This window comes from Acinetobacter sp. Li1LvA2 (assembly GCF_056156705.1).
In genome coordinates this window covers 115,343-173,013 of the sequence record NZ_JBSICF010000008.1, presented here as the reverse complement: position 1 = coordinate 173,013, position 57,671 = coordinate 115,343, and the positions used below count along the sequence as shown (strand labels likewise).

The following is a 57,671-nucleotide window of genomic DNA, read 5'->3' as shown; positions in this document are numbered from 1 at the left end:
GACGAATTTCATCAGTAACTTCTTCAACAGGCTTAGCAATGGTACGAAGACGGGGATCAGGAAAACTTAAAATAGGTAATAAGGCCATACTGACGTCCTCACTTATGCCATTGATTGAAAAACCAAATGAAGGAAATACTTCATCGAAAAATTGTGTGTAAGCCGCCTATTATAACGCATCTGCACGCATAATTTTTAGGAATTATCATAATGAAAAAGGTTTTTAACGGCATGGTTGAATTTCATGCTTTGGGGATAAAAAAGCATTTACTTGCTTTCGCACTTTTTACAGGGGTTGCAATGGGTACAGTAGCAGAGGTTCATGCTGCTAGTCCGAACCATAATCCACCCTCTCTAAAAAGCAATGCACCACATGTCTACGTTGTAAAACGCGGAGATACGCTGTGGGATATTTCTGGTCATTTCCTAAGTAAACCTTGGCGCTGGCCAGAAATCTGGGCAAATAATCAACATGTCAAAAATCCACACTGGATTTATCCTGGTGACCGATTGTTGTTATGCAGTTTAGCGGGTCGACCATTAATCGGTAAAGATGAGGGAGATGGTTGCGTTGGCATTATTCGTCGCTACACAGGCCAAATGACAAACTTGCAACCTCAAGTTCGTGTGGAATCGCTTAACGATAATGTACCTGTTATTCCACTTGAACATATCAAACAGTGGTTAGAACACAGCACAATTTTGCCAACCGATGCAATTGAACATACTCCTTATGTAGTGGGAACTGCTGATCAACGCGTGCTTGCGGCAAGAGGCCAAACCATTTATGCGCGTGGACAAGGTTTAGTTAATGGCAAACGTTATGCAGTCTACCGTGAAGGTGAACCTTATTATTTCACAGACATTAAAGGTAAAAAGCATAGTCTAGGTATTGAACTGCAACAAGTTGCCTCAGGGATTGCGATCTCTTCTGAAAAAGACATAACAACGCTGGAGTTAACTGATAGCTACAATTCCGAAGTACGCCGTGGTGATCGGGTTATGCCGGAGGAAGAAGCAACATTACCTACTTTATTTTATCCGGTAGACGCCACTCAAGTTACAGATGCTGGTAAGATCATTCGTGTAATGGGTTCAATTGGCAGCGCTGCAAAAAATAGTGTGGTAACTTTGGACCGAGGTACAGCACAAGGGATTCAAGTAGGGCAAGTTTTTGATATTACTCAAAAAGGCGAGACCATTCGAGACCCTAAAACCAAAGAACCAATACAGTTGCCTGGACAACAAATTGGTAGTCTGATGGTTTTTAGAACTTTTGATCAGCTTAGCTATGCCTACGTATTAGAAAGTGACTTACCTATTAAAGTAGGTTCAAGTATTCAGCCACCTCGTTTTGATGATTAACGCTGGATATACCCTTTACAATGCTTACTCAACTTTCTTCACACCATTACCACACGCTTAAAGTGTGGTATTTGGTGCAACACTCATTAGTTAGCTTCAAAAAAATTGTCAATTATTTTGGTGGCTGTGAAAAAGCGGTCCAACCTGCTGGGTTATCTCAATGGTGCAATCTCGGGTTACATGCTAATCATTTAAAACGCGTAGATGAATTTCAAACTGCTCAGGGTCAAGCTCAGTTTGAAAAACTAATTGAGCAGATCCAGCAATATACCGACTTTATTTTAACATCAGAAGACCTTGGCTATCCTACGCAATTACTACCTTATACAGACCATCCACCCATCATATTTGGAAAAGGCCAAGCTCAAGCTTTGTTACAACCACAAATTGCGATTGTAGGCAGTCGAAAACCAAGCCCACATGGTCGTCAGGTTGCTTATGATTTTGCTTATTACTTAAGTGAAAAAGGATTTTATGTAAGTAGTGGTTTGGCATATGGGATTGACGAAGCTGCTCACCAAGGGGCTTCAGCACATCAACGTACCATTGCCGTGACAGGAACAGGTTTAGATAGTACCTACCCTGCTCAAAATAAAAAACTTGCAGAACAGATCTTGGCTCAAAACGGCGCCATCATTACTGAGTTTTTGCCCGGTACGCCACCATTACAGCAACATTTTCCTCGTAGGAACCGAATTGTCAGTGGCCTAAGTTTAGGTGTGTTAGTGGTAGAAGCTACTTTAAAAAGTGGTTCCCTCATTACTGCGAACAAAGCTGCCGAGCAAGGTAAAACCGTATTTGCCATTCCTGGTCATATTTACAGTGAGTTTCATCAGGGCTGCCATCAACTTATTCGTGAGGGAGCCATTTTAGTCGATCATCCTGAACAAATTATTGAAGATCTTGCTTTACCTACTCAATGGCAAAGTCAGCAACAGAACTCAACTGAAGAGGTCGTGGTTTCTTGTGCTCCAGAAATTCCTGAACATTTGATTAACCTTTATCAGTCTTTAGACTGGGTCGGACAAAATATTGATCAGCTTGTCATACACCACTTTCAACCTGTGGCAGAACTCACCTCTTCACTCATGGAACTAGAACTACTTGGTTTATGTATGCAACAATCAGGGCTGTATTTACGTTGTCGCTCTTAGTGCTGGAGCGCAATAGCAATTCTGTTTGATTGAAAGGAAGAGTATTACCATGATTACCACCTCAGTTACCGAAGCAGCCGAATGTTTACAACAAGGTCAAGTTTTGGCATATCCAACTGAGGCAGTGTGGGGGTTAGGTTGCGACCCTTTTAATGAACAAGCTTTTCAAAAGATTCTTGAGTTAAAGCAAAGGCCTATTGAAAAGGGAGTGATTTTATTAGCAGGTCATATTAGCCAAGTTGAGCACCTGCTCACTTCGCTACCTCAAACAACCCAACAAGAAATTATTGATTGTTGGACGAATCATCAACCTTCTGAAAGAGCTACTACTTGGCTATTACCTGCTGGCGAACATATTCCTTCTTGGATTAAAGGTGAACATCCACTTGTTGCTGTTCGAGTCACCACACATCCTTTGTGTGTGGCATTATGCAATGCTTTTCATGGTTTTATTGTCTCGACGAGTGCTAACCCAAGTGGGCAAGAGCCTGCTCATTCACTACAAGATGCCTGCCAATACTTTGGTTCACAATTAAACTATCTCAATGGTGATTTAGGCCAAAGTCAGCAACCAAGTAGAATTATTAATGCTCTCACTGGAGAGATTATTCGCGCCTAATTTCAGACAAAAAAAAGCTCAGTTATATAGGGATAACTGAGCATAAAAAAGGATGGGTATATACCGCATCCAGAGGGTTTGGATATCTCTGCAACGAAAGATAATTTGCAAAAAAGCACGTCTTTCGTAGTGGTCGCTATTATGTAGTAAGAGATCAAATGAGAGAAATATATTATTTCTCTAAAAAAAGCATGAAAAGTGTAGGGAATTTACGATTTTTCACTTATAAATTAAAATTATATTAATATTTTTACTCGGCTTTTTTAATATTTATATTTCAACCTACTTTTATAAACTATTTATAAATCATATAGAAAAACTTTAACTAAGAAAAAAATGGCATATTTTCATCAGTTTTTTTCAAAATATGCCATAGTTTTTTTAACGACTTTAGTTCTGCTCTTGCATTAAGTTGCTCTTTTTAGGACTGACTTTTTTCTGAGCCATAATGATACCAATTAAGATAACAATCCCACCTATTGTGTGATAGATGGTCCATTGCTCAGATAACCAAAGGCTTGCAATAACTGCTGTAAAAACAGGAACCAGGTTCATAAAAATACTTGTTCTATTGGGGCCAAGTTGTTGAACAGCCAACATCCAAACTAACGGTGCAATGAGTGAAGCAAATACACCTGCATAAATAGCACTTGGTGCATTTTGTGCATTTAAAGCATCTAGTCCAAACCAAAAAATTAAAGGAAGATGAAATATTACAGAAAATCCGATCTGAACATATAAGCTTGTCATGATTGGAAGTGGAAGCTGCCATTTTTTAAGGAAAACCCCATAAAATGCATAGAAGAATACGGCAATAATCATCAATGCATCACCAAGATGTCCGCCTCCACTTAATAAGTGGCTAATATTCCCTTGGGACATGACATATAGCAAACCAGCGAAAGATAAAATACTGCCAAAAACTGCAAATCGATTAGGCACATCTTTTAAAATCGCAAGCGAAACAAAGATTGTAAAGATAGGAATAAATGCATTCACAATTCCCATATTGGTTGCACTAGTATAATGGGCAGCCGTATAAGCAAGTCCTTGATAAAGCACCATTCCAAATGCACTTAACACAGCCAGCTTAGGTAAATATGGTATTAATAATCGTCTTTGTCTCCAAACAGGCAAAAACATAAATGGAGTCAAAATAATAAAAGCAATTAACCACCGATAAAAACTAATACTTACCGGAGAAATATAATCCGAGACATAGCGGGTGACTACAATATTTAAAGACCAAATCAGTACTGCCAAAATGGGAAAAATAAATGCCCATTTGTGATATTTCATGACCTGACTCATAGTAATACACCATCTACAAAAGAGATTTTATTTTGAAGAATGTCTTAATAAATTGAAATATCGTATTTCCGACATTGATATTGAACTTAGGACATCATCTTTTTCTAGAATCTAAAATAATGTCCAAGCTTTCACCGCATGGCCTACCACTTTATGTAATTGCTCGCTACTCGCACCATCTCTCGCTTGAATAGTCAGCCCTTGAACGACAGTAGTATAAAAATCAGTCATTTCCTGTAAAGGAGCATGAGAAGATAAATCCCCTTGCTCCATACCTTGCTGAAGGCGTTTTAATAATTTTTCTTTTGTCTTTATGCGCTTATCTAATAGATTTTGCTGTACATCTTGAGTTGCATCAGAGCAATTCATAGCAGCAACGACCACCATACAACCTGCTGGCTTATTCGGCTGAACCAATCTTTTAACAATGTCATAAAGATATAACTCAACAGCAATTTTTGCGGTTTTTGCTTCTACAAATATAGTGTCAATCGGACATCCTTCATGAGCTAAATAGTAATCAACACATCTGTAAAACAGCCCTTCTTTGTCGCCGAAGGCACTATATAAGCTCGGTGCTGTAATTTCCAAAGCTTGTGTTAAATCACTAATAGACGTTGCTTCATAACCATGCTCCCAAAACAGCAACATTGCTTTTTGCAAAACCTGTTGTTCATCAAAGCATTTAGGGCGTCCACGCTTTTTTTTCAGCGCGTCTTCTGTAACAGCTAAATTCGTTTCATGCCTATTTGTCATAAAGATCACATCTATTTTTATAACAATCGTTATTAAATTAATTGACGTTCGATTTTTTATCAACTATTTTATTTTCATAATGATCGTTAGTTAATTAATAAATTGCCTTTCTTCACTCTAAATTTAGCCAAGTAAGGATTTCCTATGGACCAATCTTCTATTTCTAAAGCGCGACCCATGACCTCCCCTCAAGGGAGCTGGTTTGCCATTTTGGCCGTTGCGATTGCAGCGTTTGCATTAGTAACAAGTGAATTTTTACCTGTTGGTGTTTTAAATAGTGTTGCAACAGATTTAAATATTTCTGTAGGCACAGCTGGTCTTATCATTACTGTACCCGGCATTATGGCAGCAATTGCCGCCCCTCTATTACCTGTATCCGTGAAACAACTTGATCGGCGTTATGTGCTTATCTTGCTGACAGCCATTATGGTTATTGCAAATACCATTACTGCCTTTGCAGAAAACTTTCATGTTTTATTGCTCAGTCGCTTAATTTTAGGTATTTCAATTGGTGGATTCTGGGCGACAGCAATTGCTTTAAGTGGGAAATTAGCTCCCTCACATCTTCCTATTGCTAAAGCAACAGCTGTAGTGATGGCAGGTGTAACTTTTGCGACAGTTTTAGGTGTTCCGATTGGAACATGGTTAAGTGAATTTTATGGTTGGCGCAGCGCTTTTGGAATTACCGCAGGAATTGGTTTAATTGTTTTAATCTTACAGTTAATCTTTTTACCTAAACTTGTCCCAGACTCCGCAATTCATATAAGAGACTTACCAGCATTATTACGCACCCCTAAAGCACGTAGCGGTATGTTGATTGTTTTACTAATCGGACTTGCTCATTTTTGTGCCTATAGCTATTTAGCACCTTTCTTCAAAAATATTGCAGGCTTTAACGGCACAACAATTAGTTCATTATTATTGCTCTATGGAATTGCAGGTATTTTCGGAAATGCGTTTGCTGGATATAGCGGTAATTTAAATGTCCGATATACACTTGCCTTTGTTAGCGCTTGCTTTGCAATTGTGTTTTTTGGATTCCCACTTTTTGCCATTCATGAATTTGGTGCTATTGTCTTAACAGCTTTATGGGGCTTCGCATTTGGCGCTTTCCCTACCTCAGCAAATATCTGGATGTTTGTACATGCACCAAATGCAGTTGAAAAGGGTATGCCGCTTTTTGTAGGTATGTTTCAGGTGATGATTGCGACAGGCTCATTATTAGGTGGATATGTAGTTGATCATTTCAATGAAAATACTTTAATTTATGGCGTATTAAGTTTTGTTGCTCTAGCATTACTAAGTACATTTACCTTAGCAAAAGGTTTAAACAATCCTAAAGCGACTTGTGAAAATTAAAGTATTATTCAGAGTAAATAAATGAAAAATGAGGACCAACAATTTTCTTTATTGAACAGTATAGAAGTTCATGAATTTCTATACCAAAAAGAAGATATTGTTCGTCCTCATGCTTCTCTCTGGGGGGATTTTAATTTCAGCTTAAATGGTATTTTAGAAATACAAGTCGAAGAACAACTATATCTTTCTCCCCCTAGCTATGGTCTTTGGATTCCACCTCAAACTGTTCATCAATCCACTCATATCGACCATGAAATTCACTATATCTGTATTCGCCTGCATCCACGCCTATGTTCTATCTTAGGTGACGTCTGTAAATGCTTTAGTATTCAGCCTTTCTTTCGAACCTTAGTGTTACAAATTCTCAAACAGCAAAAACAAATCGAAAAACCTGAATATTTAGAACATCTTTTACAAGTTTTATTCGATCAACTCACACAGGCTCCTGCCTATTCACATTATTTACCGCAAACGCGACATCCTGTTTTATTGCCTATACTAGAAAAACTCTCAGACCCATTACTTTTTGATCACTCTTTACAGCAGTTGCTACAAAATTTCTCAGTGAGTGATCGTCACTTATTACGTTTGAGTCAACAAGAGCTTCAGCTTTCGTTGTCGGAATGGCGTAACCGAGCCAAAATTGTTTATGCCATTCATCAGATCCGCCAAGGGACATCCATTAAGCGTTTAGCATACGATTTAGGTTATCAACATAGCTCAAGTTTTATCGAGTTTTTTAAACGCTATACTGGGCAAACACCTATACAAATTAGAAATAACTAGAATTTAGTTTATCTTTAAAAACTTTTTCTTTTTTGAACACGAATATTATTGCACTGCCCATCAATAGCAGTTAAAACAAATGCGTTACTTGATATCAATTACAATCTTTAGGAAAGACTCATGACACAATCTGTATATCACATTCCAGTAAAAGCTATTTCAGGCGAAACGGTTGACCTCGAACAATACAAAGGTAAGGTTTTACTTATTGTAAATACTGCTTCTAAATGTGGTTTAACTCCACAATACGAAGGCTTAGAAAAGCTTTATCAAGCCAAGAAAGATCAAGGTCTTGAAATTTTAGGTTTCCCTGCAAACAACTTTAAAGAGCAAGAACCAGGTTCTGATGAAGAAATTCAGCAATTTTGTTCATTAAATTACGATGTTCACTTTCCTTTATTCTCTAAAGTGTCTGTTGCAGGTGAAGATAAGCATCCACTTTATGCAACTTTGACATCAGCTCAACCAGAACGTACTGGTGAAGGACCTTTCCGTGAACGCTTAGAAGGTTTAGGTATTCCAACTAATCCAGCTCCAGAAGTTTTATGGAACTTTGAAAAATTCTTAATTAATAAAAATGGCGAGGTAGTAGCTCGTTTTGCTCCAAACCTAACTGCTGATGACGAACAAATTGTTAAAGCCGTTGAAGCAGAGTTAGCAAAATAACGTTTTTAAAAACGTGAAAAAGAGCGTTTCTACGCTCTTTTTTATTATCTACTCAAAGTGTTGTTTGTTTGCAAAAATACAATCTTTCTCCATATTTTATGCCTATAGTACCTATTTGCTTTATTTGATGTTGTTTGTAGTTATGAAAAAAGTTTTACAGGGTGCATTTCTTCCTTTTGTAATTTTTGCCTCAGGCATGCTTTTACTCGGGTGTGATCAAGCACGAGATCATGCTACTGAACAAGAAAATACTGAAATAAGTGAACAGGCATCTGATCAAGCTATTGAACGACAAGAATCAGATATTGCTCCTAGCAAAACTGAACTCAAAAGCGGCAATATTTTTTATATGGTCCGAGATGCTGCTAATTTACAGCTTAAAGCTGGAGATTATGTTGAACAGCTTAAAGACACTCAACTTGACGTTGAACAAGCAATTCAAGATAAGAATCAAAGTGAATTAAAAACAACTGTTTCAACTTTAAAACAGCAATTACAAGGTTTAAATCAAGCTCTTCTCACCTTAGATATCAAAAGTCAGGAAATTGAGAATATCCGCCAAAGTTTACTACATGCCAATCAACAAGCTCTTAGTATGCCGTTATTAAATGGGAAATTAGATCAAATCAATTTTGACCAAATTGAAAAACAGCTGAATACTATTCAAATGGATATGGTGAAGCTTGCTGCCATGATTATGGCTGGAGATGAAAAATCAGACTCAAAAACTGAATCTTAAAAATTAACTTATAAAAAAAGCCACCTTACGGTGGCTTTTTCAATCTCGAACCGCGTCTTATTGAGCGCGGTTTTTGATTTTACGGATTGTTTCAAGCTGGCCTGAAATCTCTGATAGAGATGCCAAAGCAGCAGCTGAGTCCAAATCACTCTTTTGGTTCGCAAGCAATTGTTCAGCATTTTTACGTGCTTCTAAAATTGCAGCTTCATCCAAATTGTCTGCACGGATTGCAGTATCTGCAAGAACCGTTACAACATGAGGTTGAACTTCTAAAACACCGCCAGATACATAGACGATTTCTTCTGTACCATTTTCCAACTGAACACGAATCGGGCCCGGTTGAAGCAAGGTTACGAGTGGAGCGTGTCCTGGTAAAATACCAAGCTCACCACCAGCACCTTTCGCGATTAACATCGTCACTGCGCCAGAGTAAATAGACTCTTTAACACTTACGACATCACATTGCATAGTCGCCATGAGATGATCTCCTTAAATTAGAGTTTCTCAGCTTTAGCAATCACTTCGTCAATACCACCAACCATATAGAACGCTTGTTCTGGGATGTGATCGTATTCACCAGCTAATAGACCTTTAAAGCCACGAATCGTTTCTTTAAGTGGTACTAATTTACCAGGAGCGCCAGTAAACACTTCAGCTACGTGGAATGGTTGAGAGAAGAAACGTTGGATTTTACGCGCACGGTAAACAACCAATTTATCTTCTTCAGCTAATTCATCCATACCCAAGATTGCGATAATGTCTTTAAGCTCTTTATAACGTTGCAATACGTTCTGTACAGAACGAGCAATTTCATAATGCTCTTGACCAACAACTAATGGGTCTAACTGACGTGAAGTTGAGTCAAGTGGATCGATCGCTGGATAGATACCAGAAGATGCGATGTCACGGCTCAATACTACTGTTGCATCTAAGTGAGCAAATGTAGTTGCAGGAGATGGATCTGTTAAGTCATCGGCAGGTACATATACTGCTTGGATCGATGTGATCGAACCAGATTTAGTAGATGTAATACGCTCTTGAAGAACACCCATTTCTTCTGCAAGTGTAGGTTGGTAACCTACTGCAGATGGCATACGACCTAACAATGCTGATACTTCAGTACCCGCAAGTGTATAACGGTAGATGTTGTCGACGAACAATAATACGTCACGACCTTTACCATTTTCGTCTTTTTGATCACGGAAGTATTCAGCCATAGTCAAACCAGTTAACGCTACGCGTAAACGGTTACCTGGTGGCTCGTTCATCTGACCGTAGACCATTGCTACTTTGTCAAGAACGTTAGAATCTTTCATTTCGTGATAGAAGTCGTTACCTTCACGAGTACGCTCACCAACACCAGCAAACACAGATAAACCTGAGTGAGCTTTCGCGATGTTGTTGATCAACTCCATCATGTTAACGGTTTTACCAACACCAGCACCACCGAATAAACCAACTTTACCACCTTTTGCAAACGGGCAAAGTAAGTCAATTACTTTAATACCAGTTTCTAAAAGATCAGTAGAAGCTGCTTGTTCAGCATAAGAAGGTGCTTCACGGTGAATCGGCAAACGCTCTTCAGTCGCAACAGGACCTGCTTCATCAATCGGGCGACCCAAAACGTCCATGATACGACCAAGCGTAGCTGGACCTACTGGAACAGAAATCGGTGCATTTGTGCTGGTTACGTTAAGGCCACGTTTAAGACCTTCTGTAGAACCCATTGCGATGGTACGAACAACACCATCGCCAAGCTGTTGCTGAACTTCTAATGTAGTTTCAGTACCGTCAACTTGGAGAGCGTCATAGATCTTAGGAACGCTATTGCGCTCAAACTCGACGTCGATAACCGCGCCGATGATCTGAATGATACGACCGCTACTCATTGCTGTCTCCTCAATTCAAACTTAATAATGTTAAACGGCAGCGGCACCGCCAACGATCTCGGAAATTTCCTGAGTAATCGCGGCTTGACGCAGCTTGTTGTAAATGAGTTGTAGGTCTTTAATCAGTTGTCCTGCGTTGTCTGTCGCTGCTTTCATCGCGACCATACGAGCTGACTGCTCACATGCAACGTTTTCAATCACACCTTGATAAACCATAGACTCGATATAGCGAACCAACAAACCATTTAACAATTCTTCTGCTTCTGGTTCGTAGATATAGTCCCAACCATAAGTACGGTTGAGATCATCGCCTTCTTCTGCTGGTGCTAAAGGAACAAGTTGTTCTACTTTAGGCTGCTGAGTCATTGCATTAACGAAGCCATTTGATACGAGGTAGATACGATCTAATTCGCCCTTATCAAATGCATCAAGCATAACTTGTACTGAGCCAGTTAACTGTTCCAAACTCGGCGCATCGCCAAGTTGGGTAGTTGCACCAAGCACTTTACCGCCGTAATTCTTAAAAAACGAAACCGCTTTTTGACCAATTAAAGCAAATTCAACTTCAATTGACTGCTGTTGTTGTGCTTTGACATGCTGCACAACTTTCTTGAACAAGTTAATGTTCAAGCCACCTGCCAAACCACGATCTGAAGACACTACGATATAGCCAACGCGCTTAACTGGGCGATCAACCATATAACGGTGTTTATATTCAGGGTTTGCTTGGACCAAGTGAGCAATTACACGGCGCATATTATCGGCATACGGACGGCCCTGAGCCATGCGCTCTTGCGCACGACGCATTTTAGAAGCAGCTACCATTTGCATCGCGCGAGTAATCTTTTGCGTGCTCTTGATACTAGCTACTTTGGCGCGAATTTCTTTTAAATTTGCCATACGCTTAACCTAGTATTCGAAAGCTCTTTCGAGCTTCCGAAGGTTGATCCGTGAACCAAACTTAACTAAAACTGAACTTAGTAAGTTTGAGTCGCTTTAAAGCTTTCAATACCTGCTTTGATTGCTGCTTCGATGTCTTTGTTGTAATCACCAGTTTCATCGATTTGTTTCATCAACGGAGCATATTCTGCGCGGAAGTAAGAAATTAACGCAGCATCAAAGTCTACAATTTTCTTAACTTCTACGTCAGCCATATAGCCTTCGTTAGATGCATAAACAGAAACAGCTTGGTCAGCAATTGAGTAAGGAGCATATTGCTTTTGCTTCATTAACTCAGTTACACGTTGACCATGTTCAAGTTGCTTACGAGTTGCTTCATCAAGGTCAGAAGCGAACTGAGCAAACGCAGCCAATTCACGGTATTGTGCTAAAGCAGTACGGATACCACCAGACAATTTTTTGATGATCTTAGTTTGAGCAGAACCACCAACACGAGATACAGAGATACCCGCGTTCACAGCAGGACGAATACCTGCGTTGAATAATGATGTTTCTAAGAAGATCTGACCGTCAGTAATCGAAATTACGTTCGTTGGTACGAATGCAGATACGTCACCTGCTTGAGTTTCAATAATTGGCAATGCAGTTAAAGAACCAGTTTTACCAGTTACTGCGCCATTAGTGAATTTCTCAACGTAGTCAGCAGATACACGAGAAGCACGTTCAAGAAGACGTGAGTGAAGATAGAATACGTCACCTGGATACGCTTCACGACCTGGTGGACGACGCAAAAGCAATGAAATTTGACGGTAAGCAACTGCTTGCTTAGACAAATCATCATAAATAATAAGAGCGTCTTCACCGCGGTCACGGAAGTATTCACCCATTGTACAGCCAGAGTACGGAGCTAAGTACTGCATTGCAGCAGGATCAGCAGCCGCAGCAGCGACAACAGTTGTATACGCCATAGCGCCAGTTTCTTCTAGCTTACGTACAACGTTTGCAATTGTTGATTGTTTTTGACCAATCGCAACGTATACGCACTTAATGCCAGAATTTTTCTGAGCGATAATCGCATCGATCGCCATCGCTGTTTTACCAGTTTGACGGTCACCAATAATCAACTCACGCTGACCACGACCCACAGGAATCATGGTATCAACTGATTTGTAACCAGTTTGAACAGGTTCGTCTACAGATTGACGCCAAATTACGCCTGGTGCTACTTTTTCAACAGCATCAGTTAATTTTGCATCAATTGGGCCTTTACCATCAATTGGGTTACCCAAAGCGTCGACAACACGGCCAAGAAGTTCCGGACCAACTGGAACTTCAAGTACACGACCTGTACAACGAGCTTTTTGACCTTCTTGAAGGCTTAAGTAGTTACCTAAGACAACGGCACCCACTGAATCCTGTTCTAGGTTCAGTGCCATACCAAATAAGCCGCCGTCAAATTCGATCATTTCACCGTACATTGCATCAGCAAGACCGTGAATGCGCACGATACCGTCGGATACCATAACAATGGTACCTTCGTTTTTAGCGGTCGCGCTGGTGTCCAGATCGCTGATACGCTGTTTAATGAGCGCACTGATCTCGGATGGATTCAGTTGTTGCATTGCGCTATTCCTCAATCTTTTATTAGTTCAGTCTTCATCATTTGCATTATGCAAGAAGACGAGTACGCATTTTTTCAAGCTTGTTAAGCGCAGAATCATCTATCACTTGATCGCCTGCACGAATTACAACACCTGCAATAAGCTCAGGTTTAACTTCAACTGAAACAGTTACAGTGCTGTTGAAACGCTTTTCTAAAGCAGATTTCAACAATTGCTCTTGTTCAGCAGTTAATGGGAAAGCCGATTCAATCACGACATCCACATTGTTGTTATTCTGTGATTTAAGCTGTTCATATTCTGCTTCAATTTCAGGTAACAACATTAAACGATCGTTATCTGCAAGAAGTGTCAAAAAGTTAGACACTGCTTGAGACTGACCTTCACCTAAAACTTTAGCAAAAAGCTTCACTTGCTCCACAGGAGTAAGTTCAGGGCGATTTAAATAAGCGGAAAATGCTTCGTCTTGCACCGCAGCACTGAGCACTTGTAACGCATTCGACCAATTGTCTGTTGCACCTTGCTCAGAAGCATAAGCAAATGCTGCTTTGGCATACGGACGTGCCAACGTCAAGAGTTCAGCCATGATTCGCCTCTCTTAAAGTTTAGCAGCCAGCTGAGACAGCATGGCATTATGAGCTTCTGCGTCAACTTGCTGGTTCAGGATTTTTTCTGCGCCAGTTACTGCCAAAGCAGCTACTTGTTGACGTAATTCTTCGCGAGCAGAATTGATATCTTGATCAACAGCTTCTTTAGCCTGTTGACGAATACGCTCACCTTCAGCCGCAGCTTGAGTACGAGCTTCTTCGATCAATTGTGCTGCACGACGGTTCGCTTGTTCGATCAATTGAGCCGCTTGTGCTTTAGCTGCATCGAGCTCTTGCTTTACTTGCGATTGTGCATCGGCAAGATCAGCTTTCGCTTTTTCTGCTGCATTTAAGCCATCAGCAATTTTACGCTGACGCTCACTAATCGCATTGATTAGTGGTGGCCAAACAAACTTCATGCAGAATGCAACAAAGAATGCAAACGCAATCGCTTGACCAATCAATGTGAGGTTGATATTCATTGCAATTCCTCAAATAGTGGATTTAGGAATTAAGATGATTAACCTACAAATGGATTAGCGAAGATGAAGAACAAGCCAATACCAACACCGATCATAGGCACAGCATCAAGAAGACCCGCGATTAAGAACATACGAGTTTGAAGTTGTGGAGCCAATTCTGGTTGACGAGCAACAGCTTCTAAAAAGCGACCACCCAAAAGACCAAAACCAATCGCAGTACCTAAAGCACCGAAAGCGATCAAGATAGCAGATGCAATTGCAACTAGACCTAAAGTGAGTTCCATGAAAAATTCCTCAGAGGTTAGGTTATTACCAAATTAAATTAAAAAAATTCAGCCCAACCATCGTTTGATAGTTAGGCAATACCATTAATGTTTTTCGCTTGCCATGCTCAAGTAAACGATGGTAAGCATCATAAAGATGAATGCCTGCAACGTGATTACAAGAATGTGGAAGATCGCCCAAGGCACAGACAACGCCCATTGAATCCAGAACGGCAATAAAGCAATTAGGATAAAGATCAACTCACCGGCATACATGTTACCGAATAGTCGGAGAGCTAATGAAATCGGACGAGCAAGGAATGTTACCAATTCCAAAATCAAGTTCACTGGAATAAGCAACGCTTTTGCAACTGGATTACTTGGGTTAAATGGGTTAAGTGCCAATTCACCAACGAAGCCACTAACACCCTTTTCGCGGATGCTGTAGAACAAGATAAGTACAAATACAGATAAAGACATACCTAAAGTAATGTTTGGATCTGTAGATGGAACGATCTTGAAGTAAACGTGGTGAGGGTCCATACCAAATACGTTTGCACCTACAAACGCTGCAACTTGAGGAATCCAGTCAACTGGGATCAAGTCCATTAAGTTCATGAGGAAAATCCACACGAAAATAGTGAGTGCAAGCGGAGCGATTAAACGTGATTTGCCATGAAAAGTATCACGGACACTTGAGTCAACAAACTCGATGATCATTTCAATTGCAGACTGGAATTTAGTTGGAACACCTGCATTAGCAGCTTTCGCAACGATCCAGAACATCAAACAGAAAATAACACCAAGGCCAATCGACCAACCCATTGAATCCAAGTGAATTGCAGTGAACCCCATCGAATGAGCTTCTTCAGCAGTCTCAGCCAATTTCCATGTACCATCTGGCATTTTGCCATAGGTCATATTGGTCAAGTGATGCTTGATATACTCTGTCGAAGTGAGGGCATGTTCTTCAGCAGCCATAAATCACACCTGGTCAATGTCAATTACTAAAAAGAAGGGAAACGAACATCGGCGCACTGTCGATATCTCGCTACCCTCCAAAAAATCTTCAATTCTTCTTGTTTCTACACCCGTTTTTGTAGACGTGACACCCAAAACGGAGCGACCCACGACATTGTCTGAACGAGAATAAAACCAAACAGCAATGCTAACGGTGATAAAGGTTTAACATTGCTCAAAATCAAAATAAATCCAACGATCATGATTGCAAATTTGCCTAACATGCCCCTATACATGTTAGACAGCACTTGTTTTGATGCTCTCGCACCTGCTGTTCTGAAGGATTGCCACGAGAAATAACTCATAGCAAGCCAGCAAACCAGTGCACCAAGTGCCGCACTTAATGCTGCTGTCATGTCTTTTATGCTCCACGCCACTAGGGCGGAAACAGGGATCATACATGCTTGTAAGAAGACCAAAGCTTTTGCTAATCGTCGGTCAATCAAGCGACTAGTTTGGCTCATTATTTATCCACTCACAGCATAAATGCTTGACAAGTTTAGCTGATGATCGCTTTTAATCGCAGGCATTATAGAGTTACACCCCTGAACATGCAATCTTTTCCCGACTTTAGTCGGGGTTTTTCATGACAGGAGGTGCTGACGCTACAGTCAGCCTTTGTTTATTTTTTATCTTACTTTTGCGTACTTAATACACATTTATCTGTTTTTATAGCCAGTTTCTTCCATGCAGTGACGAAATCATCCTCATTATTCATGCTCTCGTCTACGGGTTGAAAAGTAATGTTACCTAATTTTTGATACTGACTTTTAGTAGTAAAACTTTCCGCTAACAAACACATCTGATCTTTTGGTCGATTATCATTAAGATACTTAATTTGAGCTGCTGTTGGTGCAACATGAGGATCATCTGTCAAAGCGCCTGCGAACTTTAAATTTAAAGAGCGTTCTAAATATTGATAGGCATCATGATATGACCAATATGGCTTACCATTACTTGTACTGTCGTAAGCCTGTGCTGCCTGAAACATTTTACGAGCAAAGATATTGGCATTATTCCAATATTTAGCCTTATTTTCAGGATGCTGCTGGGAACGTAAAGCCGCAATAAAGAAACCGATTCGAACCGCGTTGTTTGGTTCTAACCACACATGGGTATCTACTGTATTAGGTAAAGCCGCACCGCGGGTACTACGCAGGGGTAAAACAGAAACTATGCCACTATCTAATAAGGCAATGGCTTTCTTATTATTACCTAACAATTTATTTAGAGGTGCTTCATGAGCCTTACCCAACCAAATGACCAATGATGCATCATTAATTGCTTTACGGTGCGCTGGGGTTAATTGTACGTCATGCCCAGTTTGTCCCTTTAATAAGAGTTGTGGTTCTTCAATACCTTGAGTGACTTCTTTTGCAATCAGATAGATCGGGTGTGTAGAAACCACCAAACCCTGACTCCACCCTAACGTACTCAAAAGAGAGAACATACTGAAAACAAAAAAACGGAACATGACAGACCATCAATTTAAATTAGCTCGAAGCATGTTATAATATAACAAAGTTACAAAAATACCTAAGATTAATCGAATGAAGCATCGCTTCATGCTAATATTCCGTTAAAAATTCGAGGTTATTTCTATGAGTTCCTGCTCGCATGAACATCATGATTCTTTGCATGGTGTGCATGATCACCATAATGTCGCAAACCGTTTAGCTGAAGCAGAAAATTTATGTTCTGCGACTGGCGCACGACTTACGCCTTTGCGCAAAGAAGTTTTGGAACTCATTTTAAATGCTTCGGGTCCAATGGGCGCCTATGACCTACTCGCACGTATAAAAAGTCAAACTGATCGTCCGGCCGCTCCTCCGACTGTATATAGAACTTTAGATTTTTTATTAGAAAAAGGTTTAATCCATCGCCTAACTTCTATTAATGCCTATATTCCCTGTTGCCACCCTCGAGAAGGCCATCAAGCAGCATTCCTAATTTGCACTGAATGTCATATGGTTAAAGAAGCCTCTTCTCAAGGTTTAACTCACCAGCTTGACCAACTTGCAGCGTCAGATGAGTTCGTGGCTCAACACAGCATTATTGAAATATCGGGGAAATGCCAACAGTGCCGCACAACTCGTTAAATCCTGTATTAATTCAGCTTGAGCAGGTTTCTGTTCATCGTGATAATCGGGAAATTTTAAAAAAAGTTGATTTTGCTCTACATCAAAATGAAATTGTGTCTTTAATTGGACCAAATGGTGCTGGCAAATCAACACTGATTAAAGTTCTACTCGGCATTCTCCAACCGAGTAGCGGACGTATTGTTAATTATAAAAAATTGAAAATGGCTTATGTGCCACAAAAATTTAATCCTTCACACAGTCTACCTTTGCGTGTGCAGGATTTACTTGATTTAGAAAAGTGCAGCCCTGCCCTTCGTCAGGAAATTATTCAAGACACTGGTATCTCCAAGTTACAACAATCAAAAGTACAACAACTTTCCGGGGGGGAGCGCCAACGCGTATTACTAGCGCGTGCTCTACTTCGCCAGCCAGATATTTTAGTTCTTGACGAACCGATGCAAGGTTTAGATATTCAGTCAGAAGCTGAACTTTATGAATATGTCCGTAGTCTGCCAGAACGATATGGTTGCGCAATCTTAATTGTTTCTCATGACTTACAATGGGTGATGGAAGGAACACACCGCGTAGTGTGTTTGAATAAACATATTTGCTGTAGTGGGTTGCCCGAGAACATTCAACAACATCCTGAATATCAGGCTATCTTTGGAACTCAACGGGTTTTCTACCAACATCATCATGATCATTGCGCTCACGGTGATGCAGCACACCCCTGCCCTCATAACGACCGTCCTCACATCCACCCAGAACCGGAAGCTTAAGCCATGATGGAATGGTTACAATTATTGTTGCCCGCATGGATTATGGGAACCTTGCTGGTGTTTTTAACCGCACCTCTTGGTTGTCTAATGCTTTGGAGACGCATGTCTTTTTTTGCTGACACCATGGCACACGGAACACTACTTGGAGTTGCTATTGCAGGTGCGTTAAGCCTTCCTCTTTGGCTTGGTGTTGCAGGCACTGCGGTTTTACTGGTCGCAATTTTATGGGCCCTACATGACAATCGCTTACCCAATGATGCGCTCTTAGCCTTATGTTCAGCGACATTACTTTGTAGTGGTTTATTATTTATTCAACATGTTCCAAGTTTAAGACCAGAACTTTTAAGTTATTTATTTGGTGACTTGTTGAGTATTGATTGGCCCGACTTGCCTGTTTTCACTTTAATCATTGCGCTATCACTCGCAATTCTTTACCGCTTTTGGCAGCCGCAAATACAGTTTGCAATTGATCCGGACATTGCAATTAGTGAAGGGGTAAATGCGAACTGGCAACGTCTTATTTTCATGCTGTTATTGGCTTTATTTACTGTATTAGCCTTACGTGCAGTAGGTTCTTTGCTTATGGGTGCATTACTCGTAATACCTGCTTTAAGCGCTCGCCTACTAGCAAACTCGCCAAAGCAAATGGTCGTTTGGGCATTTGTGTTAGCCCAGCTTGGGGTGAGTGTAGGCCTATGGTCAAGCGCAGCACTCAATATATCTACAGGCTTGAGTATTGTCTTATGTATGGCTTTAACTTTCGCTGTTATTTTTATAACTCAAAAGCTAAAAAATCAAACACAGGCGGCCTAAATTAGGACGCCTGATGAACTGTACTCAATAATAAAGCCGCACAACTAAACATCACAGCAAAACCCCGATTCAAATATTTTTGCTGTTTAGGGGAGCGAAGTAATCTTAGAACCTTTGATGCTAGTCCTGTATATCCAGCCATTACAATCAAATCAATCGTAATCATTGTTACAGTCATAATCAGGTATTGTATCCATTGAGGCTTACCCAAATCTAGAAACTGGGGTAAGACAGCCAATAGAAATACAATCGCTTTGGGATTACTAATATTGACCACAAAGCCATTTAACAATAGCGCGAATACAGATTTATCTCTTTTTTCTTGTTGGATTTCTATATCTTTTATAGGTGCTGTCCACTGTAAATAAGCAAGGTATAACAAATAAATCACACCAAACCATTTAACAAACTGAAAAGCCAAAGGTGTCGTTGCAAATAAAACCCCCACACCTGCTGCCACCACCATAATTTGAAGTAGCAAAGCGATTTGTAAACCTATTGCATTCCAATAGCCATGCCTAAAACCATAGTTTAGACCACTCGACATTGAAGCAATTGCTCCCGCACCCGGTGAGATACTAATGACCCAACAGGCCAACATATAAGCGAACCAAACTTGCAGAGACATAGCAAAAAATAGACTATAAAAGTGGAATTATACTGTTTTATAAAACTATCTCAGTCAGAATTCAAACAATAAAATCAAGAAATAGACTACTAACGACTCTCCGCATCAGGCACAATAATTAAAGCTCATACTAAATTATAATTGAGGAGATACCTTCCAATGACTGCTCAATCTGTCATTTTGCCATTGCCATCAGATCATGCTCGCTTCATTGTTCTTCGTTTAAAAGACTTATCAATTGATGAATTAAAAAAACAAATTGCAGCTTTATTTGAAGCACGAGACCGTCTAATTACTCAGCATTCTGATGCTCAAATTAAAACAGCAGTCGCTTTTGGTCCTGAACTATGGAAACAGCTCTATTCGCAAACTCCTGTAGGATTTAAACAGCTTGAGCCAGAACAAGGTGCATTCAATATGCCATCTGTGCCAGCAGATGTACTCATTCATATTGCCAGCATGCGCTCTGATATTTGTTTTGCATTAAGCCAAGCATTTTTTGAAGGTATTAAAGATAAAGTCGAAGTTCTTGATGAGCGTGTTTGCTTCCGCTATTTCGATGGCCGAGATATGACAGGTTTTATAGACGGTACTGAAAACCCTCAGTTCCCAGATGACCGTGCAGAAACAGCTCTTCTACCCGAAGAGGCTGGAGTATTTGCCGATGGTAGTTTCATTTTCGCGCAGCGCTATGCACACGACTTAGAAAAATGGAAAAAACTTAAAGTCGATGCGCAAGAAAATGTCATGGGCCGTACCAAGCTTGAATCTATTGAATTAGATGATGATGTTAAACCGGAAAATGCTCATGTTGCCCGCACTGTTGTTGAGGATGATGAAGGCGAAGAAATGGAAATCTTGCGTCATAGTCTGCCTTATGGCGACGGCAGAGGCGATCAAGGTTTATTTTTTATTGCCTACACCAAGGACCTGAACATTATTGATGCCATGTTAAAACGTATGTTCGGTACCAGTGGAGATGGTATTCACGACCGTTTATTGCATTTCGTGACCCCACTTGATGGCGCTTATTATTTTGCACCTAGTGAAGAGTTGCTTGAAGAAATTCTAGAAGACTAAAAATAAAAAGAGGAGCTGACGCTCCTCTTTTTTTATTCTCATTCTTAGAAAGGAATACGCTTATATTTGCGATATTCAGGTTTCCAGAATGATTGATCAATTTTCTGCTTAAGCAAATCATCACTAATCGTTACAGCTACACCATCTGCCATTGCAGCTTTCGCAACTTCAAATGCAATAACTCTAGACACTTGTTGAATTTCACCCAACGGCGGTAACAAATCAGCTTGTGGATCTTTAAGCAATGGAGAACAATTTGCTAAAGCACTACTTGATGCCATTAACATATTTTCGGTCACACGCTTAGCACCCGATGCCACCACACCTAAGCCAATGCCTGGGAAAATGTATGAGTTATTACACTGAGAAATATTATAAAGTTTGCCGTGATGATTTACAGGAGCAAACGGACTACCTGTTGCAATTAATGCTTTGCCTTCAGTCCACTCCACAATATCAGCAGGTACAGCCTCAACACGTGAAGTTGGATTTGACAATGGCATGACTATTGGGCGTTCGCAATTTGCAGCTAAAGTCTTAATGATTTCTTCGGTAAACAAACCAGGCTGACCAGAAACACCAATTAACACTGTAGGCTTAGCATTTTTAACAACATCAAGTAGTGAAATCACTTCTTCAATATTGCCCCACTGATCAATCACCTCAGCTTTTTGTGCCAACTTACGTTGGAAGTCGAGCAAATTTGGTTGATTCTCGGTGATCAAACCAAAACGGTCTACCATATAAACGCGAGCACGCGCTTCCGCATCAGTTAAACCTTCAGCAACCATTTGAGCAACTATTTGCTCCGCGATACCACAACCTGCCGAACCTGCACCTAAGAAAGCAATTGTTTGATCTTTTAATTGCTTGCCCGCTGCACGGCTCGCAGCAATCAAACTACCTACAGATACCGCCGCTGTTCCTTGAATATCATCATTAAAACAACAAATTTTATCGCGATATTTTTCTAAAAGTGGCATCGCATTTTTTTGTGCGAAATCTTCAAACTGAATTAATGCTTTTGGCCAACGACGCTTCACAGCATCAATCACCATATCTACAAATGCGTAATATTCATCGCCGCTAATACGCGGCTGACGCCAGCCCATATAGATCGGATCATTTAACAGCTGTGGATTGTTCGTCCCTACATCAATTGTGATTGGTAATGTATAAGCTGGACTAATCCCACCACAAGCGGTGTAAAGCGAAAGTTTTCCAATAGGAATCCCCATTCCGCCAATACCTTGGTCACCAAGACCTAAGATACGTTCACCATCAGTAATCACGATGACTTTTACATTATTTTTATTTACGTTTTGCAAAATATCATCAATCACATCACGATCTGGATATGAAATAAAAACACCACGATGACGACGATAGATATCAGAGAAACGCTGACATGCCTCACCTACTGTTGGGGTGTAAATAATCGGCATCATTTCTTCAAGATGATTTTCGATTAGATGATAGAACAAGGTTTCATTGGTATCTTGGATATTACGCAGATAGATATGTCGGTTAATATCATCAGTGAAAGCGCAATATTGTTGATAAGAGCGCTGGCTCTGCTCTTCAATAGTTTCAATAATATGGGGGAGTAAACCGTGTAAGTTAAAGTTACTTCTTTCTTCTTCAGTGAAAGCAGAACCTTTGTTTAGAAGTGGTAACTCTAAAAGTGTAAAACCTGCATATGGGATATAAAGGGGATGTTTACTTGGGTGTCCTGATATCATTGCCTATCTCATTTTCCAGCTTAGAGTAGAGAAAAACACGTTTTTGTATGGTCTCTAAAACTCTTTGTGCGTATAAGCTTAAGCCTAATTCGTTCAAAATAGATATTTTAAACCGTGATGGTAAAATTAAAGACTATTTAGTTAAAACATGTATAAAAATAAACAATAAATATCAATATCTTAATAATTTTATATTTTTAAAAAATCTTTTATTATTTTAATTTTATTGGTCTAAACTATACATTTTAATACTACCATATATTTCCCCAAGAAATAATGGTAGGTTTTTAGTGTCATTTACTGATTAAAAAACCACAGAAGGCTTGTATTTATTTGTTTTTAGAATAATGAGACAGTCCACCCTGCAATATTCATTTAAAAAATAATACTCGTTAAGTTGCACAAAAAGAATTACTCGAATATTAAATCCACTCCCCTAACTCCTAGGAAATTTGCTATATTTGACGTTTTTCTGCGACATCTATTTTCGATTGATATGAATACGGCAATACAAGCAGCTCTCGACCATGCAGTGCAAACTCTTCAACAAGAAGGGGTGCTTCCTTCCGACTGGAAAAACACAAGCAACTTAACACGCACCAAAGACCGAAGCCATGGCGACTTTGCTTCTAATATTGCCATGATCGGCTCGAAAGCTGCTGGTATGAAACCACGAGATTTAGCTGAGAAAGTTCTAACTGCATTACCAGAAGTTGCAGATATCAGCAAAGCTGAAATCGCAGGACCTGGTTTTATTAACTTCTTTTTAAATGCAGACCAGCGCTTTGCTATTCTTGACCAGATTCAAGCACAAAAAGAAATCTTTGGTCGCAGCCAAGCGAATGCAGCGAAAAAGATCCAAGTTGAATTTGTTTCTGCAAACCCAACGTCTAGTCTACATGTAGGACATGGCCGTGGCGCTGCATATGGTATGACTGTTGCTACGTTACTTGAAGCAACAGGTGCTAAAGTTGACCGTGAATACTATGTGAATGATGCTGGCCGTCAAATGGACATTTTGGCGACTTCTACTTATTTACGTTATTTAGAATTACTTGGTCAAAACCTTGTATTTCCAAAAAATGCTTATCAAGGCGATTACGTTAAAGAAATCGCACAAACTATTATTGATAAAGATGGCGATGCCTACCTTCGCGAAGTGGCTGATGTCTATAAAGATGTGCCAGAAGACGTACAATATGCAGAAGAACTAGATAGCGACGGCAATAAAGTCGTTTTATCTGGCGACAAAGAAAAACACATTGATGGACTTATTGCCAATTCACAACAGTTGTTAGGTGAAGGCTACCGCGTATTCCACCAAGCTGCTCTTCATGCCATTTTAGATGACATTAAAGATGACCTTGCTGACTTCGGTGTAACCTTCAATCAATGGTTTAGTGAAGCATCTCTTAGTGCAAAAATTGATGAAGCTTTAGAAACACTTGATCAACGTGGCTTCCTTTATGAAAAAGATGGCAACATCTGGTTTAAATCAACTGAATTTGGTGATGAAAAAGACCGTGTTGTTAAACGTCGTAACGGCCAAACTACATACTTTGCATCAGACATTGCATATCACTTGAATAAATTACAACGTGGTTATACGGACCTAATCGACATTTGGGGCTCTGACCACCACGGCTATATTTCTCGCGTAAAAGCGGCAATTGATGCGATGGGTTACGACTCTAAAAAATTAACTGTACTTTTGGTTCAGTTCGTAAGTCTATGGCGTGGTGGCGAGATGGTTCAAATGTCATCTCGTTCAGGTCAGTTCGTGACTTTACGTGACTTGCGTAAAGAAGTGGGCAATGACGCGGCTCGTTTCTACTACGTAATGCGTAAGAGCGAACAACACATCGACTTCGACCTTGACCTTGCTGTGTCACAAAGTAAAGACAATGCTGTGTACTATATTCAATATGCGCATGCACGTATTTGCCGTATGTTGGAAAAAGCAGCAAGCACAAATTTACAATTCGATGTAAACACTGCTCGTCCACATGCGACACGTTTGTCTCTTGATGCTGAAACTGAGATTCTTGCTAAATTAGCAGCTTATCCAGATGCAGTGTTGCGAGCTGCAAATGCTTATGAACCACATCAGTTGGGTAACTATTTAAAAGAGTTAGCTGCCTTGTTCCACGGTTGGTACAATGAACATAAAGTATTAAGCGATGATGCCGAGCTTACACAAGCACGTTTATTACTTTCAATCAATGTACAACAAGTGTTGCGCAATGGTTTAGAATTGCTTGGTGTTTCTGCACCAGAATCTATGTAAAAATTATATTACATGGCACTAAAATAAAGGTCATGCAATATATAGTAAGCAGTGGTTTGTAGAGTTAAAATAGCTAATACGAACCACTGTTTCAGCATCGTAATACGAGACTCAAACTCGAATTAAAACAATCAAAATACAGAGGAATAATCCACGTGTTTGGCAAAACGCAACGCGGTGTATCTGAAAGACCTAACAAGCCTAAAAAGCCCCTAATTCCTAAATGGTTAGGGACACTTGTCGCTATTTTGGCGGTCTTATGTATCGCTGTAGTGCTTATGCTTTGGAAACCTTGGCAACCTGTTCCCGCAAAAAATCAGATTACCTCTGAACACTATCAAGAAGAAGATACCAATAAAGACTATCGTTTCTACGATCTATTACCTCAACAACAAGTAACACCTATTCCAGAGCAAGCGATTCCTGAGAGCAAAAATCAAGGTACAGCCATGATTGTTGAGGCACCAAGTGCAGCTCAACCAGCAGCTTCAGAAAGTGCAGGAATTGATGCTAATCCATCAGCCACTGCTCCTCAGCAACCAACCTATATTTTACAGGTTCGCAGCTATAATGACCCCGATCAGGCTGACGCTCGCCGTGCAGAAATCATTTTGAATGGCTTATCTGCAGATGTAGTCAAAAGTAGTGAAAATGGGCAAATATGGTACCGTGTTATTTCAGGTCCTTATGACTCCCAAGATGCTGCATTGGCCGCTCAACAGACCTTACAACACAGCGGCATTGATTCCATCGTGATCAAACGCAAGTAAACGGCAAATAAAAAAGGAACAAATAATTGTTCCTTTTCTTTTAAATATCAGCACAATTCCTTTCATTAGTACCCATTCCCTTTTGTTTCGCTTTCTGAAATGCGGGTCTTTGCTGAATACGATGTAAAAAAGCCTGAATATTAGGGTATTTCCCTTGCAAACGTGATTGCAAAGCTTCCAGTGGGAAACTCATCTGAATATCAGCAAATGAAAAATCGCCTGCGAAATATTCATGCTCTGCCAAATAGTTTTCTAAAAAACTAATATGATCTTTCATACGTGGGCGAACAAAATTTGCCTTCACCCCTTCCGTGATTTTTTTTGCTACGGGTTGAATTAACCATGGCACATGCTTGTTTACACTATTCATGACCAAAGTCATGACTAATAGTGGCATAAGTGAACCTTCAGCATAGTGCATCCAATAAATATACTGCTGTAAATCTTGGGGCTGTGTAGGTTTAAATTGCTGCTTTTGATCATAATGCTGCTGTAAATATTCCAAGATCACAGCAGATTCTGCGATGACTTGCTCATCATCAGTCAAAATCGGAGCTTTACCTAAAGGATGAATACATTTCAATGTTTCTGGAGCGGAATAGTTAGGTAAGCGTTGATAATAATGAATATCATAATCTAAGCTTAACTCTTCTAAAGCCCATAAAATTCGAAACGATCGCGAACATTCCAGGTGGTGTACACTAATCATGTTATTGCCTGCTTTTATTTTTCTTTTTACATAAAAAACAGCATGTGAACATGCTGTTTTATTCCATTTGTGGAATGGATATAAAATCATCCACCTCCACAAAATAGCATTTTTACACTGTAACAAGCACAGTATGAATGTCTAAACTACGTAACAAAGTTTTAGTCACTGGCGTTTTACTACATACCGTTAAGATTTTTTGCTGAAGTTCTTCATCTGGTAAGTCTTTAAAAACAATACGACGTTCTATATGTTCTTCATGCTCTCTATTGGTATGAAAATCAATTTCAACCGAAAACTCACCAAAATCATAACCTTTATGCTTTGCATACATTCTTAAAGTGATAAGCGTACACGCAGCTAAACTTCCAGTGAGCAAATCATAGGGTGCTGGGCCTTGGTCCTGCCCTTCAAGTTTTTCAGGCTCATCACAAAAATATTGATGACGTCCACTGGTGATTTCACCCTTCCATTGTTCAGCAAGGGGCTTTGCTTTACTGCTTGCGATTACTGCTGTCATTTTGATGCTCTCATTTGATCTGGAAGAACAGGGGCTTCTAAACGTGCACCCACATAATCTGGAATTTCACCAAAACGCGCATCATGGTTAATCCATTGCTCGCGTGCTTCTTTTAAATCATCCATTGTACGTGCAACAAAATTCCACCAGAGTAAAATTGGCGTTTCAAACGGTTCACCACCAATCAAAAGAATACGATTGCCTTTTTTTACTTCAATCTCAATTTCACTCAATCCAGTATCTAATACCACCATGTTGTCAGCAGTTAACTCATGACCATTTACATGGGCAACACCTTCTAATGCCATAAAGCCATATTCATAATTAGGATTTAATGGAATACGGGTTTTAGTATCTTCGGTAGCAATTAAGTCGACACCAACTAATGCCGTATGAACCACTACTGGAGAAGTAGTTGCCAAATATTCACCCACAAGAACAGTAAATTCTAGACCGTCTTTTTCAACTACAGGTAGCTCTGGGTAATGTTCAAATTTCGGATCCATATTGCGCTTAGTATCTGGCAAAGCAATCCAAAGCTGCGCAGCGTGCATTTGAGTTTCTGTATCAGGTGCAACTTCTGTATGTGAAATGCCGTGACCTGCTGTCATTAAGTTCACTTGCTTAGGACGAATAAGTTGTTTTGAACCCAAGCTATCAGTATGCATCATGGTGCCTTCGATCATCCACGTGAAGGTTTGCAAACCAATATGAGGATGAGGACCAACATCTAAACCATCACCAGCAGGAAAGCTTACTGGGCCTGCATGATCTAGGAAACACCATGCTCCAATCATTCGTTTTTGTCGGCTAGGTAAAGCCCGCTTAATGACTGTCCCCTGTCCAATTTCAGCAGAGCGAATTGGAAATTCCTGAATAAATTGATTGGTAAATTTCTCGCAATCTTTTGAATCAGAAATATCGTAATCATTATTATTGCTCATGATATTACTCTCTTTTACCTATGCTTTTGCAATGAGTTGTTTTAATGATCTTAACAATACACTCATTATTCAATATAGTCTTTTAGTAATACACAGAGTGTTATGAATGAGACAATCAAAGTTTTAAGTATCAAAATTAATTTTTATCTTTAAAAGTTAAGTAATAAAAAAGGACGCTAACGCGTCCTTTTCTTTACCAACAAACAGAGGAAAATTATTCCCACTCAATCGTTGCTGGTGGTTTAGATGACACGTCGTATACAACACGTGATACATCTTTAATTTCATTCATAATACGTGTTGAGATTTTATCAACCAATTCGTATGGTAAATGTGCAAAACGAGCTGTCATAAAGTCAACTGTTTCAACTGCACGAAGTGCGATTACCCATGCATAACGACGACCATCACCTACTACCCCAACTGACTTAACAGGTTGGAATACAGCAAATGCTTGAGCTGTTTTGTCATACCAGCCACTGTCGCGAAGCTCTTGCATAAAGATGTCATCAGCAAGACGAAGAATATCTGCATATTCTTTTTTCACTTCACCCAAAATACGAACACCTAAACCAGGGCCCGGGAATGGATGACGGTAAATCATGCTATGAGGTAAGCCAAGTGTCGTACCTAATTTACGAACTTCATCTTTAAACAAGTCACGTAAAGGTTCAACCAACTCAAACTCTAAATCGTCTGGTAAGCCACCCACGTTGTGGTGAGATTTAATAACGTGTGCTTTACCTTGTTTGCTTGCAGCAGATTCGATTACGTCTGGGTAAATCGTACCTTGCGCCAAGAATTTCACGCCATCAAGTTTACGTGCTTCTTCAGCAAATACTTCGATGAATTCACGACCAATGATTTTACGTTTTTTCTCTGGATCAACTTCACCAGCCAATGCAGTTAAGAAACGTTGTTCAGCATCTGCACGAATAACACGGATACCCATGTTTTCAGCAAACATTTGCATTACTTGGTCACCTTCGTTTAAACGAAGTAAACCGTTGTCAACAAATACGCATGTTAACTGGTCGCCAATTGCTTTATGTAGAAGTGCAGCAACTACAGATGAGTCAACACCACCAGAAAGACCTAAAAGAACTTTTTCATCACCAATTTGTTTACGTAATTGTTCTACACGCAAATCAATGATGTGTTCAGGTGTCCAAAGACCGCCACATCCACAAATTTTATGAACAAAATTTGCAAGTAATTCTTCACCTTTTGCCGTGTGCGTTACTTCTGGGTGGAATTGCACGCCATAGAAACGGCGTGTTTCGTCACTTACAGCAGCAACTGGACAACTTGGTGTGCTTGCAGTAATGCTAAAACCTTCTGGAATCTGGCTCACTTTGTCGCCATGGCTCATCCAAACATGAAGTTGGTCTTCACGATCTTGTAAATTGCCAATCAGTTGGTCACGTTTAACGATATCAACTTCGGCATAACCAAACTCATGTACAGTACCCGGCTCAACTTTACCGCCTAACTGTTCAGACATGGTTTGCAAACCATAGCAAATACCCAATACTGGAACACCCAACTCAAACACCACTTGCGGTGCACGTGGGCTGCCTTCTTCATGCACACTCTCAGGTCCACCTGACAAAATAATGCCATTTGGCTTAAAAGCACGAATGTCTTCTTCAGACATATCAAAAGCATACATTTCAGAGTAAACACCGGCTTCACGTACACGACGTGCAATGAGCTGGCTATATTGAGAGCCGAAATCCAGAATCAGGATACGATCTTCAGTAATTTGAGTATTGGTAGTCATGACAAACCACTAAATGGCAAAAGAATTAAGCGCGTCATTTTAACATTTTTCACGCTTCGGCGCACCGCAAATCATCATATATCTTATTTTTTTCATTTCTGAATCATTTCTATCGTTGAATTCTTTGACATAAATTAATATTTACTTATATTTATCAAACATCTGGGTTAGTCTTAAAAACCACACACGTATTGATAAATTCATCACATTCTATGCAACATCACCATGAATTTGATGTTAAGATGACCCGATAAAACAGGCATTACCATGGAAAGGTAAATACCATAAGCGATATTTGTCTGTGCTTAAACAATTATCCATTTTTATGGCTTGTTGCCCCCTATCAAAATCAATAGAAATCTAAGGAACAACAATGCTTCAAACTATGATTGCAGATTTCCAGCAACATTTTTGGTTGTATATCTCTATTCCTTTTATGAGTGGTTTAATTGGCTACATCACCAAGGTGATCGCCATTCAGATGATGTTTTCGCCACTTGAATTTAAAGGCATTAAACCATTTCTTGGTTGGCAAGGCATCGTGCCACGCAAAGCCGAGAAAATGGCAACCATTGCTGTTGAACTCATGACAGCCAAACTCATTAAACCTGAAGAAATTTTTGCACGCCTAGATCCTAAACGTATTGCCAAAGAAATAGAAAAACCACTGCTTGCCGCAGCTGAAGATATTACCCGTGATGTTGCTCAAGAATATCAGCCGGGGTTATGGGAAGGCATGCCAGAGTTTGCGCGTCAAAGACTCATTCGTCGTGTACAATCAAAAGCACCCGAGATTGTTGAACACATCATGAGTGAAGTACAACGTGATGTGAACCGATATTTTGATATTAAACATCTTGTTATCAGCAACTTGCTTAAAGACAAACGCCTCCTCAACAATATTTTTAAACGAGTGGGCAAACAAGAATTTAAATTTTTTAGTAATGTCGGATTTGTATTTGGCTTCGGTATTGGTGTGATTCAGATGCTATGCTGGATTATCACGCAAGGTAAATACCCTTGGATGCTACCAATGTTTGGCGGCTTTGTAGGTTTTTTCAGTGACTGGATTGCATTACAAATGATGTTTAGACCACTTTATCCTAAAAAAATATTGGGCTATACGTGGCAAGGTTTGTTTATTAAACGTCAAAATGAAGTTGCCGCTGACTACGCAGCGTTAATTTCCAAACAGCTTTTAACTTCTCGCCATATGATGGAAGAATTATTTTCTGGTACACATTCTGCGCGTGTTATTGATCTGGTTAACCGCCATGTTAAACAAGAAATTGATATGCAAGCAGGTGTGATTCGTCCACTTGTTGTTTACGCAATTGGCGGAGAAAAATATCAGGATATGAAATCGCAAGTTGCTGAACGTATTATGCAACGGCTTCCAGAAACGATGAAATACGTAGAGTCTTATGCAGAAGATGCTATGAATATTCGCAGTACTTTAATTGAACGTATGCAAAAACTAACACCATCTGAATTTGAAGGTATGTTACGTCCTGCGTTTAAAGAAGATGAGTGGGCACTCATTGCAGTAGGTGCAGTACTTGGTTTTGTTGTTGGGGAATTACAAATCCAATTCATGCTCTAATTTTACGTCCCTAGAAATAAAAAAAACCGGATGAGTTGATCATCCGGTTTTTATTTTGTCTTGAATATTATTTCTCGATTGCATGATCCAAACTAATACGTCCAGCGCCATGAAGCATCAGGAAGAATAAACCACCTGCCATTGCAAGGTTTTTCATGAAATGGATGCCATTGTTATATTGCGCCGCTGCATCAGCACCACCTTGGTGGAATAAAAATGCAGTAAGAATACTAAAGATTCCAAGTCCAAAAGCCGCAAAGCGTGCTTGGAAACCAAATAACAAGGCTAAACCACCACCAAACTCAACCAAGATCACTAAAGGAAGAATTCCTGCTGGAACCCCCATTGCTTCCATATATCCAGCAGTTGCTGCATAACCGGTAATTTTCCCCCAACCTGCAACAAGGAAGATATAGGCGATAAGAAGACGCGCAATAAGGCTAATGAAACTGTCTGCGCCTGATTGCGTTACGATATTTTTGACCACTACATTTGGATTAAACATATTGCCACCTTTATTTAAATGCTTATTTATTGATGAGCTCATTCTAGGTTTGGGACATTGATAATTAAATACTCAAAATCCATATATATCGTTGCATAAACGAGATGATCAATTTGTATTTTTTTGATGCTTTATACTGACTTTCTATAGGCTCACTGCTAGGATTTGAGCACGGTTTACCACTTGCTCTTATCATGGAACTTATTGATTTTATTCTACACGTTGATCAACATCTCGCCGAATTTATTATAAATTACGGAACGTGGATTTATGGCATTCTATTTTTAATTATTTTTGTTGAAACCGGTTTAGTGGTTATGCCGTTCTTGCCGGGAGATAGTTTGCTATTTGCAGCTGGTGCTTTAGCAGCATCTACAGGTGCGATGGATCCATGGGTACTGGGCACCCTACTCTTCATTGCTGCCGTTTTAGGTGACACTGTAAACTACCATATTGGACGTTTTATTGGTCCACGTGTGTTTGAAATGAATTCTCGATTCATTAACAAACAGCATTTAGTTAAAACTCAAGAATTCTTTGCTCGTCATGGCGGCAAAACGATTATCTTTGCTCGCTTCGTTCCATTTGCCCGCACCTTTGCTCCTTTTGTTGCTGGGGCTGGTAGCATGAACTATAAGTTTTTCTTAACTTATAACCTGATTGGAGCATTCTGTTGGGTCGCTTCTTTTGTAACTTTAGGCTATTTATTTGGAAATATGCCAATCGTTAAAGATAACTTTACCCATCTTATTTTCGGCATCATTATCATTAGTGTTTTACCAGGCATCATCGGATTTATACGTGAAAAACTCAAAAACCGAAAAGCCAATGTTCGAGACTAATTAGAAGAAACGGAATACCACCGGAAGCATACATAAAATGAGTAACATGGCCGATCCTTTATATAAATGATCGGCTTTTATTTTTTTGATTGGACCCGTTAACAACGCTCGTCCAAAAAGCATCCAGAAACTTGCTGCCGGAATCAGGATTAATGTAAAAACACCAAATACGATAAGAAAATTTTCCGGCGAATTCCATGCTTCAGCAGGAAAGATACCCGCTGCAAATAGCAAAGCTTTAGGATTCTTTAAGGTTGATAAGAATAATTGACGTGGTCGAATATTACGGTGACTTTGACTGAACTGTTGTAAATGGGTGTTTTTCCATAAGTGAAAAGCAAGCCAGAATACATAAAGTACACTCGTAATATGCAAAATGAGCAGTAGTGCTGGCCAAATTGGAGCTGCTAAATGAATAAATACAGCCCAAAAGCTAATACCGTAGGCATAGCCTAACCATTCCATTGGGATAAGCCAGAATGCTTTAGATAAACCTTGAGAATGAGCAGCGGTTGCAAGTAAAGCATTTGTCGGCCCCGGAATGAGCAAAACAGCCAACATTGCCAATACAAAAAACCAACTCTCAATCATAAAATTTCCACAACATCCAAGATGGGGCCACCTTAAACGAAATAGGCAAAATATAGCAAGTTTGTGAGGACTTTTGATTATAGAAAATACAGAATTTATTAAGCTTTAAAATTTAAAATGTATTGATTTATATTAATTTTATTATGAAACATTTTGCTAAACTTTATTCATCACAATATGCCTTAATTAGCATATTGTGATGCAAAATTGACTATTAATTCGTCTTTTTTCGAACAATAATCGGGCAATTTTTAAACTGAGCAGCCTGAACTATTGCTTCTTGCTGACCTAAAACACGTGAAAGTTCGGTATTTTTCGTTGAAGAAGATTGTCCCATATTTACAGAGATAGATGGACCGAATCCCCAACCGCCTCGTCCCCAACCACCGCCGAGTCCAAGTCCAACACCCATACCGGTACTTTTCGGAGTTTGTACGCCATTATCGATATATTGTTGGATACGGTTATATTCACTTTGTAGCTGCTGACAGCCCAAAGATTGATATTGAGTCGGAGACACGTAAGTCGGTTTTACCGTCGTAGCACAAGCGCCGAGTAATAAAGTGGCTGCCACCAAAGGCGCAATATATAAGCCTTTCATCATTTTTCTCTTATCATTTTGGCTCAATTTCACCAAACAATATCTCATAAGCTTGAGTCAATTTATGTTCTGGTGCCAAATGAGCCAAAGGTAAATTTTTCTGATGCGATTCTTTCATTAAAACAGAAGGAGGTAACATGCTATTAAGTACAGGCAACCCTTCATCTTTCAACTGCTGAACCACTTCCCGAGGTAATTTTGCTTGAGCTTGAAATTGGTTGACGACAATTCCTTCAATTTCCAAGCGATCATTATGATCATCTTGCGTTTCGAGAACATTTTCAATCAATGTTTGTAACGCACGCTTTGAAAAGACATCACAATCGAAGGGAATTAAGACTTTATCTGCTGCTATGAGTGCCGATAAAGTAAAAAAGTTAAATGCAGGTGGTGTATCTATATAGATACGATCATATCGTCCAATTAAATTTTGAATTGAATCACGTAATTTATAAATTTTATGTTTACTTTCAAGAGCATGTTCAAGAGCACCAAGTGTCGGGCTAGCAGGAAGAACGTCTAATTTTGCAAAGGGAGTTGAGTGTACAAAGCTATCAATATCTTTATTTCGTGGGGCTTTTAAAATCGAACCTAATGCATTACCGATTAAACCCTTTTGTTGATTGTTTCCCAACACATCATCAAAGAAATTTTCGATATTTGGTTCTAAAATTGATTTTTCAGCAGAATAGGTTGCATCATCTCCTAAAAGGTACTGACTAGAGTTGGCTTGAGGATCAAGATCAATGACCAACGTTCTTAAGCCATGTTTGGCACTAATTGCGGCCAAATTTACAGTAATACTTGATTTCCCTACACCGCCTTTTTGGTTAAACACCACACGAGTTAACATGTTTCCCTCTGCATATTTTTTTACTGTACGCAGTTTAACCTAGAGCTTAAGCAAAAAGGCAAAGAATGTAGAACAATTAAGCAAAAACAGGTTTCACAATTACTAAAATAATAATAGCAATAAATGCGATCGCACTAATGATTAAACCCGCCCTACGTTGTGCCAATAAAAGAGTGTCATCTTTTTTAAAGGCTTTCATCAGAGAAGATAACAAGACTAAAAATAGAATAATTTTAGCGTAAAACCACGGCTGTACCTGAAAGTCTTTCATGACCAATAAAATTGCACCCGTAATAAAAACTACGGTAAACGACAAATGTTGTAAGGCAACTAATATTTTACGTCCCGCAGGATTTGGTTGCTCCCCTTGCACGCCTACAAACAGAGTTGAAGCGCGTAAGACAAAAACCATAAGTGCAGCAGCCACCGCAGTCATATGAATAATTTTAGTGAGTAAATGTGCATCCATGAAATTAGCCCTTAGCTTTTAGGTGCATGTGCACATTCTGGACTAGCAGGTGCTTGACCTTGCCACTCACTTGGTAAGTAGGCATGAATTGCTAAAGCGTGAATTTGACCTGGATTCATTAAGTCTGAAGCTAAGGCATAAACTTTTTGATGACGTTGAACTAAACGTAATCCGTTAAATTCTTCACTCACTACAATCACTTTAAAATGTGACTCTTTACCGGGGAAATAACCACCATGTCCAGCCGACTCATTAATAACTTCCAAATGGCTAGGTGCAAGGGTTTGTAACCGTTCAATCAATTGTTGTTCAAGGCTCATAGCTTTTCCTTTACGATTATTCGTATATTTGAACCTAGTATACCCTGTCTACACACAAACAAAAGTTGCTCTTGTATGCTTTGACCCCAAACAAAATGTCTATTTATTCGGCAACTTAACGATAAAAATACATCTAATTGCTCATTTCTGTTTTTATTTTATGCAATCAGCATATTTATTTGCATAAAGTTGTTGACCCATGTTTCGCTTAATGTATTATAAGCGGCACGCGGGAATAGCTCAGTTGGTAGAGCATAACCTTGCCAAGGTTGGGGTCGCGAGTTCGAGTCTCGTTTCCCGCTCCAAATTGGTTTTTTTTGAGAAAGTTTTCGTAAAAACTGCTTATATATGCGGGAATAGCTCAGTTGGTAGAGCATAACCTTGCCAAGGTTGGGGTCGCGAGTTCGAGTCTCGTTTCCCGCTCCAAATTTAAAAGGCCCTAGTCGAAAGACTGGGGCTTTTTTCTTTTCATTAATTCATAATTTTTTTACGGTCTATCTATTCACAGCATAATTTATTGAGAATGGTTCAGCTCAAAGCCAATTATTTCATTACTAGATTCACATTTTTAAATCGTCAGTTATAACGGTTCAATCTAGTTATATTTACAAGGCGTTGGAGTTATTCGATGCGTAGATATAAAGGGTAATAATTGAAAACAGTCCAAATTAAATCTTTCTAGGTTATGGCTTTGCTGTAAACAGATAGAAAAGATGAAGTTGGGTTCATATATATAGCTTTCAAAATAATACTCTTCTGTCTTTTGAGCATCATTGGTTGAGTCGAGAAATTGTATATGCTCAGGCAACACATGAAAGTTGAGCTTCTTTAAATGACGGCTCATTCCTTCGCCAGTACATTTAATATAGGATTCTTTTAAGGTCCATATTTGAAAAAATCGCTGAAATACACTGGATGAATCAGTGAGTTCTTTCTCTTTAATCCATTCAATTTCACTTAGGTCTAACACACTATCGACACGCATCCACTCGAATTCACGATCCACTTTTTCAATATCAACTCCTATTTCCCCTTCTTCAGTCACAGCAAGAATAATAACGTCCGCTGAGTGAGTAAGATTAAAATACACAGCCTTGCTGCCTTGTACAAAAGGCTTGCCGTTGGGATGTAATAAGAGGTTAACCTCATGCGGAGAAATGTCTAGCTTATCCGCCAAGACAGTCTTCACTAATACGCGAGAGATTAAGAAAAGGCGAGCCGCCTTAGGATGATATTGATCATATCTCAGCTTCTCTGCCGAACTGAGAAAGCCGAGATAATGACTCAATACCAAATGGTCTTGTGGTACCCGTGAAACTGGGCAGACATAAACCTGCACTTGGGCACGAACAGACATTAGGAAGCGGTAGTGCTGTTGTATTTCATCAGAACAGGTGCGAGATAGTCAGAAACCGCATCTACATGTGTAACGTGCGGATTATGGCCTGCGCCAGCGATGATATGCACAGGGATATCTGAGCTTATTGTAGTAACAATTGGGTCTTTGTCTCCTACAATGATTTCAACTTTAGAGCTAAGTTCATTTAACAAAGCTGTCTGAGTTGCTCGCTGCTGCGACAAACTAATACGGTGCATGTACTCACTAATATGCTTGGCTACCGACACTCGACGTAATGAATCCATCGCATAACCAACAGACGGATTTTGTTGTCCATCTGGATGTAGGTCTTTAGCAATCATATCTTTTGGCACAAAACGGAAAATCAGATTAGATATGGTTTTTATCTGAAACATTTTAGCGGCCTGTGCCTGAACAAAATAAGGTGATATGAGGATAAGACGTGCAACTTTATCTGGATATTTCTTTGCAAGATTCAACGCAAAAAGACATCCTAACGAATGTGCAATAACAATACTATTTGGCGCTAAAAGCTTTGCAGCGGCATCAATAAATTGATGGTTGTTGTCTTCCATCATCTCATAACTGCCTGAACGCCCAAGTCCCGGCAGGTCCATCATAGCGACCTGATCGTATGTGATTTTATTAATGATTGGAGACCAGCATGCACTATCAAATGGAATCCCATGTAAAAATAATGCAGATGATGTGTCAGAACTAATCGGCTGTTTAGTATAGATTTCTGTCCAATATCGATTCTGATAGCTGAAATGACTAGGTGTTGGCACTTGCATACGACCAAAGCGTGTAAGCACCAAACGATCAATCCAACGAGAAAAATAAGGAGTGATATTGATCAAGTCTGCAATACCCATTTTCGCTGCCATCGTCTCTGCCCCAGCAACATGATAGTGCTCGGTAGAAATGAAAGAGAGTTGTTCTTTAGAACCATCAAGCAATACCTCAGGTAATTTCTCTAATAGACCTTTGGGTACTTGTAAATGTGGTGTGCTGACTCCCAAATGCTCGGCAGCTAGGTGAACGAGACGATGAAATTTGGGTGTCTTAGGATCAAGCAACATATACTCCTGAGCAATAGTCTCAGGATAAGACATCGTTCGAATCAAGAAGCTCACGATATACTGCATATTGCATAGTGGCAGGAATGTGTCACGACCACCTGGCAATGCCAGCAGACGTCCCTGATAGAGCTTATCAATCATGTCAGCAACACCGATATATTGCATATCACCATAGTTATAAAAACCATCAATGACTGTCGCTGGATTTATTGCAGTCCATGGCACATTTAAACGTTTACAAGCCTCAATAAAAGCTTGATAACCCAAGATTTTTGAAGCTTCATAGCCACCATGTTTGCAATACAACTCATCAGCTGACTCTTGTGGCGGAGTAGCCACACGATATCCACCAATCCAGATAAATCGCTCAAGCTGCTTCAATGTTGCAGCCCATTCAATCAAGGCAAGTCCTGACTTAATATTGGTACGCTCAGCTTCAGCTTTGCTAATGCCCCAATTAAAGGATGCAGCAAGATGATAAATCACATGGATCTTTGCCTGAGCATCCGCTAGCAGAGAGTCCAGCTTAAAATCGCGGCTTAAATCATATTCGACAAACGAAATAGACGGATCGACCAGCCCTTCTGTTGCAATGAAACCTAACAGCTTATCTTTCTTGGTTGCAGCATTACGCAGCGCAGCAATCACCTGATGACCTTCACGCAGAAGATCAACGATCAGTCTGCTACCAATAAAACCTGCTGCACCTGTTACTAATATGGTCTTCCGTGAAAAATTATCTTTTTTTGCGTTATTTAAATTATCCATAAATCACCTTATTAGGGACTGGGCACTCCCAGTATTGTTTTGGAGCGAATTATCTTAAAAATTATATCGAACCTGGGCATACACCAGACTGTTATCTCTAAATTGTCCTAACACCGTATCATTTCTACCCCAGAAGCGATCTCCACCTACATTCAATTGCCAGTGATCATCAAGGCTGTAATTAATACGTACTCTCAACAATTCATTAGGCTCTGGTGCAAAGTAGAATCCTGTTACTTCTAATTTTAGATTATCATTCAGTAAATTAAGTGCATAGCGCAGCATAGCTCCATACTGATCCTGCTCATATTGGTCACTGATTGTTTGCTGATAACGGTAGACTGCACTCAATGATGGATTTGTTAAGCTGTCGGCAGATCTAAAGTCCTCCGTATGTTTGTATACGCCAACCAAACTTAGCGTGGAATTTTTCAATGCTAATTCTGGACCTATGACCACGGTCAGATTATTTTTTTTGTGCGTAAGATCTTCACTACCATTCGAGTCAGTGTGGGTATATGCCGCTTCACCGCGCCATACGATATCGTTATGGTTATAACTGAAATCAAATCCATAGACGGACATAGGATTATTTTTCAACTGCAATGTTGCCTCCCCTGTTGGAGATGCAGAAAGAATTAACAGATCGGGCATGTGGTCCAAACCTGAGAAATACGATGCACCCACATCGAGACCATCTACAGAATAATCCCAGCGCATTGCAAATGCAGGGCGGCTCTTCTTATCTATTTCATACTGGACACCAGAAATCTGACGCAATGGAATCACATCTGAACGACTACGCGGATACCACAATGCTGTCCATTTATTGGTTCCTGATTCAGGAATATATGTCAATTTGATTGCATCATTTCCAAGACGTTGATCTGTCTCATCTGGTACTAGGCGCGTATAGTCACGGGGCGATAGGTTATCTGTCGGATTAATCCCATCAGCTCTCCCCCAGACTACAATCTGGCGACCAACATCGACATAGACGGTCTGATCCCAGTTATAAGAGGCATACAACTCACGTAAGTTGCGATTTACCTTGCTCACCTGATCTGGGTTTACAGTATGGTCCGTTTCGTCTCCAATATTTATGTCGTAATGGATCTTAAACTCTGGATTAAACTTGAGCGTACCATTGGACCAGAAGCTTGCTTGTCCAATGTTTTTTAACGAACTTAAATCACGATCTGATGACCACACATCGAGTCTGGCTGAGTTCTGGCTCACAAAACTAATTTCGCTGTCATCTGCGTGAGCATGCTGCAGTAGCATAAAGCTACTGCAGCATGCAAATACCCAATAGGCACCTTGCGTCATTTTTCAAGACTCTGCGGTGAGAAAAGCTTATCGGATAAGGTTTTCTCTGCGACAAAATCATTGACGATAACTTGTGTCATATGTTGAGTTTGCAGATTTTTCGCCATAGATTTCATGGCCTGCCATCTTGGTTTCACTTTGCCGTAAGGACGGATATCTGTGAACTCAATATGCTTTAACGGCTTACCTGCTGTATCCCAAATGTCGATGGTTGCCGTAACAAAATTGTCTTTGAGGATACACATGCGACGTTTGCTATAACCAAAGTCACTCTTCACAGTATTATTGATTGGCGTTGCTTCAATCGTGTAGCAATCTTTGCCATTAAATTTGCCATCTGCCAGTTTAGTGTACTTCCAGTCACTTAGCTTATAACCAAGTACATCACCATAACTAAAGTCCGTACCAATAAAAGCATCCCCCTTATTCGCTGATGCCAAACGACGTACTTTTTTCAATGCAGGCAAATAGACAAACATGCTATCACTGCCTTTTGCATTCTCAATCAACAGCGTCGTGGTTCCCTGTACATCTGCTGGTGAGATGAATTCAGTCAAACGCATATTGTTCTGAGTATTTCCAGCAAGCTTAGTCATATTTTTAGTCAAACGTACGCGTTGCTCGCCGCTTTTAGATGTCAGCACAAATTTAGCACTAGCACTTGAAGACAAGAACTTAGAGGCATCATCACTACGGCTAACAATGTCTTGAACCTCATCTGCATGAGATGTTTTAGGCATCGACATTGTGAGCGCCGTACCCAACAAGAGACTTGTCACAACAGTTTGTGCAACGGTAATGTTCTTCTTATTTGAGGGAAAGATAAAACGAGGTTTCAACATTAGAATCATTGTAGGTACCATAATTAAGGTTGCAAATACACTGAAAAGCATCGCAATCACAATAAACATCGCTAGCCATTGATGCACATGGAAGCCTTGCGATAAGGACAATACGCCATACCCACCAGCAACAGCAGTCGCAACAAAAAGCGAAGCCTTACCAGCAGTACTTAAAGTTTTACGAATAGCATCTTTGATATCACTGCCCTCTTCACTCAAGATTTCTCGCAAGCGATAGAGGAAGTAAATGGCGTAATCTGCACCAATACCAACCGCCATGGCTGAGATCAGAGAGTTCGGAATATTGAGCGGAATATCGAGCCAGCCCATCACACCAAAGATCGCAAGGATCGAGAATAGAAGTGGTGTCAGGACAATGAGTCCAGCAGAGAACGAACGGAAAACTAGCGCAGAGATAAAGAATACAGCAAATGAAATCTGTAGAATATTCATCAGCTTGCCGTGAACCATCGTTTCAGTTAAAGCAATGGTCTGAGTCACATCACCACCGAAACTCACAACAGCTTTATCACCCAATTGACCCGCCATATATGTTTTTAGCGACTCAAGGATTTCTTTAATACGGTGATTACTACCTGTTTTTAACAGAATCGTGATCTTGGCATAGCGCTGAGTTGTATCAATGTAAGATTCAAAATCAGTCGGCTCACCAGACATTGAATACAGCAGCAGATATTGAGCAACAACATCTTTAGTTGCTGGAACCTGAAATGCCTGTGGCTGATCGGCATTCATTGCCTGATTCATTCTCTTGATATAGTCCACGATAGAGATAGTTTTACCGACCTCTGGAATTGAATTCGCGAACTTCTCTGTATTATCAATCGCTTTCAGGATTTCTGGGTTTTCAATACCATCACGAACTTTGGTGTCGACCATGATGTAGAGACTGTTTGTGCCACCAAGAGACTGATTCAAGAATCTGTCGTCTTGCTGCATTGGTAGATCGCGCGAGAAGAAGTTGCGACTATCGTTATCCACCACAATACGACTCGTGCCGAGAGCAAGAAAAACGCCCAGTACTGCAATCACAGTCATTAGCATCATTCGCGGACGAACTGACAAAATGACATCACCAATGCGTTTTGGAATCCAGTCCCAGATCGGCAAACCTTTGCGTGCAACCTTAGTAACCGAAGGCGGTGGTAACATCGAGCGAAGTACAGGAATAAAAGTCATCTCAATGATCAGCGTACTGATGATCCCGATTCCTGTAAAAATACCGAATGAACGGATAGTCGGAATATTAAAGGTCAACAGAGAGAAGAATCCAGCCGCTGCAATTCCGCCAGCCAGTATCATAACTGGACCAACACGAACCATAGACTGCACCACGGCTTCGCTATTTGCAGCTTTAGGTTCCATCCCTTGGGCAATCAGACGATCAAAATCTTCATAGTATCGCTTGAGCAACTGCACGGCGTGCCCTGCCGCGATGGCCAGAATCAGAATTGGTGTAGGAGAGTTAAAAATATCCATCGGCTGTTTGAACAGCCCCATCATGCCCATACCCCATGCTACAGACAGCAAAGCTGTAACTAATGGCAGAATCAGGCCTTGTTTACTGCGGAATGCTTCGAAGTGCAATAATCCAATAACCAACACGGCAATTGGGAACAAGATGTTGATACGCTTAGAGTAATCTTCGGCTTTATCTAAATAGACTGGATTACCACCAACACTGATGGTCATATCCTTAGACTGTTCAGCCGCTACGATTTTGTTGATCGGGCCCATCATCTTTTGGAAGCCTTCTGGACTTTCCTCAAGTTCAAGCAAAATAGCAGCAGTTTTCTGATCTTTAGATACGACTGAATTCATATAGATCGGATTCAGTGCCAACAGTTTTTTCAGGTGATCGACATCACTTTCGGTCACAGAACTATTCGGCAGTAGTTTCTTGGCATCAAATCCATCCGAATTGGCGGTGATCCCTTTGGCCTGACGCGCGGCCAGACTCATTAGAGTAGATCGAACCACACCCGGAGCATTATCAACTTCTTCAGTAATGCGTTTGACTTTTTCTAATACTTGCGGCTGATAAATATCACCCTGCTTCGGTGTAATACCGATCACGACCATGTACTTGGAGCCGAATTTCTTTTCAATCAGCTTGGTGGAGGTGATATAAGGATGACCTTTGGGGGCAAGCGCATCTGGATCAATAATAATTTTTACGCCAGATGCGAGATATGCCAAGGCAAGCGTTAAAAGCATCACCACCGTCAGCACAATACGGCGATGTCTGAGAATCCAACGCGCGTATTGTTCCATCACCTGATGAGTCTTGCGGCGTGGTTTACTGGTCTCGATAGTTGGTTTATTTTCATTGCCAACCGACTCATAGGCTTCACCCTTCTGAGCCAATGCCTCAAGATTAGCAACATCTTTTTTAAACTGAGCGAGTACCATCTTTTTTAGCAGTGCTGGGGGCAATACACCAAAAAAGCTGCCTGGCTCTGCCTCAAACACCCATTCAATCCAGGTGCCTTCTGCATGTGGTTTGAAACGGTAAGTTCCAGTGTAGTGAAAGGGTCCTTCCACTACTTTAAACGCATACAATTCATTCGGTACTAGATGTGTAATTTCACCTTTAAAGGACATCTCACGACCAATAAAGCTAAAACCGATTTCATACTTGCTGCCCACACGTGGAGTATTGTCTAGCAGTTCAGAATGCTTACACGACAATTGCCAACCTGCATCATTGGCCGGGTTTGCAAGATAGTTAAAAACCTTGTCAATCTCGGCCGGTATGAGGAAAGCATGTTCTATGGTCACCATAGTGGTTCTACCTTCTTGTATTTCTTATGCGGGAATTGGATACATCTGATCAATTGTCTGGGCAACAGCCACGACATTCTCAGCGTACATAATTGATGAATGATCACCAGGAAGATCTACCTGTTTAAAGGTGTCTTTGACCAATTGATCCCAACCTAGGCTTTCCCCAAAATCTTCTGGTTCATCTTTTGCCTTCACAAAAAGGATCGGGAACTCTTCAGGCTCTGGGAAATAAGTCTGGAGTGCGATGCCATTCGCCAAATAGGTATCAAAGTAAAGTCGGAAATCTGATGGGTCTGCATCTAGAGGCAGGACATTAATGGCCTTGGCTTCTTTAAGCACATGATCAAACATGTGATCTGGACTCAATTCACGCAAGTATTGCGCTGGGATCGTCAACTTCTTGCCATAAGGCGCAGCCAAATCACGGGCAAACCAAGACAAAAGCATCGCATCATCAGCATCTTCGGGCACATTTTCTGGAATTGGAGCACGGGTATCGATCATGACAATACCTGTGACATGCTGCCCCATTTGACGCAGCTGATGACTGATCTCATATGCGATCGCACCGCCAAAGCACCACCCACCGAGGAAATAAGGTCCCTCAGGCTGCATCTTTTGCATTTCAGCAATATAGAGCGTTGCCATATCTTCGATTGCCACTTCTGCAGCATCTGCCTCAATCAGTCCAGGAGACTGAATAGCACGCAAGGTACGTTTCGGATTGAGATGGCGCGAAAGCTCCATATAACAGAAGGTGCTACCACCAATTGGATGGAACAACCACAGTGGTTGCTCGTAAGTTCCACGGCGTAGTTCAATTACAATGGAAGGCTTAATTTCTTTATTTTCACGAATGATCTCACCCAAACTCTCTACAGTGGAATATTGGGCCAGCAAAGCAACTGATAGTTCGGTGCCAAATGCTTTTTTGAGGTGATTAACAAGCTTCACAGCAAGTAACGAATGTCCACCCAAGTCAAAGAAGTCATCATGTATACCAACCCGTTTAACCGATAAAATCTGCTCAAAAGTAGTACACAGTTCAATTTCAATCGGATCACGTGGTGCAACATAATCGTTACTTTGTTCAAACACAGGCTCAGGAAACGCTTTACGATCCAACTTATTGTTGGCCGTCATTGGAAATTCATCCAACGTCATAAACGTATTTGGTACCATGTAAGCTGGTAGATGGATTTGCATCGTCTTTTTCAAACTAGCAATGTCAATCTCATGTCCAGTTAAATAAGCCACCAGTTTTTGATCGTTGCTGGCTGTACTCTTAACCAGTACAACTGCATCGGTGATACCGTCGATCTGTTTGATAACATTCTCGATTTCGCCTAGTTCAATACGGAATCCACGAATCTTGACTTGGAAATCTAGACGTCCATGATGAGTCAAACTTCCATCCGTACGCAGACAAACTTTATCTCCGGTACGATAGAGTCGACCAGCATTTGGTAGAGATGGCAAAGTTCTAAATTGAGCATCTGTCAGTTCAGGTCGATGCCAGTAATCAACTGCTAGACCATCACCTCCAATCCAAAGCTCACCCATGACGCCCGGTGGGACTAAACGTTGCTGTTCATCAAGAACATAAAGCTGGGTGTTCGCTAGTGGTTCGCCTAAATCAATACACTTTGCATCGGTGATACGAGCTGCACTAGACCACACTGTAGTTTCGGTTGGTCCATACACATTCCAAAGACAGCCGACTTTACCCAGCAGTTTTTCTGCAAGAATAGTATCTAGTGCTTCGCCTCCACAGAGTGCAGTCAACCCTGTATTGCCGCTCCACTCGCTATCTAAGAGCATTTTCCAAGAAGCCGGTGTTGCCTGCAAAACATTGATAGATTTAGTATTTAGATAATCCACCAATTGATTGCCGTCTTGTGATACCTCACGTGGGCAAACATGTACTACACCGCCGTACATCAGCGGAATGAGCAACTCAAGAATCGAGATATCAAATGCATAAGTGGTGATTGCTAACAACTGAGTCTCAGTCGTTACTTGCAACCTATCATTCATAGATAGCAAGAAATTGATGATTGAAGGATGTCCAATACGCACGCCTTTAGGCTTACCTGTCGAGCCAGAGGTGTACATCACATAAGCGGTTTCACCAAAGGCCAGCGTCTCGCGCACTTTCTCTAGCTGCACAACGCCAGCTTGATTGATATCTAAACGCGGCACAGAAACGTTAAGAGCATCCATCAACTCGGTTTGAGTTAAGATGACTTTAGGTTCAGCATCTTCGATGATGTTATGTAGACGTTCACTTGGGAAATTAGGATCTAGCGGGACATAAGCTGCTCCTGCCGCCCAGATCCCGAGGATTGCTGCTGGCAATAAAGCTGTACGATCTAACATCAGACCTACACGATCGCCACGGGTAACGCCATGCGCACGCAAATACTCAGCAATACCAGCGATATGTTGACCTAACTCACGATAGCTAACCGCATGATCCTTCGAGGTCAAAGCATGATTGTCACCACGCTCATCAATCTGCTTTAGAATCATTGCCAGTAGATCATGTTGAGGATAATCAGTCGCCTGTCCACGAAGGGTGTCGAACTGGATGCCATCCAAATAATCAGGCGCAATATCTAACTCAACGATCTTACGTTCAGGGTGAGCTACCATCTCTGATAGTACAGATTGCAGCAGTTGCATCATATTCTCAGCAGACTGTGCAGAAAATAACTCGGAGTTATATTTCAGTACACCAACTAGTTCGCCTTGATATTCACCGCCCATTTCCAGCGTAAGATCTAATTGACCTTCTTGCTGGCGAACTGGAAAACTACCTAAGGTCAGGTCTTGGCCGACCAAAGTCGCTGGGGTCTGGATTGGCAAGAGTAGTTCTTTAAACTCATCCATGCCACCTAGACGTTCCCAGAACATTCCCACCTGAGCTAATGGGTTAATACTGCCATCACGCTTTGGTGAAACAGCTTCAACTACTCTGGAAAAGGCAACTTTTTGATGCTTGAGGCTCTGTCTTAATTGTTCCTGCACCTGCTGTGTAAATTGACGTAAAGTCTGGTCAGCATCAATGTCCATGTGAATAGCAATCGTATTGACAAACTGCCCCAGCGCATTGCGCAACGAGCGCTCAAGTCGACCAGCTACGGGTGTAGCAATAACGAGTTCATTTTCATTTGATAGCTTGTGTAGCAGGATATAGAAGCCAGATAGTACGAGTCCAAACAGCGTGATCTCATAATCTTTCGCTAAGTTCACAAGACCAGACGACACTGACTCAGGCACACGGAACACCAGTGAGCTACCTTTGTGTTGCTGCACAGCCGGACGAGGATAATCAAGCGGAATGCTATGCACATGTGGTGCATGTTGTAACGCTTTTTTCCAGAAAATTAGACTCTCATCAGCATCGTCAATCGCAGTACTCTGCTGCTTATCAGCATACTGTGCGAACTCGATTCCGTTCACTACGTCTGACTCTGTAACTAGTCCAAAACGTTTACCGACATCACGCAGTAAGAGACCAATCGACCAGAAATCCATGAGGGCATGATGAATCACGACTGCAATCACATAGTGATTTTCACCACGTTCATAACAATGAATACGCCACAGCGGTGGCTGAGTCAGATCAAACGGCTGTTTAGTATCCTGCTCGACCAATTGTGTCAAATCAGATGCATCGACATGGCGAGCATCAGAGAAGACGATATTAGGATAGATTCGATCCCAGATAAGTTGCTCAATACCCTGATCATTGGCAGGCATACTCACACGTAGCAGCGGATAATCATGCATTACCGCTTCTAGAATCTCCATCGGCTTATTGCCTAATGGTTGGTTGACCTTCACATCAAAGGCCACCACCATATTGTAGGCACTGCAGGTCGGCTCAAGGCGCTGGATATACCAGATGCCGAGCTGTTCTGCAGAAATCGCATGACGTGACAGAACTTCTGGTTCTAGTCGTACAAGGTTATTCACGAAGCAACTCCCTGTTGCAACTCAGAAACAAGATATTCAGCCAACGCATTGATAGTTGGGTAATCCCATAGTAGTGTCGGTTCAAGCTCTAGTTTCGTCAGATCTTCTAAATCCCCAGACACAGACAAAGCAACGATCGAATCAAGACCGTAACTGGTAAATTTTTGATCTGGATTAATCGTCTCAGGCTCTACGCGCATTTCTTTGGCTACTAGCGTACGAATGATTGCGCTCCAGTAAGCTTTATCTTTATTCATGGGGTAATCTCCTCTTTAACCGGTTTGGCATCACGTGGTGCCAGTGCAAAATCGATGACAGATAACATATGGTTGGTTGAAATTCGGTCTAGCAGATCTGCCAATGTGCTTTCACGTAGTGATGTCATTGGAGGGGATGCCTGCCCTTCAGCAGCATTTAGGAAAATGATCAGCCATGCGCCATCCTGCAACGCAGGTCTTAAACCATGACGGTTAAATATCCAAAAACCCAGCACAGCAATGCGAGCAAATAACTCGGCATAATCACGGGCCAAGCTGAAACGTAATGTTTCAAACTCTTTAGCCGCTTCTGAATTTGAGAAATAATCCTGAATTTTTTGATCTAGCGTGTGCTGCTCGATAAGAAGTTGATCAGCACGTTCACGTAGCGGGGACAGAATCTCAGCAGTCAGTCCCTCTGTAACGTCCGCATCGTTAAGCATCCCGATGATCGTTCCCAGTGACTCCATCACCAAGTCACCATCGCGGTTGAAAATCTCAAGCCCACGAAAATCAATAGCATCCGTCTTCACCTGTAAGTCATATAACTGGTGATAGCGTGCTTTAGCTTCGGCTTGGTCGAGATGGTTTACTTTTTTGCTACGGCCTTTATTGGCAGATTTGAGCTGAAAACTCAGGCTGTCTAGACAGACGGTGCTACTGCCGTCAAACACACTAACAATCAGATGATCTCTGAACGCTTTCTGGTACATTCCATCAGCATATGCATTTCTTAAGAAAAAACGTGACCCAAGCACTGAGGAAGTGATCTTAGCGAGTGACTCTACATACTCAGGCACCAGTACCTTAATGATCGGTGACCATGTGCTGAACTGATTGATACAAACATGTAACCCACGCGCACCAACGAGTGACAACACCTCAGCAGCCAATAGATAGGCATAGGCTGTAGCCAGTTGCTCACGCACCAGCGGAATGCTTATTACTTTTTTGTTATATAACTCACGCTCAATAGCAAACTCAGTCGCGATGCGCAGCATCGTATCGCCCGCACCCAAAGAGAAGCTGCTGCAATATGCACGCGTCACCTGTAGCGTCTTGAGTCCAAGCTCTAAGCCCTGACCTTCTTCACCGATCAGAGCATCTTTGTGAATTTCAGCATTGTTAAAGCCAATACCACTGATATCTAATCCGCGCATACCCACTGTTGGCAGACGGTTCAGGCTATAAGTTCCTTTAGAAACCATATGACGCTTATCAAGCCAGAATGCACTGAGGCTACGTGGTCCACGGTCATCCGACGTTTTAGCAATCAGACTTAAAGAGTCACCTAGAGTAGCGCGATTGATTGACCATTTTTCGCCATTCAAAACGTACTTGCTTTCAGTAGCTTGTGCAGTTACTTCACTAGATAAAAGGTCAGCTCCGTGCGCTTTTTCACTATAAGCCAGCGCTGGTGCAGCACCACTCAAAATTCGACTAGCAATGTTTTGGCATTGATTCGCATTACCGCCGATCCATACGATCACAGACCAAGCATTCGTGCTATAGGTCGAGTTGATGGTTAGATCACGTCGTGCCAGCACACGATGCAGATATAGCAACTCTTCACCAATTTCCATACGACCTCCAAGCTCTGAAGGTACATAAAAACGGTTCATGCCGACGGCATTCAGAAAATCAACAGCACGCTGAGGGTATTGCTCCTTCTCATCACGCTCAATGGCAGCGGACCAAGAAAAATCGTTGTTAGTATCATGTACGGAGCCTAAAATTTGCTCCAGACGAGCAGCAGATTGAAACTGCCGCAAATTAGATGTAAGTGACATGAGTTTTTGCTCAAATGATTAAAGGGTAAGGATTAAAACAAAGCACTTTTCAATCGATTAAAAATAAGCTCGCGCACTTCTCGTTCCTTGACCATTGAGTTGAGTAGATTGGAGCTATAACGAATCAGTTGCCCCCTCTGCTCACGATCACGGATGATGTCTAAGCCATTTTTGACATAGTTTCGAGCCATCACCGTTCTACGGTTTGGATGGGTTAAACAGATTAGTTGACCGCGCTCGATCTGCTCTTTAATTTTTCTTCTTCTAATTTTTCCGCTAGTGGTCTTGTTTATCCGACCTTGATGCAGCAAATAAACACCTTCTACAGGCAAACCGATATCAGCCGCGACTTGTTCTTTAACCTGAGTTCTGATGGTTTCAAAATTAAGTGTCTTGTCTATCGACTTCTTTTTGATCTCAAGCACAACCGTGACACCGTCAGAATTATCGAAATTCACTGCTGCGACACAGCCTTTACGGACAGCAGGATGTGCCGTTTCAACAGAACACTCGATATCTTGTGGATAATAGTTTTTGCCACGGATGATGATCACATCCTTAAGGCGACCAGTCACATACAGGTCTCCGTTTTTAACAAAGCCCATATCACCAGTTCTCAAGTAGTGCACTTGACTAGGCTTATCTGCCTTATCGAGGATGGTTGCAGCAAAGGTTTCCTGATTGACCTCTGGCTTCTGCCAGTAACCCGCAGTGACACTCTCACCTGCTAGCCAGATTTCACCGACTTCATCAGCCCCTACCTCTTTGCGGGTATGTGGATTAACAATACGACAATCAATATGTGCGGAAATTTTGCCACAGCTTACTATTTGCACGGCTGCCTGATCTTGACTGGTCTGCACCAAATTGGCATTCAACTTTTCACGATCAATTGAAATAGCATTGAGTGGACCAGTCACACCACTGACTAAGAGCGTAACTTCTGCCAAGCCATAGCACGGCAAGAAAGTATCCATTCTCAATTTCGACTGAGTATTGAACTTCTCCATGAAGCTTTGCATAACATGAGCTTTGATTGGCTCGGCACCGTTAAACATCACACGCACACGGCTCAGATCAAGCGTTGCTGCGTCCTCATCCGAGATGCGATGCAGACACAATTCATAGGCAAAGTTTGGTCCGCCACTAATCGTGACACCTTTTTCGCTAATGAATTGCAGCCACTTAAGTGGTTTACGAATAAAATCCAGCGGTGACATTACATAGCAGGTCAGACCTACATACACGGTCTGCAAAACTGAGCCGATCAATCCCATGTCATGATAAACAGGTAGCCATGTAAGACCGATATCACCCGCTTGTGTACCAAAAGCTTCAGCAATCATGACTTCATTTGCCATGATGTTTTTATGGGTGACGATTACCCCTTTAGGCCAACCAGTTGACCCTGAGGTGTATTGAAGGAAGCAGATATCGTCTTCAGCAATATGTGGAAAATCCTTTTCCACTAAGTCACGCTGCAATTGGGCATCAACAGCATGCAATATTAAACTTTCGTTTTGGGCTTTTAATGTGATAAGACCCGATAGCTCAAGAATCTTTTTGGTTGTGAGTACTATCTTTGGCTCACAGTCATTCATAATATTCAAAATATTAGAAAAACCATTGCGGTTAAAAGGCAAGCTGACAGGTACTGCGATAATTTTAGCTTTTAAACAGGCAAAGAACGATACGATAAAGTCCAATCCTGGCTCAAACAGCAACACGGCGCGATCACCGCTATCTACAAGATTCATTAAGATTTGGGCCTGACGTTGAACTTGCTCGTTCAGCTCTGCATACGTCAGAGATTGAATTCCACCGGATTGGCGCCCTAAATACTCGAAAGCAATCCTAGCTCCATTTGAATTTGCGTGGGATTCCAAAGTTGCAAGGATATTATCCGTACCCATTACAGCCATAACTTACTCCGATTAATTATAATTCACCCTTTAAACTCGCTAATTCAGAAATGACACTTCTAGCTGGGGCTTTTAATAAAAAATGAATATACTTTTTGTTTAAAATATAAATTCACATTATATTTTATGTGCGAGTGTTTTTTATTACACCTGTAAGGTTTTACAGGTTGGCCTGTTTTTATTAAGAATTAAGAAATTGGATATCTTTCATAAATTAATTTTTATTCAGTTCAATATAGTGAAGGCTGGCAATTAAATTAAACCTCTAACTCAATTTTTGCCCTTATTTCGTTAATATTTAATAATGTTTCTCAAGGTTTTTAGCATGCTAACTATATGGCCTGTTCGTATTCTTATTTTGTGAATCTCTTGATTAGATATCTTGTATTCACAATCTAATGTGCTGTTTATTTGCTTTTCTTAAGGGCAATAAATGATTCAGGCAAGGTCTCATCACAGCCTTTATTTATAAGGATAAAGCTCCTAAAGAAATCTGCTTTAATGTGTACTTGAATAGCATGAAGTTATGTACAGCGCCTTGACTAATATACAACTCTATAAATTAATAAATTTTATCTTCTAAGAACCGATAAAATGCCAATACCAAATTTTAAAACAACAATATTAATAAAATATTTTTAACTATAAATTTCATTTATTCTTTATTTTATCATTAAGTGAAAATATTATTAAACAATCCCATCAAATCAATTTTAAAAACTTTTATAAATAATATTACCCATATAAATTCGACTTCAATTAAAATTTTATTAAATTAAACAATTCTCAATTAACCCCATTTTAAACAAACATCTAACAATAATTTATTTTATTAAAATTAATTATTATATTTCTATATATCTAACTTTATAAAATCCCTAACATTACAGCTCTAATCGCTGCTGAAATTTTATTATTCACATTAAGTTTCTGCATTGAATTTCCGAGATGAAAATTTACAGTTCTTTCAGTTACACCGAGAATCTGAGCAATCTCTGCTGACGTTTTTCCTTCCGCAGTCCAACGTAGAACCTCTTTTTCCCGATTCGTTAAATAAAGATTAAACTGAGCAAATTCTGTTTCATTCACAATTTTAGCAATACTGGAATGTACTGTCTGAGATAGCCAAAACATATTAGTATATTGAGCTTTCTGCTCTTTTTCTGATAATTGGTCAGTGGATCTTGCGAGTGTTAGCATTCCCCTTGTACCAATAAAATCACGGCTTGACTGTGCCCAACCGACATTTAAACCATAAGAACGTGCCTCCTCCCAAAAATCTTTTTGAGATTGTGTGTTCGCAGATTGGCTCGACCAGACAAGAGGTTGAAGTGATAGCATACAATGCTGTACGGTTGGATCTACCCTCACATATTGCTGTTTAACATAACGCTTCTGCCATGCTTCGGGATAATTATTCAACATAATTGTTTTTGGTTCAGCAATAGATAATGGCGACTGCATACCATAAGCACAATAATCAAATCCAAGCTTTGAAGCTGTAGATTTGACTACCTCAAATAGCTGATATTGATTTTTTACCATTAGGGATGCTGATAGTAGATCTTCTTGCCAATTTTCCATTTACTCTCATTAAACCTCATGCATAAATCATTTTTATTTAGTTGCATATAGTGAATTCATAATCCAATTAACAACATTTTTGAGCCTGAGAGGGTGGTAAATTTTTCGGATAAACTGGTTTCAGAAAGCTTTTTAAGGTTGTTATATTGTACATGCGAATTATGCTTGAAAGCCTCAAATTTACAGGATGCATTTTATTCCAAAAATGAGTATTTTTTATTTTTAAAAAGAGCCTATTATTCCTTCTTATTTGTATATTTCTATTAATTTAACTAAAGAATAACATCTACTAGTGATACTAGAAGTATAAATTTTTATTTATTATTTAATGAAACGCATAAACATGATAATGATTTCTAAAATATTATTTTAATAATAGAATAGATATTATCTACAATACATATGAAAAACTTAAACTATTGATGGCCTTGAAACAAGCAACTCTCATATTGAAGCTATAGATGGGTCAATTTCTGTGTAAGTAAAACTTCCTGCCTGAAGTACTTTCTAAAGAACAGCTTAACGTTGTGTATCACCACATTAGGGCTAACCTGTAAAACTTAACAGTATTTTGTTGGCAATAATTTATGTTATTTATCTATAGAACTGTAATTCAAGTCACTTGAATAGGTAGCATGGTCATAATCCCCCCTGATTTTTCAATCTCAACAGATGGTTTTATTCGGATGAATGAAATCCAGCTTATGAATTACCCCCTCCAACACCTCATATCTATTGTTGAGACTACACAAATTGAAGACTCTCAAATTCTATATTGTGGGTTTACTGAATGGGCAACATCACGGAGCCCAGCTTTAAGTACTGGATGGGACTGGGAATTTATTGAGAACAATGGAATTGCTAGCTTAAAACGAATTGGGCTACCTCGAAGCAATATCATGATTGTTGATTTATCCGGTACAGATATTGGATTTGATGTTACTGAAACATTAATCGAAAAAAAAATAGATTCTTTGTTTTGGGAACAGTTCATTTATGCTCAAATCAATACAACGCAAACAAAGACTAAATTAAGTCCAAATTTCTCTTAGAAACCTGTAAATTCTTACAGTTACCACCTTTTCAGCTGTCGAGTAAAGTCGCCTGAAAAATAAGTGGAAGCACTTGTAATGAATGTTATTGCTGGATTCCAAAATAATTTTTCAGAAGTCCTATATACCAAATTTAAAAGTTACCGCTACAAGGTATTTGTTGAACATTTGGGTTGGGAGTTGAACTGTCCAAATAATGAAGAATTAGATCAATTTGATAAAATCGATACAGCTTACGTCGTCGCTCAAGATAGAGAATCCAATATTATTGGCTGTGCCAGACTACTACCCACGACTCAACCCTATTTACTGGGTGAAATATTTCCTCAATTAATGAATGGAATGCCTATTCCTTGCTCACCAGAAATTTGGGAATTATCAAGATTTTCAGCCGTAGATTTCTCGAATCCACCGACCTCTGCTAATCAAGCAGTGTCATCCCCAGTCTCTATTGCTATTCTGCAAGAAGCGATCAACTTTGCAAGAAAACAAGGTGCAAAACAACTCATTACGACCTCACCTCTTGGGGTAGAGCGGTTATTACGTGCCGCGGGTTTTCGCGCCCATCGTGCAGGACCGCCAATGGTTATCGATGGATATGCCATGTTTGCATGCTTGATTGAAGTGTAGTTTGTTAAATCAAAGTCTTAGATATTGGTGACATAGCAAAGATGAGGATCTTAAGCCCGAATCTCGTTTCATTCGCTAAATTTCAAAAGCCCTAGTCAAAAGATTAGGGCTTTCCTTTATTTGAAGAATCAAACTTAATATTAAGACTGCTCAGTAATTTTGGTTTTCAAATTTAATTCTGATTTCTTATGGTAAGCCTCATCAGTTTTAGTCTGCCAATCACTTGGCATAAATGAAGTCGATATGATCGCAACGATAGCCATAGATCCAATATAAATCATAATTAAGTAAGGATTACCCTGCCCAACACTTAAAAGTTTGGTCGCAATTAACGGTGCTAAACCACCCCCAAGTACCCCAGCCAACTGTACCGAAATTGAGATTCCGCTATATCGAATTTCTGCCGGAAATTGACGGGCAAAAAGCTGAGCTTGTGGTGCGTACATAATGGGAAAGACCACGCCAATTGCTAAAACAATTGCTGTCCAGACTAATACTGGATCTTTTGTGTTGAGCATGGTGAAAAATGGATAGCAGTAAAGTGCCAATATACATAAACCAAACATGAACATATTGCGTTGACCCACTTTATCTGACAAATGCCCACATAACGGTGTCATAAATAGAATGACTATTGCACCGCAAATGGTAGCAAACAAAATGTCTTGGCGTGCGATCCCAAGTTGTGCAGTGGTATAAGCCAATGTAAAAGTTGAAGCAATATAAAACCATGCATTCTCGGCAGCGCGGGCCAAAATAATGGTGATGAGTTGCTTTGGATGGTTTTTAAAAACCTGTAAAGCAGGAACTTTAACTTCTTCGGACTGCTGTTTTACTTTTTCAAAATCGGGTGATTCAGGCACTTTCACTCGAATGTACCAACCTACTGCCAGCAAAATAATGCTGGCAAGAAATGGTAAACGCCAACCCCAGCTAAACAGTGCTTGTTCAGGTAATAACGACACCAGACCCAACGCGATTGAGGCTAGCATTAAACCGCCACCTGTACTAGCTTGAGGTAAACTTCCCCAAAAGCCCTTACCACCTTCGGGTGCATGTTCAACAGCCATAAGTACAGCACCGCCCCATTCACCGCCCATTGCCATCCCTTGAATAAATCGCAAGACAACTAAACAAATTGCAGCCCAATAACCAATTGACTCGTAAGTTGGTAATAAGCCAATCAGTACTGTTGGGATTCCCATGAGCATCAGGGTCAGCAGTAACATCGATTTACGGCCAATCTTGTCACCAAAGTGACCAAAGACTAAGCCGCCTAATGGTCTCCCAATAAACCCAACGGCATAGGTGGCAAATGCAGCGAGCACGCCAGTAAGTGCATCTAGATTTGGGAAAAATAATTTATTAAAAATCAGCGCTGCTGCCGCACCGTAAATAAAAAAGTCATACCACTCAATGGTGGTGCCGACCATGCTTGAGATGCCTGCTAATCGATGTGACGACTTTTTAGTATTTGAACCGTTTCCATGTACTGTTTGCATCGTAATATCCTTTTTAGATTTTTTTGTTTTATCTTTTTTATGCTTATGACCAGCCCTGACCATAAGCATTTTCAGGTCTCGCTTTATCTCCTTAAGCTTTTTATGTTTTTGTAATGCGGTTTAGCTCAATTTTTCTAAAATTGGCTCAAATTTCGAATTACGTTCTTGCCACTGCGGTTGTTTGTCTTTATCGACAATGAGCGCGCGGACACCTTCAATAAAGTCACCATGCTCAAACCAGATATCCTGTAAATCACGTTCAAGCTGCATACACTGCGGTAAAGAAAGCCCACGACCTAAATCTTGCAGTTTCAAACTGGTTTGTTTAGCAATAAATGAACGCTGCAGCAAAATGCTGAGCATCTTGCTTGCCCAAGCTTTTAAGCTTTCATCTTGTTCATTTTCAAGACTTTGCTCGATTTCATCTAAATGCTGATATCCGAAGTGTTTACGAATACCTTCTGCCAACTGTTTGAGCTCACTTTCAGCAGGACGAGTAATAAATCGGGTAATGATGTGTTCAATTCCCTCTTTAGTTAAACTTGGCGCTTCAACGAGAGCATCTTGCAAAGCTTGTAATTGCTCGCTTGGCACATGGTAGTCAATTAAATCGAGGTAAAGCGCATCGCTACTGCTGATCTGCTCACCCGTAATGGCCATATAAACACCGATATCATCAAGGCGAGACAGGAAGTGGGTTGCACCAACGTCTGGGAAGAAACCAATCGCTGTTTCAGGCATAGCAAATCTAGACTTTTCGCTGCTTACCACAATGTGACAAGCCTGAGCCAAGCCAAAACCGCCACCTAATACATAGCCATCAAGTACAACAATGACTGGCTTTGCATATTCACGCAGTACATTCAGCATTTTATATTCGGCACTAAAGTAGCCTTTGTAGTCGGCCGTGCCATTTTTATAACTGTCATAGAGATAGCGAATATCACCACCTGCACAGAAGGCTTTTGGACTATTTGATTTGATTAAAACGGCCTGAATAGCAGCATCATTTCGCCACAGTTCCAATTGGGCACCAATACTTTTGATCATATCTAGCGACAATGCATTGAGATGAGTCACACGGTCTAAGGTAATCACGCCAAGCTTACCTTGTCGCTCAATCATTAAGTGATTTTCTGTATTCATTTTATTGATCTCTTATTGATTTTTAAAATTTGGCTTTCGTTTTTCAACGAATGCCTGCATTCCTTCTTTTTGGTCAAATGTTGCAAATATTGAATGGAACATACGTCTTTCAAAACGTAAGCCTTCAGTGAGGTTTACTTCAAAAGCTCGGTTAATGGTTTCTTTAAGCATCATGTTTGCAGT

At 40.4% G+C, this 57,671-nt stretch carries 54 protein-coding genes and 2 tRNA genes (2 of these 56 running past the window's edge); 19 read left to right on the top strand and 37 right to left on the bottom strand.

The features are described from left to right. A protein-coding gene (def, locus tag ACS604_RS15895; protein ID WP_004795267.1) for a peptide deformylase crosses the window boundary here: on the bottom strand, positions 1-88 show its start. Its footprint begins 443 nt before the window's first position; 88 of the gene's 531 nt are visible here — the first part of the coding sequence; its start codon is at positions 86-88; its stop codon lies beyond the left edge, outside the window. 122 nt (positions 89-210) lie between these two features. Between def and ACS604_RS15890 the strand changes: the two genes are divergently transcribed. The 3 genes from ACS604_RS15890 to tsaC are packed head-to-tail and all read left to right on the top strand — an operon-like array spanning position 211 to position 3,138. Further along, complete coding sequence (locus tag ACS604_RS15890; protein ID WP_474772219.1) at positions 211-1,365, top strand: LysM peptidoglycan-binding domain-containing protein; 1,155 nt, start codon at positions 211-213, stop codon at positions 1,363-1,365. Between the two features lie 20 nt (positions 1,366-1,385). Beyond that, positions 1,386-2,519, top strand: coding sequence for a DNA-processing protein DprA (gene dprA, locus ACS604_RS15885; protein ID WP_474772218.1), 1,134 nt, complete (start codon positions 1,386-1,388; stop codon positions 2,517-2,519). A gap of 49 nt (positions 2,520-2,568) precedes the next feature. Further along, entirely contained in the window at positions 2,569-3,138 is a 570-nt protein-coding gene (tsaC, locus tag ACS604_RS15880) for an L-threonylcarbamoyladenylate synthase type 1 TsaC (RefSeq protein ID WP_013199176.1), read from the top strand. A 390-nt stretch (positions 3,139-3,528) separates the two neighbouring features. Here tsaC and ACS604_RS15875 read toward each other — a convergent pair whose 3' ends face one another. Both ACS604_RS15875 and ACS604_RS15870 read right to left on the bottom strand, forming a co-directional pair. Next, positions 3,529-4,449 carry a DMT family transporter gene (locus ACS604_RS15875; RefSeq protein ID WP_081399582.1) on the bottom strand — a complete coding sequence of 307 codons (921 nt, stop codon included), beginning with the start codon at positions 4,447-4,449 and terminating at the stop codon, positions 3,529-3,531. Positions 4,450-4,560: 111 nt separating this feature from the next. Further along, on the bottom strand, positions 4,561-5,214 hold the full coding sequence (locus tag ACS604_RS15870; RefSeq protein ID WP_312824551.1) for a TetR/AcrR family transcriptional regulator: 654 nt from the start codon (positions 5,212-5,214) through the stop codon (positions 4,561-4,563). A gap of 135 nt (positions 5,215-5,349) precedes the next feature. Between ACS604_RS15870 and ACS604_RS15865 the strand changes: the two genes are divergently transcribed. From ACS604_RS15865 to ACS604_RS15850, 4 genes are all read left to right on the top strand, one after another. Continuing rightward, the gene (locus ACS604_RS15865; protein WP_312824553.1) at positions 5,350-6,564 is read left to right on the top strand and encodes an MFS transporter; all 1,215 of its coding nucleotides are present in this window, start codon (positions 5,350-5,352) and stop codon (positions 6,562-6,564) included. A 21-nt stretch (positions 6,565-6,585) separates the two neighbouring features. After that, positions 6,586-7,350 (top strand): AraC family transcriptional regulator, encoded by a 765-nt coding sequence (locus ACS604_RS15860; RefSeq protein WP_312824555.1) that lies wholly within the window; start codon positions 6,586-6,588, stop codon positions 7,348-7,350. 120 nt (positions 7,351-7,470) lie between these two features. Next, a complete protein-coding gene (locus tag ACS604_RS15855) occupies positions 7,471-8,016 on the top strand; it encodes a glutathione peroxidase (RefSeq protein ID WP_004795283.1) in 546 nt (181 codons plus the stop codon). 142 nt (positions 8,017-8,158) lie between these two features. Further along, complete coding sequence (locus ACS604_RS15850) at positions 8,159-8,755, top strand: hypothetical protein (protein WP_081402319.1); 597 nt, start codon at positions 8,159-8,161, stop codon at positions 8,753-8,755. A gap of 57 nt (positions 8,756-8,812) precedes the next feature. On the opposite strand, the gene ACS604_RS15845 is transcribed toward ACS604_RS15850, so the two are convergent. The 10 genes from ACS604_RS15845 to ACS604_RS15800 all read right to left on the bottom strand — a co-directional run bounded on the left by ACS604_RS15845 (position 8,813) and on the right by ACS604_RS15800 (position 16,989). Further along, positions 8,813-9,232 carry a F0F1 ATP synthase subunit epsilon gene (locus ACS604_RS15845; protein WP_004795288.1) on the bottom strand — a complete coding sequence of 140 codons (420 nt, stop codon included), beginning with the start codon at positions 9,230-9,232 and terminating at the stop codon, positions 8,813-8,815. A gap of 17 nt (positions 9,233-9,249) precedes the next feature. Continuing rightward, complete coding sequence (atpD, locus tag ACS604_RS15840; RefSeq protein WP_004795290.1) at positions 9,250-10,644, bottom strand: F0F1 ATP synthase subunit beta; 1,395 nt, start codon at positions 10,642-10,644, stop codon at positions 9,250-9,252. A gap of 30 nt (positions 10,645-10,674) precedes the next feature. Beyond that, positions 10,675-11,544 carry a F0F1 ATP synthase subunit gamma gene (atpG, locus tag ACS604_RS15835; protein ID WP_002114131.1) on the bottom strand — a complete coding sequence of 290 codons (870 nt, stop codon included), beginning with the start codon at positions 11,542-11,544 and terminating at the stop codon, positions 10,675-10,677. Between the two features lie 77 nt (positions 11,545-11,621). Beyond that, on the bottom strand, positions 11,622-13,166 hold the full coding sequence (gene atpA, locus ACS604_RS15830; protein WP_004795293.1) for a F0F1 ATP synthase subunit alpha: 1,545 nt from the start codon (positions 13,164-13,166) through the stop codon (positions 11,622-11,624). Between the two features lie 46 nt (positions 13,167-13,212). Continuing rightward, positions 13,213-13,749: a F0F1 ATP synthase subunit delta gene (locus ACS604_RS15825; RefSeq protein ID WP_004795294.1), complete on the bottom strand. Its 537-nt coding sequence runs from the start codon at positions 13,747-13,749 to the stop codon at positions 13,213-13,215. Positions 13,750-13,761: 12 nt separating this feature from the next. Beyond that, positions 13,762-14,232 (bottom strand): F0F1 ATP synthase subunit B, encoded by a 471-nt coding sequence (locus ACS604_RS15820; protein ID WP_004795296.1) that lies wholly within the window; start codon positions 14,230-14,232, stop codon positions 13,762-13,764. Between the two features lie 38 nt (positions 14,233-14,270). Beyond that, positions 14,271-14,516: a F0F1 ATP synthase subunit C gene (atpE, locus tag ACS604_RS15815; RefSeq protein ID WP_000424060.1), complete on the bottom strand. Its 246-nt coding sequence runs from the start codon at positions 14,514-14,516 to the stop codon at positions 14,271-14,273. A gap of 84 nt (positions 14,517-14,600) precedes the next feature. Beyond that, positions 14,601-15,476 (bottom strand): F0F1 ATP synthase subunit A, encoded by an 876-nt coding sequence (gene atpB, locus ACS604_RS15810; RefSeq protein WP_004795298.1) that lies wholly within the window; start codon positions 15,474-15,476, stop codon positions 14,601-14,603. A gap of 104 nt (positions 15,477-15,580) precedes the next feature. Further along, the gene (locus ACS604_RS15805; protein ID WP_004795299.1) at positions 15,581-15,979 is read right to left on the bottom strand and encodes an ATP synthase subunit I; all 399 of its coding nucleotides are present in this window, start codon (positions 15,977-15,979) and stop codon (positions 15,581-15,583) included. Between the two features lie 170 nt (positions 15,980-16,149). Next, positions 16,150-16,989, bottom strand: a complete 840-nt coding sequence (locus ACS604_RS15800; protein ID WP_174729102.1) for a metal ABC transporter solute-binding protein, Zn/Mn family — start codon at positions 16,987-16,989, stop codon at positions 16,150-16,152. 127 nt (positions 16,990-17,116) lie between these two features. Here ACS604_RS15800 and ACS604_RS15795 point away from each other — a divergent pair, with 127 nt between their 5' ends. Genes ACS604_RS15795 through znuB form a run of 3 tightly spaced genes read left to right on the top strand, consistent with a single transcriptional unit; the run spans position 17,117 to position 19,188 of the window. Then, on the top strand, positions 17,117-17,614 hold the full coding sequence (locus tag ACS604_RS15795; protein WP_005309148.1) for a transcriptional repressor: 498 nt from the start codon (positions 17,117-17,119) through the stop codon (positions 17,612-17,614). Then, complete coding sequence (gene znuC / locus ACS604_RS15790; RefSeq protein ID WP_034591560.1) at positions 17,587-18,375, top strand: zinc ABC transporter ATP-binding protein ZnuC; 789 nt, start codon at positions 17,587-17,589, stop codon at positions 18,373-18,375. Before ACS604_RS15795 ends, znuC begins: the two co-directional genes overlap by 28 nt. Before the next feature lie 3 nt (positions 18,376-18,378). Then, positions 18,379-19,188 carry a zinc ABC transporter permease subunit ZnuB gene (gene znuB, locus ACS604_RS15785; RefSeq protein WP_004795302.1) on the top strand — a complete coding sequence of 270 codons (810 nt, stop codon included), beginning with the start codon at positions 18,379-18,381 and terminating at the stop codon, positions 19,186-19,188. Between the two features lies 1 nt (position 19,189). Here znuB and ACS604_RS15780 read toward each other — a convergent pair whose 3' ends face one another. Beyond that, a complete protein-coding gene (locus tag ACS604_RS15780; RefSeq protein WP_474772211.1) occupies positions 19,190-19,816 on the bottom strand; it encodes a LysE family transporter in 627 nt (208 codons plus the stop codon). Between the two features lie 159 nt (positions 19,817-19,975). Between ACS604_RS15780 and ACS604_RS15775 the strand changes: the two genes are divergently transcribed. Further along, positions 19,976-20,896 (top strand): Dyp-type peroxidase, encoded by a 921-nt coding sequence (locus ACS604_RS15775; RefSeq protein ID WP_474772210.1) that lies wholly within the window; start codon positions 19,976-19,978, stop codon positions 20,894-20,896. Positions 20,897-20,940: 44 nt separating this feature from the next. Here ACS604_RS15775 and ACS604_RS15770 read toward each other — a convergent pair whose 3' ends face one another. After that, positions 20,941-22,638: an NAD-dependent malic enzyme gene (locus ACS604_RS15770; RefSeq protein WP_474772209.1), complete on the bottom strand. Its 1,698-nt coding sequence runs from the start codon at positions 22,636-22,638 to the stop codon at positions 20,941-20,943. A 496-nt stretch (positions 22,639-23,134) separates the two neighbouring features. On the opposite strand from ACS604_RS15770, the gene argS reads away from it, so the two are divergent. Then, positions 23,135-24,925 (top strand): arginine--tRNA ligase, encoded by a 1,791-nt coding sequence (gene argS / locus ACS604_RS15765; protein WP_238612771.1) that lies wholly within the window; start codon positions 23,135-23,137, stop codon positions 24,923-24,925. Positions 24,926-25,080: 155 nt separating this feature from the next. Continuing rightward, positions 25,081-25,695, top strand: coding sequence for an SPOR domain-containing protein (locus ACS604_RS15760; protein WP_013199189.1), 615 nt, complete (start codon positions 25,081-25,083; stop codon positions 25,693-25,695). Between the two features lie 40 nt (positions 25,696-25,735). Here ACS604_RS15760 and ACS604_RS15755 read toward each other — a convergent pair whose 3' ends face one another. From ACS604_RS15755 to guaA, 4 genes are all read right to left on the bottom strand, one after another. Continuing rightward, positions 25,736-26,404 (bottom strand): glutathione S-transferase, encoded by a 669-nt coding sequence (locus ACS604_RS15755; RefSeq protein ID WP_151964495.1) that lies wholly within the window; start codon positions 26,402-26,404, stop codon positions 25,736-25,738. Between the two features lie 112 nt (positions 26,405-26,516). Beyond that, entirely contained in the window at positions 26,517-26,924 is a 408-nt protein-coding gene (locus ACS604_RS15750) for an OsmC family protein (protein WP_005309135.1), read from the bottom strand. Next, positions 26,921-27,868 carry a pirin family protein gene (locus ACS604_RS15745; RefSeq protein WP_151964494.1) on the bottom strand — a complete coding sequence of 316 codons (948 nt, stop codon included), beginning with the start codon at positions 27,866-27,868 and terminating at the stop codon, positions 26,921-26,923. The genes ACS604_RS15750 and ACS604_RS15745 overlap by 4 nt, the downstream gene beginning before the upstream one ends. A gap of 214 nt (positions 27,869-28,082) precedes the next feature. Next, a complete protein-coding gene (gene guaA / locus ACS604_RS15740; RefSeq protein ID WP_174740798.1) occupies positions 28,083-29,651 on the bottom strand; it encodes a glutamine-hydrolyzing GMP synthase in 1,569 nt (522 codons plus the stop codon). Positions 29,652-30,036: 385 nt separating this feature from the next. Here guaA and ACS604_RS15735 point away from each other — a divergent pair, with 385 nt between their 5' ends. Beyond that, complete coding sequence (locus ACS604_RS15735; RefSeq protein WP_171056882.1) at positions 30,037-31,254, top strand: DUF445 domain-containing protein; 1,218 nt, start codon at positions 30,037-30,039, stop codon at positions 31,252-31,254. Between the two features lie 67 nt (positions 31,255-31,321). On the opposite strand, the gene ACS604_RS15730 is transcribed toward ACS604_RS15735, so the two are convergent. Next, complete coding sequence (locus tag ACS604_RS15730; protein ID WP_004795325.1) at positions 31,322-31,759, bottom strand: DoxX family protein; 438 nt, start codon at positions 31,757-31,759, stop codon at positions 31,322-31,324. 194 nt (positions 31,760-31,953) lie between these two features. Between ACS604_RS15730 and ACS604_RS15725 the strand changes: the two genes are divergently transcribed. Continuing rightward, entirely contained in the window at positions 31,954-32,601 is a 648-nt protein-coding gene (locus ACS604_RS15725; protein ID WP_111856346.1) for a DedA family protein, read from the top strand. Here ACS604_RS15725 and ACS604_RS15720 read toward each other — a convergent pair whose 3' ends face one another. The 5 genes from ACS604_RS15720 to ACS604_RS15700 form a co-directional block, all read right to left on the bottom strand. Beyond that, a complete protein-coding gene (locus ACS604_RS15720) occupies positions 32,602-33,192 on the bottom strand; it encodes a LysE family translocator (protein ID WP_151964490.1) in 591 nt (196 codons plus the stop codon). Positions 33,193-33,406: 214 nt separating this feature from the next. Continuing rightward, the gene (locus tag ACS604_RS15715) at positions 33,407-33,793 is read right to left on the bottom strand and encodes a hypothetical protein (protein WP_004795328.1); all 387 of its coding nucleotides are present in this window, start codon (positions 33,791-33,793) and stop codon (positions 33,407-33,409) included. Positions 33,794-33,806: 13 nt separating this feature from the next. Next, entirely contained in the window at positions 33,807-34,646 is an 840-nt protein-coding gene (locus ACS604_RS15710) for a ParA family protein (RefSeq protein WP_174729199.1), read from the bottom strand. A 76-nt stretch (positions 34,647-34,722) separates the two neighbouring features. Beyond that, complete coding sequence (locus tag ACS604_RS15705; RefSeq protein WP_004795332.1) at positions 34,723-35,115, bottom strand: SirB2 family protein; 393 nt, start codon at positions 35,113-35,115, stop codon at positions 34,723-34,725. Positions 35,116-35,126: 11 nt separating this feature from the next. Next, entirely contained in the window at positions 35,127-35,435 is a 309-nt protein-coding gene (locus tag ACS604_RS15700; RefSeq protein WP_000051228.1) for a BolA family protein, read from the bottom strand. 229 nt (positions 35,436-35,664) lie between these two features. Here ACS604_RS15700 and ACS604_RS15695 point away from each other — a divergent pair. Then, positions 35,665-35,740 (top strand) — tRNA-Gly (locus ACS604_RS15695). A gap of 45 nt (positions 35,741-35,785) precedes the next feature. Next, positions 35,786-35,861, top strand: a tRNA-Gly gene (locus ACS604_RS15690). A gap of 169 nt (positions 35,862-36,030) precedes the next feature. Here the strand turns inward: ACS604_RS15690 and ACS604_RS15685 are convergent. The 9 genes from ACS604_RS15685 to abaR all read right to left on the bottom strand — a co-directional run bounded on the left by ACS604_RS15685 (position 36,031) and on the right by abaR (position 53,158). Continuing rightward, positions 36,031-36,792: a 4'-phosphopantetheinyl transferase family protein gene (locus tag ACS604_RS15685; protein WP_174729196.1), complete on the bottom strand. Its 762-nt coding sequence runs from the start codon at positions 36,790-36,792 to the stop codon at positions 36,031-36,033. Further along, positions 36,792-38,645, bottom strand: a complete 1,854-nt coding sequence (locus tag ACS604_RS15680; protein ID WP_474772207.1) for an alpha/beta fold hydrolase — start codon at positions 38,643-38,645, stop codon at positions 36,792-36,794. The genes ACS604_RS15685 and ACS604_RS15680 overlap by 1 nt, the downstream gene beginning before the upstream one ends. A 54-nt stretch (positions 38,646-38,699) precedes the next feature. Then, positions 38,700-39,974, bottom strand: a complete 1,275-nt coding sequence (locus ACS604_RS15675; protein ID WP_474772205.1) for a porin — start codon at positions 39,972-39,974, stop codon at positions 38,700-38,702. Beyond that, the gene (locus ACS604_RS15670) at positions 39,971-43,621 is read right to left on the bottom strand and encodes an outer membrane lipoprotein-sorting protein (RefSeq protein ID WP_474772204.1); all 3,651 of its coding nucleotides are present in this window, start codon (positions 43,619-43,621) and stop codon (positions 39,971-39,973) included. Before ACS604_RS15670 ends, ACS604_RS15675 begins: the two co-directional genes overlap by 4 nt. A gap of 24 nt (positions 43,622-43,645) precedes the next feature. Beyond that, the gene (locus tag ACS604_RS15665; RefSeq protein WP_474772203.1) at positions 43,646-47,605 is read right to left on the bottom strand and encodes a non-ribosomal peptide synthetase; all 3,960 of its coding nucleotides are present in this window, start codon (positions 47,603-47,605) and stop codon (positions 43,646-43,648) included. Continuing rightward, positions 47,602-47,862, bottom strand: coding sequence for an acyl carrier protein (locus ACS604_RS15660; RefSeq protein WP_004795344.1), 261 nt, complete (start codon positions 47,860-47,862; stop codon positions 47,602-47,604). Before ACS604_RS15660 ends, ACS604_RS15665 begins: the two co-directional genes overlap by 4 nt. Beyond that, positions 47,859-49,634, bottom strand: coding sequence for an acyl-CoA dehydrogenase (locus ACS604_RS15655; protein ID WP_474772224.1), 1,776 nt, complete (start codon positions 49,632-49,634; stop codon positions 47,859-47,861). The genes ACS604_RS15660 and ACS604_RS15655 overlap by 4 nt, the downstream gene beginning before the upstream one ends. 50 nt (positions 49,635-49,684) lie before the next feature. Next, positions 49,685-51,574 carry a fatty acyl-AMP ligase gene (locus tag ACS604_RS15650; RefSeq protein ID WP_474772201.1) on the bottom strand — a complete coding sequence of 630 codons (1,890 nt, stop codon included), beginning with the start codon at positions 51,572-51,574 and terminating at the stop codon, positions 49,685-49,687. An 867-nt stretch (positions 51,575-52,441) separates the two neighbouring features. Continuing rightward, positions 52,442-53,158: a LuxR family transcriptional regulator AbaR gene (gene abaR, locus ACS604_RS15645; protein WP_004795347.1), complete on the bottom strand. Its 717-nt coding sequence runs from the start codon at positions 53,156-53,158 to the stop codon at positions 52,442-52,444. Between the two features lie 635 nt (positions 53,159-53,793). On the opposite strand from abaR, the gene ACS604_RS15640 reads away from it, so the two are divergent. Both ACS604_RS15640 and abaI read left to right on the top strand, forming a co-directional pair. Next, on the top strand, positions 53,794-54,210 hold the full coding sequence (locus ACS604_RS15640; protein ID WP_238612759.1) for a DUF4902 domain-containing protein: 417 nt from the start codon (positions 53,794-53,796) through the stop codon (positions 54,208-54,210). 63 nt (positions 54,211-54,273) lie between these two features. After that, complete coding sequence (abaI, locus tag ACS604_RS15635) at positions 54,274-54,840, top strand: acyl-homoserine-lactone synthase AbaI (protein ID WP_080632436.1); 567 nt, start codon at positions 54,274-54,276, stop codon at positions 54,838-54,840. Positions 54,841-54,980: 140 nt separating this feature from the next. Here the strand turns inward: abaI and ACS604_RS15630 are convergent, their stop codons facing one another. From ACS604_RS15630 to ACS604_RS15620, 3 genes are all read right to left on the bottom strand, one after another. Continuing rightward, a complete protein-coding gene (locus tag ACS604_RS15630; RefSeq protein WP_474772200.1) occupies positions 54,981-56,342 on the bottom strand; it encodes an MFS transporter in 1,362 nt (453 codons plus the stop codon). A 120-nt stretch (positions 56,343-56,462) separates the two neighbouring features. Then, positions 56,463-57,488, bottom strand: a complete 1,026-nt coding sequence (locus ACS604_RS15625) for an enoyl-CoA hydratase/isomerase family protein (protein WP_474772198.1) — start codon at positions 57,486-57,488, stop codon at positions 56,463-56,465. A gap of 12 nt (positions 57,489-57,500) precedes the next feature. Then, positions 57,501-57,671 carry the final stretch of an enoyl-CoA hydratase gene (locus ACS604_RS15620; protein WP_107882159.1) on the bottom strand. It continues 603 nt past the right edge of the window, so 171 of the gene's 774 nt are visible here — the last part of the coding sequence; its start codon lies off the right edge, out of view; its stop codon occupies positions 57,501-57,503.

Bases quoted from the DNA above. Each gene is read 5' to 3' on its own strand.
- ACS604_RS15780 (WP_474772211.1), bottom strand. From the start codon at position 19,816: ATGTCTCTGCAAGTTTGGTTCGCTTATATGTTGGCCTGTTGGGTCATT.
- guaA (WP_174740798.1), bottom strand. From the start codon at position 29,651: ATGACTACCAATACTCAAATTACTGAAGATCGTATCCTGATTCTGGAT.
- ACS604_RS15730 (WP_004795325.1), bottom strand. From the start codon at position 31,759: ATGTTTAATCCAAATGTAGTGGTCAAAAATATCGTAACGCAATCAGGC.
- ACS604_RS15800 (WP_174729102.1), bottom strand. From the start codon at position 16,989: ATGTTCCGTTTTTTTGTTTTCAGTATGTTCTCTCTTTTGAGTACGTTA.
- ACS604_RS15865 (WP_312824553.1), top strand. From the start codon at position 5,350: ATGGACCAATCTTCTATTTCTAAAGCGCGACCCATGACCTCCCCTCAA.
- ACS604_RS15805 (WP_004795299.1), bottom strand. From the start codon at position 15,979: ATGAGCCAAACTAGTCGCTTGATTGACCGACGATTAGCAAAAGCTTTG.
- ACS604_RS15720 (WP_151964490.1), bottom strand. From the start codon at position 33,192: ATGATTGAGAGTTGGTTTTTTGTATTGGCAATGTTGGCTGTTTTGCTC.
- ACS604_RS15660 (WP_004795344.1), bottom strand. From the start codon at position 47,862: ATGAATAAAGATAAAGCTTACTGGAGCGCAATCATTCGTACGCTAGTA.
- ACS604_RS15625 (WP_474772198.1), bottom strand. From the start codon at position 57,488: ATGAATACAGAAAATCACTTAATGATTGAGCGACAAGGTAAGCTTGGC.
- abaR (WP_004795347.1), bottom strand. From the start codon at position 53,158: ATGGAAAATTGGCAAGAAGATCTACTATCAGCATCCCTAATGGTAAAA.
- ACS604_RS15735 (WP_171056882.1), top strand. From the start codon at position 30,037: ATGATTGCAGATTTCCAGCAACATTTTTGGTTGTATATCTCTATTCCT.
- ACS604_RS15820 (WP_004795296.1), bottom strand. From the start codon at position 14,232: ATGAATATCAACCTCACATTGATTGGTCAAGCGATTGCGTTTGCATTC.
- ACS604_RS15825 (WP_004795294.1), bottom strand. From the start codon at position 13,749: ATGGCTGAACTCTTGACGTTGGCACGTCCGTATGCCAAAGCAGCATTT.
- atpB (WP_004795298.1), bottom strand. From the start codon at position 15,476: ATGGCTGCTGAAGAACATGCCCTCACTTCGACAGAGTATATCAAGCAT.
- atpD (WP_004795290.1), bottom strand. From the start codon at position 10,644: ATGAGTAGCGGTCGTATCATTCAGATCATCGGCGCGGTTATCGACGTC.
- ACS604_RS15680 (WP_474772207.1), bottom strand. From the start codon at position 38,645: ATGGATAATTTAAATAACGCAAAAAAAGATAATTTTTCACGGAAGACC.
- ACS604_RS15855 (WP_004795283.1), top strand. From the start codon at position 7,471: ATGACACAATCTGTATATCACATTCCAGTAAAAGCTATTTCAGGCGAA.
- ACS604_RS15770 (WP_474772209.1), bottom strand. From the start codon at position 22,638: ATGATATCAGGACACCCAAGTAAACATCCCCTTTATATCCCATATGCA.
- ACS604_RS15705 (WP_004795332.1), bottom strand. From the start codon at position 35,115: ATGGATGCACATTTACTCACTAAAATTATTCATATGACTGCGGTGGCT.
- ACS604_RS15640 (WP_238612759.1), top strand. From the start codon at position 53,794: ATGGTCATAATCCCCCCTGATTTTTCAATCTCAACAGATGGTTTTATT.
- ACS604_RS15715 (WP_004795328.1), bottom strand. From the start codon at position 33,793: ATGAAAGGCTTATATATTGCGCCTTTGGTGGCAGCCACTTTATTACTC.
- ACS604_RS15845 (WP_004795288.1), bottom strand. From the start codon at position 9,232: ATGGCGACTATGCAATGTGATGTCGTAAGTGTTAAAGAGTCTATTTAC.
- ACS604_RS15675 (WP_474772205.1), bottom strand. From the start codon at position 39,974: ATGACGCAAGGTGCCTATTGGGTATTTGCATGCTGCAGTAGCTTTATG.
- ACS604_RS15725 (WP_111856346.1), top strand. From the start codon at position 31,954: ATGGAACTTATTGATTTTATTCTACACGTTGATCAACATCTCGCCGAA.
- ACS604_RS15745 (WP_151964494.1), bottom strand. From the start codon at position 27,868: ATGAGCAATAATAATGATTACGATATTTCTGATTCAAAAGATTGCGAG.
- atpE (WP_000424060.1), bottom strand. From the start codon at position 14,516: ATGGAACTCACTTTAGGTCTAGTTGCAATTGCATCTGCTATCTTGATC.
- znuB (WP_004795302.1), top strand. From the start codon at position 18,379: ATGATGGAATGGTTACAATTATTGTTGCCCGCATGGATTATGGGAACC.
- argS (WP_238612771.1), top strand. From the start codon at position 23,135: ATGAATACGGCAATACAAGCAGCTCTCGACCATGCAGTGCAAACTCTT.
- ACS604_RS15755 (WP_151964495.1), bottom strand. From the start codon at position 26,404: ATGATTAGTGTACACCACCTGGAATGTTCGCGATCGTTTCGAATTTTA.
- ACS604_RS15670 (WP_474772204.1), bottom strand. From the start codon at position 43,621: ATGGTGACCATAGAACATGCTTTCCTCATACCGGCCGAGATTGACAAG.
- atpA (WP_004795293.1), bottom strand. From the start codon at position 13,166: ATGCAACAACTGAATCCATCCGAGATCAGTGCGCTCATTAAACAGCGT.
- znuC (WP_034591560.1), top strand. From the start codon at position 17,587: ATGCCAACAGTGCCGCACAACTCGTTAAATCCTGTATTAATTCAGCTT.
- ACS604_RS15650 (WP_474772201.1), bottom strand. From the start codon at position 51,574: ATGGCTGTAATGGGTACGGATAATATCCTTGCAACTTTGGAATCCCAC.
- ACS604_RS15630 (WP_474772200.1), bottom strand. From the start codon at position 56,342: ATGCAAACAGTACATGGAAACGGTTCAAATACTAAAAAGTCGTCACAT.
- tsaC (WP_013199176.1), top strand. From the start codon at position 2,569: ATGATTACCACCTCAGTTACCGAAGCAGCCGAATGTTTACAACAAGGT.
- atpG (WP_002114131.1), bottom strand. From the start codon at position 11,544: ATGGCAAATTTAAAAGAAATTCGCGCCAAAGTAGCTAGTATCAAGAGC.
- ACS604_RS15775 (WP_474772210.1), top strand. From the start codon at position 19,976: ATGACTGCTCAATCTGTCATTTTGCCATTGCCATCAGATCATGCTCGC.
- ACS604_RS15710 (WP_174729199.1), bottom strand. From the start codon at position 34,646: ATGTTAACTCGTGTGGTGTTTAACCAAAAAGGCGGTGTAGGGAAATCA.
- ACS604_RS15700 (WP_000051228.1), bottom strand. From the start codon at position 35,435: ATGAGCCTTGAACAACAATTGATTGAACGGTTACAAACCCTTGCACCT.
- ACS604_RS15875 (WP_081399582.1), bottom strand. From the start codon at position 4,449: ATGAGTCAGGTCATGAAATATCACAAATGGGCATTTATTTTTCCCATT.
- ACS604_RS15750 (WP_005309135.1), bottom strand. From the start codon at position 26,924: ATGACAGCAGTAATCGCAAGCAGTAAAGCAAAGCCCCTTGCTGAACAA.
- ACS604_RS15795 (WP_005309148.1), top strand. From the start codon at position 17,117: ATGAGTTCCTGCTCGCATGAACATCATGATTCTTTGCATGGTGTGCAT.
- ACS604_RS15860 (WP_312824555.1), top strand. From the start codon at position 6,586: ATGAAAAATGAGGACCAACAATTTTCTTTATTGAACAGTATAGAAGTT.
- ACS604_RS15685 (WP_174729196.1), bottom strand. From the start codon at position 36,792: ATGTCTGTTCGTGCCCAAGTGCAGGTTTATGTCTGCCCAGTTTCACGG.
- dprA (WP_474772218.1), top strand. From the start codon at position 1,386: ATGCTTACTCAACTTTCTTCACACCATTACCACACGCTTAAAGTGTGG.
- ACS604_RS15890 (WP_474772219.1), top strand. From the start codon at position 211: ATGAAAAAGGTTTTTAACGGCATGGTTGAATTTCATGCTTTGGGGATA.
- ACS604_RS15850 (WP_081402319.1), top strand. From the start codon at position 8,159: ATGAAAAAAGTTTTACAGGGTGCATTTCTTCCTTTTGTAATTTTTGCC.